Origin of the sequence: Paraburkholderia phenazinium (genome assembly GCF_900142845.1) — a bacterium.
Classification (GTDB): domain Bacteria; phylum Pseudomonadota; class Gammaproteobacteria; order Burkholderiales; family Burkholderiaceae; genus Paraburkholderia; species Paraburkholderia phenazinium_A.
Map to the genome: position 1 here is coordinate 1,487,412 of NZ_FSRU01000001.1, position 55,410 is coordinate 1,542,821.

Annotated in this window: 52 protein-coding genes (1 of these 52 cut by a window edge); 25 read left to right on the top strand and 27 right to left on the bottom strand. The window is 64.4% G+C overall.

What is annotated here, in order from left to right:
• Positions 1 to 233: the end of a response regulator transcription factor gene (locus tag BUS12_RS06465; protein ID WP_074294804.1), read on the top strand. The gene continues 487 nt to the left of window position 1, outside the view; only the last 233 of its 720 coding nucleotides appear in the window; its start codon lies beyond the left edge, outside the window; it ends in the stop codon at positions 231 to 233.
• Between the two features lie 48 nt (positions 234 to 281).
• Here the strand turns inward: BUS12_RS06465 and BUS12_RS06470 are convergent, their stop codons facing one another.
• Positions 282 to 1,187 carry a dihydrodipicolinate synthase family protein gene (locus tag BUS12_RS06470; protein WP_074294805.1) on the bottom strand — a complete coding sequence of 302 codons (906 nt, stop codon included), beginning with the start codon at positions 1,185 to 1,187 and terminating at the stop codon, positions 282 to 284.
• Between the two features lie 198 nt (positions 1,188 to 1,385).
• Here BUS12_RS06470 and BUS12_RS06475 point away from each other — a divergent pair, with 198 nt between their 5' ends.
• The 6 genes from BUS12_RS06475 to BUS12_RS06500 all read left to right on the top strand — a co-directional run bounded on the left by BUS12_RS06475 (position 1,386) and on the right by BUS12_RS06500 (position 6,276).
• Positions 1,386 to 2,333, top strand: a complete 948-nt coding sequence (locus tag BUS12_RS06475; protein WP_074294806.1) for a 4-hydroxyproline epimerase — start codon at positions 1,386 to 1,388, stop codon at positions 2,331 to 2,333.
• Positions 2,330 to 3,457, top strand: a complete 1,128-nt coding sequence (locus tag BUS12_RS06480) for an NAD(P)/FAD-dependent oxidoreductase (protein ID WP_074294807.1) — start codon at positions 2,330 to 2,332, stop codon at positions 3,455 to 3,457. Before BUS12_RS06475 ends, BUS12_RS06480 begins: the two co-directional genes overlap by 4 nt.
• Positions 3,450 to 3,716, top strand: coding sequence for a (2Fe-2S)-binding protein (locus tag BUS12_RS06485; RefSeq protein WP_074294808.1), 267 nt, complete (start codon positions 3,450 to 3,452; stop codon positions 3,714 to 3,716). Before BUS12_RS06480 ends, BUS12_RS06485 begins: the two co-directional genes overlap by 8 nt.
• Complete coding sequence (locus BUS12_RS06490; RefSeq protein ID WP_074294809.1) at positions 3,713 to 5,008, top strand: FAD-dependent oxidoreductase; 1,296 nt, start codon at positions 3,713 to 3,715, stop codon at positions 5,006 to 5,008. The genes BUS12_RS06485 and BUS12_RS06490 overlap by 4 nt, the downstream gene beginning before the upstream one ends.
• An 81-nt stretch (positions 5,009 to 5,089) precedes the next feature.
• A complete protein-coding gene (locus BUS12_RS06495; RefSeq protein ID WP_074297183.1) occupies positions 5,090 to 5,857 on the top strand; it encodes an AraC family transcriptional regulator in 768 nt (255 codons plus the stop codon).
• An 83-nt stretch (positions 5,858 to 5,940) separates the two neighbouring features.
• A complete protein-coding gene (locus BUS12_RS06500) occupies positions 5,941 to 6,276 on the top strand; it encodes a hypothetical protein (protein ID WP_074294810.1) in 336 nt (111 codons plus the stop codon).
• 60 nt (positions 6,277 to 6,336) lie between these two features.
• Here the strand turns inward: BUS12_RS06500 and BUS12_RS06505 are convergent, their stop codons facing one another.
• The 4 genes from BUS12_RS06505 to BUS12_RS06520 form a co-directional block, all read right to left on the bottom strand.
• Complete coding sequence (locus BUS12_RS06505; protein ID WP_074294811.1) at positions 6,337 to 6,597, bottom strand: hypothetical protein; 261 nt, start codon at positions 6,595 to 6,597, stop codon at positions 6,337 to 6,339.
• Between the two features lie 169 nt (positions 6,598 to 6,766).
• Complete coding sequence (locus BUS12_RS06510) at positions 6,767 to 7,099, bottom strand: hypothetical protein (protein WP_074294812.1); 333 nt, start codon at positions 7,097 to 7,099, stop codon at positions 6,767 to 6,769.
• Between the two features lie 282 nt (positions 7,100 to 7,381).
• The gene (locus tag BUS12_RS06515) at positions 7,382 to 8,563 is read right to left on the bottom strand and encodes a porin (protein WP_074294815.1); all 1,182 of its coding nucleotides are present in this window, start codon (positions 8,561 to 8,563) and stop codon (positions 7,382 to 7,384) included.
• 131 nt (positions 8,564 to 8,694) lie between these two features.
• Complete coding sequence (locus BUS12_RS06520) at positions 8,695 to 10,590, bottom strand: bifunctional sugar phosphate isomerase/epimerase/4-hydroxyphenylpyruvate dioxygenase family protein (RefSeq protein ID WP_074294817.1); 1,896 nt, start codon at positions 10,588 to 10,590, stop codon at positions 8,695 to 8,697.
• 237 nt (positions 10,591 to 10,827) lie between these two features.
• Between BUS12_RS06520 and aroQ the strand changes: the two genes are divergently transcribed.
• The 3 genes from aroQ to BUS12_RS06535 are packed head-to-tail and all read left to right on the top strand — an operon-like array spanning position 10,828 to position 13,563.
• Positions 10,828 to 11,283, top strand: a complete 456-nt coding sequence (gene aroQ, locus BUS12_RS06525) for a type II 3-dehydroquinate dehydratase (RefSeq protein WP_074294819.1) — start codon at positions 10,828 to 10,830, stop codon at positions 11,281 to 11,283.
• Positions 11,280 to 12,149, top strand: a complete 870-nt coding sequence (locus tag BUS12_RS06530; RefSeq protein WP_083640272.1) for a shikimate dehydrogenase — start codon at positions 11,280 to 11,282, stop codon at positions 12,147 to 12,149. Before aroQ ends, BUS12_RS06530 begins: the two co-directional genes overlap by 4 nt.
• A gap of 43 nt (positions 12,150 to 12,192) precedes the next feature.
• Positions 12,193 to 13,563: an MFS transporter gene (locus BUS12_RS06535; protein ID WP_083640273.1), complete on the top strand. Its 1,371-nt coding sequence runs from the start codon at positions 12,193 to 12,195 to the stop codon at positions 13,561 to 13,563.
• Positions 13,564 to 13,675: 112 nt separating this feature from the next.
• Here BUS12_RS06535 and BUS12_RS06540 read toward each other — a convergent pair whose 3' ends face one another.
• From BUS12_RS06540 to BUS12_RS06565, 6 genes are all read right to left on the bottom strand, one after another.
• The gene (locus tag BUS12_RS06540) at positions 13,676 to 14,371 is read right to left on the bottom strand and encodes a TetR/AcrR family transcriptional regulator (protein ID WP_074294821.1); all 696 of its coding nucleotides are present in this window, start codon (positions 14,369 to 14,371) and stop codon (positions 13,676 to 13,678) included.
• A gap of 82 nt (positions 14,372 to 14,453) precedes the next feature.
• Entirely contained in the window at positions 14,454 to 15,743 is a 1,290-nt protein-coding gene (locus BUS12_RS06545; RefSeq protein ID WP_074294823.1) for an NAD(P)/FAD-dependent oxidoreductase, read from the bottom strand.
• 56 nt (positions 15,744 to 15,799) lie between these two features.
• Positions 15,800 to 16,591 carry an anti-sigma factor gene (locus BUS12_RS06550; RefSeq protein WP_074294824.1) on the bottom strand — a complete coding sequence of 264 codons (792 nt, stop codon included), beginning with the start codon at positions 16,589 to 16,591 and terminating at the stop codon, positions 15,800 to 15,802.
• Positions 16,591 to 17,163, bottom strand: a complete 573-nt coding sequence (locus BUS12_RS06555; protein WP_074294826.1) for an RNA polymerase sigma factor — start codon at positions 17,161 to 17,163, stop codon at positions 16,591 to 16,593. The genes BUS12_RS06550 and BUS12_RS06555 overlap by 1 nt, the downstream gene beginning before the upstream one ends.
• A 301-nt stretch (positions 17,164 to 17,464) precedes the next feature.
• Positions 17,465 to 18,397 carry a dihydrodipicolinate synthase family protein gene (locus BUS12_RS06560; protein ID WP_074294827.1) on the bottom strand — a complete coding sequence of 311 codons (933 nt, stop codon included), beginning with the start codon at positions 18,395 to 18,397 and terminating at the stop codon, positions 17,465 to 17,467.
• 87 nt (positions 18,398 to 18,484) lie between these two features.
• A complete protein-coding gene (locus BUS12_RS06565) occupies positions 18,485 to 20,059 on the bottom strand; it encodes a UxaA family hydrolase (RefSeq protein ID WP_083640274.1) in 1,575 nt (524 codons plus the stop codon).
• 158 nt (positions 20,060 to 20,217) lie between these two features.
• On the opposite strand from BUS12_RS06565, the gene BUS12_RS06570 reads away from it, so the two are divergent.
• Both BUS12_RS06570 and BUS12_RS06575 read left to right on the top strand, forming a co-directional pair.
• Positions 20,218 to 21,153, top strand: a complete 936-nt coding sequence (locus BUS12_RS06570) for a LysR family transcriptional regulator (RefSeq protein ID WP_074294829.1) — start codon at positions 20,218 to 20,220, stop codon at positions 21,151 to 21,153.
• Positions 21,154 to 21,384: 231 nt separating this feature from the next.
• On the top strand, positions 21,385 to 24,459 hold the full coding sequence (locus BUS12_RS06575) for a transglycosylase domain-containing protein (protein WP_074294832.1): 3,075 nt from the start codon (positions 21,385 to 21,387) through the stop codon (positions 24,457 to 24,459).
• 67 nt (positions 24,460 to 24,526) lie between these two features.
• Here BUS12_RS06575 and BUS12_RS06580 read toward each other — a convergent pair whose 3' ends face one another.
• The 6 genes from BUS12_RS06580 to BUS12_RS06605 form a co-directional block, all read right to left on the bottom strand.
• On the bottom strand, positions 24,527 to 24,820 hold the full coding sequence (locus BUS12_RS06580) for an addiction module antidote protein (RefSeq protein ID WP_074294834.1): 294 nt from the start codon (positions 24,818 to 24,820) through the stop codon (positions 24,527 to 24,529).
• 1 nt (position 24,821) lies between these two features.
• Positions 24,822 to 25,118, bottom strand: a complete 297-nt coding sequence (locus BUS12_RS06585; protein WP_074294836.1) for a type II toxin-antitoxin system RelE/ParE family toxin — start codon at positions 25,116 to 25,118, stop codon at positions 24,822 to 24,824.
• 522 nt (positions 25,119 to 25,640) lie between these two features.
• Positions 25,641 to 26,894 carry an ROK family transcriptional regulator gene (locus BUS12_RS06590; protein WP_074294837.1) on the bottom strand — a complete coding sequence of 418 codons (1,254 nt, stop codon included), beginning with the start codon at positions 26,892 to 26,894 and terminating at the stop codon, positions 25,641 to 25,643.
• Between the two features lie 29 nt (positions 26,895 to 26,923).
• The gene (locus BUS12_RS06595; RefSeq protein ID WP_074294839.1) at positions 26,924 to 27,721 is read right to left on the bottom strand and encodes an ATP-binding cassette domain-containing protein; all 798 of its coding nucleotides are present in this window, start codon (positions 27,719 to 27,721) and stop codon (positions 26,924 to 26,926) included.
• 17 nt (positions 27,722 to 27,738) lie between these two features.
• Positions 27,739 to 28,728, bottom strand: a complete 990-nt coding sequence (locus tag BUS12_RS06600; protein WP_074294841.1) for an ABC transporter permease — start codon at positions 28,726 to 28,728, stop codon at positions 27,739 to 27,741.
• Positions 28,729 to 28,821: 93 nt separating this feature from the next.
• Entirely contained in the window at positions 28,822 to 29,823 is a 1,002-nt protein-coding gene (locus BUS12_RS06605) for a sugar ABC transporter substrate-binding protein (RefSeq protein ID WP_074294842.1), read from the bottom strand.
• A 476-nt stretch (positions 29,824 to 30,299) separates the two neighbouring features.
• Here BUS12_RS06605 and BUS12_RS38710 point away from each other — a divergent pair, with 476 nt between their 5' ends.
• A complete protein-coding gene (locus tag BUS12_RS38710) occupies positions 30,300 to 30,437 on the top strand; it encodes a hypothetical protein (protein WP_171991605.1) in 138 nt (45 codons plus the stop codon).
• Positions 30,438 to 30,591: 154 nt separating this feature from the next.
• Here the strand turns inward: BUS12_RS38710 and BUS12_RS06610 are convergent, their stop codons facing one another.
• Both BUS12_RS06610 and BUS12_RS06615 read right to left on the bottom strand, forming a co-directional pair.
• A complete protein-coding gene (locus tag BUS12_RS06610; RefSeq protein ID WP_074294844.1) occupies positions 30,592 to 32,694 on the bottom strand; it encodes a 2Fe-2S iron-sulfur cluster-binding protein in 2,103 nt (700 codons plus the stop codon).
• 54 nt (positions 32,695 to 32,748) lie between these two features.
• Entirely contained in the window at positions 32,749 to 33,396 is a 648-nt protein-coding gene (locus BUS12_RS06615) for a glutathione S-transferase family protein (protein WP_074294846.1), read from the bottom strand.
• 119 nt (positions 33,397 to 33,515) lie between these two features.
• Between BUS12_RS06615 and BUS12_RS06620 the strand changes: the two genes are divergently transcribed.
• Complete coding sequence (locus BUS12_RS06620; protein WP_074294849.1) at positions 33,516 to 34,427, top strand: LysR family transcriptional regulator; 912 nt, start codon at positions 33,516 to 33,518, stop codon at positions 34,425 to 34,427.
• 81 nt (positions 34,428 to 34,508) lie between these two features.
• On the opposite strand, the gene BUS12_RS06625 is transcribed toward BUS12_RS06620, so the two are convergent.
• The 3 genes from BUS12_RS06625 to BUS12_RS06635 all read right to left on the bottom strand — a co-directional run bounded on the left by BUS12_RS06625 (position 34,509) and on the right by BUS12_RS06635 (position 37,451).
• Positions 34,509 to 35,798 carry an MFS transporter gene (locus BUS12_RS06625; RefSeq protein ID WP_074294851.1) on the bottom strand — a complete coding sequence of 430 codons (1,290 nt, stop codon included), beginning with the start codon at positions 35,796 to 35,798 and terminating at the stop codon, positions 34,509 to 34,511.
• 93 nt (positions 35,799 to 35,891) lie between these two features.
• Entirely contained in the window at positions 35,892 to 36,359 is a 468-nt protein-coding gene (locus BUS12_RS06630) for a hypothetical protein (RefSeq protein WP_074294853.1), read from the bottom strand.
• Positions 36,360 to 36,434: 75 nt separating this feature from the next.
• Positions 36,435 to 37,451, bottom strand: a complete 1,017-nt coding sequence (locus BUS12_RS06635) for a 1-aminocyclopropane-1-carboxylate deaminase (RefSeq protein WP_074294855.1) — start codon at positions 37,449 to 37,451, stop codon at positions 36,435 to 36,437.
• Positions 37,452 to 37,648: 197 nt separating this feature from the next.
• Between BUS12_RS06635 and BUS12_RS06640 the strand changes: the two genes are divergently transcribed.
• Positions 37,649 to 38,158, top strand: a complete 510-nt coding sequence (locus tag BUS12_RS06640) for an Lrp/AsnC family transcriptional regulator (protein WP_074297192.1) — start codon at positions 37,649 to 37,651, stop codon at positions 38,156 to 38,158.
• A gap of 34 nt (positions 38,159 to 38,192) precedes the next feature.
• On the opposite strand, the gene BUS12_RS06645 is transcribed toward BUS12_RS06640, so the two are convergent.
• Positions 38,193 to 38,720, bottom strand: a complete 528-nt coding sequence (locus tag BUS12_RS06645; RefSeq protein ID WP_074294857.1) for an Lrp/AsnC family transcriptional regulator — start codon at positions 38,718 to 38,720, stop codon at positions 38,193 to 38,195.
• 152 nt (positions 38,721 to 38,872) lie between these two features.
• Between BUS12_RS06645 and mdeB the strand changes: the two genes are divergently transcribed.
• Positions 38,873 to 41,644, top strand: coding sequence for an alpha-ketoglutarate dehydrogenase (gene mdeB / locus BUS12_RS06650; protein WP_074294859.1), 2,772 nt, complete (start codon positions 38,873 to 38,875; stop codon positions 41,642 to 41,644).
• A gap of 19 nt (positions 41,645 to 41,663) precedes the next feature.
• Here mdeB and BUS12_RS06655 read toward each other — a convergent pair whose 3' ends face one another.
• Positions 41,664 to 42,467, bottom strand: coding sequence for a DUF2182 domain-containing protein (locus tag BUS12_RS06655; RefSeq protein WP_074294861.1), 804 nt, complete (start codon positions 42,465 to 42,467; stop codon positions 41,664 to 41,666).
• A gap of 43 nt (positions 42,468 to 42,510) precedes the next feature.
• Positions 42,511 to 43,278, bottom strand: coding sequence for a DUF899 domain-containing protein (locus tag BUS12_RS06660; protein ID WP_074294863.1), 768 nt, complete (start codon positions 43,276 to 43,278; stop codon positions 42,511 to 42,513).
• A gap of 130 nt (positions 43,279 to 43,408) precedes the next feature.
• On the opposite strand from BUS12_RS06660, the gene BUS12_RS06665 reads away from it, so the two are divergent.
• The 6 genes from BUS12_RS06665 to BUS12_RS06690 all read left to right on the top strand — a co-directional run bounded on the left by BUS12_RS06665 (position 43,409) and on the right by BUS12_RS06690 (position 51,312).
• Complete coding sequence (locus BUS12_RS06665) at positions 43,409 to 44,629, top strand: helix-turn-helix domain-containing protein (protein WP_074294865.1); 1,221 nt, start codon at positions 43,409 to 43,411, stop codon at positions 44,627 to 44,629.
• 77 nt (positions 44,630 to 44,706) lie between these two features.
• Positions 44,707 to 45,393 carry a Vgb family protein gene (locus tag BUS12_RS06670; RefSeq protein ID WP_074294867.1) on the top strand — a complete coding sequence of 229 codons (687 nt, stop codon included), beginning with the start codon at positions 44,707 to 44,709 and terminating at the stop codon, positions 45,391 to 45,393.
• A 422-nt stretch (positions 45,394 to 45,815) separates the two neighbouring features.
• Positions 45,816 to 46,646, top strand: coding sequence for a MipA/OmpV family protein (locus BUS12_RS06675; RefSeq protein ID WP_074294868.1), 831 nt, complete (start codon positions 45,816 to 45,818; stop codon positions 46,644 to 46,646).
• A 103-nt stretch (positions 46,647 to 46,749) separates the two neighbouring features.
• Positions 46,750 to 47,652 (top strand): LysR substrate-binding domain-containing protein, encoded by a 903-nt coding sequence (locus tag BUS12_RS06680; protein WP_074294870.1) that lies wholly within the window; start codon positions 46,750 to 46,752, stop codon positions 47,650 to 47,652.
• A 104-nt stretch (positions 47,653 to 47,756) separates the two neighbouring features.
• Positions 47,757 to 49,703 (top strand): aconitase family protein, encoded by a 1,947-nt coding sequence (locus tag BUS12_RS06685; protein WP_074294872.1) that lies wholly within the window; start codon positions 47,757 to 47,759, stop codon positions 49,701 to 49,703.
• Between the two features lie 157 nt (positions 49,704 to 49,860).
• Positions 49,861 to 51,312 carry an MFS transporter gene (locus tag BUS12_RS06690; protein WP_074294874.1) on the top strand — a complete coding sequence of 484 codons (1,452 nt, stop codon included), beginning with the start codon at positions 49,861 to 49,863 and terminating at the stop codon, positions 51,310 to 51,312.
• 231 nt (positions 51,313 to 51,543) lie between these two features.
• On the opposite strand, the gene BUS12_RS06695 is transcribed toward BUS12_RS06690, so the two are convergent.
• On the bottom strand, positions 51,544 to 51,852 hold the full coding sequence (locus tag BUS12_RS06695; RefSeq protein WP_074294876.1) for a putative quinol monooxygenase: 309 nt from the start codon (positions 51,850 to 51,852) through the stop codon (positions 51,544 to 51,546).
• Between the two features lie 383 nt (positions 51,853 to 52,235).
• On the opposite strand from BUS12_RS06695, the gene BUS12_RS06700 reads away from it, so the two are divergent.
• From BUS12_RS06700 to BUS12_RS06710, 3 genes are all read left to right on the top strand, one after another.
• Entirely contained in the window at positions 52,236 to 53,483 is a 1,248-nt protein-coding gene (locus tag BUS12_RS06700) for a sensor histidine kinase (RefSeq protein WP_143788271.1), read from the top strand.
• A gap of 125 nt (positions 53,484 to 53,608) precedes the next feature.
• Complete coding sequence (locus BUS12_RS06705; protein WP_074294880.1) at positions 53,609 to 54,268, top strand: glutathione S-transferase family protein; 660 nt, start codon at positions 53,609 to 53,611, stop codon at positions 54,266 to 54,268.
• A gap of 241 nt (positions 54,269 to 54,509) precedes the next feature.
• Positions 54,510 to 54,866, top strand: coding sequence for a superinfection immunity protein (locus BUS12_RS06710; RefSeq protein ID WP_074294882.1), 357 nt, complete (start codon positions 54,510 to 54,512; stop codon positions 54,864 to 54,866).
• Here BUS12_RS06710 and BUS12_RS06715 read toward each other — a convergent pair.
• On the bottom strand, positions 54,863 to 55,147 hold the full coding sequence (locus tag BUS12_RS06715) for a hypothetical protein (protein ID WP_074294883.1): 285 nt from the start codon (positions 55,145 to 55,147) through the stop codon (positions 54,863 to 54,865). The genes BUS12_RS06710 and BUS12_RS06715 overlap by 4 nt on opposite strands.
• Positions 55,148 to 55,410 lie beyond the last annotated feature (263 nt).

Consider the following 55,410-nt stretch of genomic DNA (forward strand, 5'->3'; position numbering starts at 1 on the left):
TGTTCTTCGCCAACATCGGCCGCGTGCTGTCGCGCGATCATATCTTCGCGATGGTTTGGGGCCGCGAATTCCGCGAGTTCACGCGCACCATCGACAGCCATGTGTCGCGTCTGCGTCTCCTGCTCGAAATCGATCAGGACAGCGGCTTTCGTCTGCAACCGGTCTACAAGAGTGGCTACCGCTTGCTGAATCTGCGGCACGCCGATGCGCAGATCGAGAAAGCGGCGGCCTGATCGAACGGCGCCGCCGGCTGCTGATGCAGCTTCGGACGCCACTGCCGCTCAGAGCGTCGGCAAGGCCGGCCGTGTTTCGAGCGAGCGGCGAATCAAGGCTTCGACCGCCTTGCGTTCATCGCCGGCGAGCGGCAGGCGCGGCGGCCGCACCGGTTCCGTGCCGAGTCCTACCATCGCTTCGGCCAGCTTGATGTTCTGCACCAGCTTTGCCGACACGTCGAGCGAGAGCAGCGGCGCAAACCAGCGGTAAATCGCCCGGGCTTCTTCGAGGCGTCCTGCCTTGAGCAGCTTGTAGATCGCCACCGTCTCATGCGGGAACGCGCAGACGAGGCCGGCTACCCAGCCGTGTGCGCCCATCAGGATCGCTTCCATCGCGAGGTTGTCCACGCCGCACAGGATCGCGTAGCGGTCGCCCACGGCGTTGATCAGATCCGTGACGCGCCGCACGTCGCCGCACGACTCCTTGATCGCGACAATCTTCTTCTCGTCGGCAATCTCGGCAAACATCTCCGGCGTCATGTCGACGCCATACGCGAGCGGATTGTTGTAGATCATCAGCGGCAATGCGCTGGCGTTCGCCACGCTGCGGAAATGATGCAGCGTCTCGCGCCGGTCCGACAGGTAGCGCAGGCCCGGCAAGACCATATAGCCGGCCGCGCCGCGCTTCGCGCCCGCTTCGGCCTGGCGGCAGCCGTCGAGCGTGCTGTTTTCGGCGATCGTCAGGAGCACCGGCACCCGGCCGCGAGAGGCGTCCACGGCGATGTCGAGCACCTCGAGCTTTTCGTCGAGCGAGAGGGTCGAGGCTTCGCCGAGCGAGCCGCACACAATAATCCCATCCACCCCCGCGTCGATCTGCGCTTCGATGTTCTTCTTCGTCCACGCCCGGTCTATGCTGAAATCCGCGTTGAACTTGGTGGTGACCGCGGGCAATACGCCTTCCCAGATATGTGCCACGACTTCTCTCCTGAGTGTGATGAGTTGACCGCAGTGTAAGCAGGGAAAAAGCTGCCGTCTTGCGCGATTCGCGCGTGCCGGATGACGATTTCAGCATAGGCGCCGGCGGCGCGCAGCATCAGAGACTATGCTGAAATCGTCATGATCCACGCATAATGACGCCAAGACCGGCCGAGTCGGCATTTCTAAGATAGCAGCATGAAAACCTTGAACGTGATTGATTCGCACACCGGCGGTGAACCGACCCGCCTGGTTGTGTCCGGCGGACCCGATCTCGGCAACGGGACGCTGGCCGAACGGCTCGACGTATTCCGCACCCGCTTCGACGACTGGCGCGCCGGCATCGTCACGGAGCCGCGCGGCTCGGACGTCGTGGTGGGCGCGTTGCTATGCGAGCCGGACGCGGCGGATTGCGCGGCCGGCGTGATCTTCTTCAACAACGTCGGCTACCTCGGCATGTGCGGACACGGCACGATCGGACTGGTGGTGTCGCTGGCGCATATGGGGCGCATCGGACCCGGTCAGCATCGGATCGAAACGCCGGTGGGCATCGTCGAGGCCACGCTCAATGCGGACGGCAGCGTCGCTGTGCGCAACGTGCCGGCTTACCGGTATCGCCAGGCGGTGAGCGTCGAGGTGCCCGGTTACGGCGTGTTGACCGGCGATATCGCCTGGGGCGGCAACTGGTTTTTCCTCGTCGCCGAGCACGGCCGCACGCTCGAAGCGCGTCACATTGCCGAGTTGACCACCTTCAGTTCGGCGATTCGCGATGCGCTGATTGCACAACACATCACCGGCGCGGACGGCGCGCTGATCGACCATATCGAATTGTTCGAGGCGGGTTCGCGCGAAGGGATCGACAGCCGCAGCTTCGTGCTGTGTCCGGGCAACGCCTACGACCGTTCGCCGTGCGGCACCGGCACCAGCGCGAAGGTGGCGTGCCTCGCCGCCGACGGCAAGCTCGCCGAGGGCGCGGTGTGGCGGCAGGAAAGCATCATCGGCAGCGTGTTCGAGGCTACGTATCGGAGCAGCGGTGACGGTGCGACCGTGGTGCCGACGATCACCGGCTACGCGCATATCATGGCGGAAGGGCGCCTGTGTTTCGACGAGCGCGATCCGTTTGCATGGGGTCTGCGTACGGCATGACGGCAGATGCGGTGATCGTCGGCGCGGGGATTGTCGGTGCGGCCTGCGCGGCGGAGCTGGCCGCGCGCGGCATGCAGGTCGAGGTGCTCGATAGCCATGGCATCGGGGGCGGCGCGACGGCCGCGGGCATGGGGCACATCGTCGTGATGAACGACTCGCCCGCGGAGTTTGCGCTGAGCGCGTATTCGCGCGACCTGTGGCTCGAACTCGCGCCGCAACTGCGCAAGCGCGACGCGTTCTCGCGCTGCGGCACGCTTTGGGTCGCCGCCGACGACGAAGAGTGGCAAGCCGCACGTGCCATGCACGACGCGTTTGCGGCACGTGGAGTGGCCGCACAGTTGCTCGATAGCGCGGCGTTGCGCGCCTGCGAACCGGCGCTCGCGCCCGACATGGTGGGCGGCCTGCGGATCGAACACGACAGCATCGTGTACGCGCCGACCGTCGCCGAATGGTTGCTCACGCAAGCGCCGCACGCCGCGAATATCCGCGTGCGGCTCGACACGGAAGTCGCCGCCGTCGACGCCCATGGCGTGACGCTCGCCCATGGCGAGCGCAAGCACGCCGCTCATGTGATCGTGGCGAACGGCATTGGCGCGCAGAAGCTGGTGCCGTCGCTGCCGTTGCAGCCGAAGAAGGGCCATCTGCTGATCACGGACCGCTATCCCGGCCTGATTCGCCATCAACTGCTTGAGCTCGGCTACATCAAAAGCGCCCATCATGCGGTGGGCACCTCCGTGGCGTTCAACGCGCAGCCGAGGCCGACCGGCCAGGTGCTGATCGGCTCGTCGCGCCAGTTCGACACCACCGATCCCGCCGTCGACATGCCCGTGCTCGCGCAGATGCTGCAGCGTGCCGCGCGCTATCTGCCGGCCTTGCCGACGCTCAACGGCATTCGCGCCTGGACCGGCTTCCGGGCGGCGACGCCGGATGGCCTGCCGCTGATCGGCCGCATGGGCGGCGCCGCGCAGGACTTGTGGGTGGCGGTGGGGCACGAGGGACTCGGTGTTACCACTTCGTTGGCGACGGCAAAACTGCTCGCGGCGCAGATCACCGGCGACGCGCCGGCGATCTCGCTCGCGCCGTATTTGCCGCAACGTTTCGCGCAGGGAGGCGGTCATGTCTAGTCGCGTCGTCGAGCGGGTTCGCGTGACGATCGACGCACGCACGGTGGAGGTCGAGGCCGGCACCCTGGTGGTGGCCGCGCTCGCCATAGCGGGTTTGCACGGCACGCGCACCTCCGTGAGCGGTCAACCGCGCGCGGCCTTGTGCGGGATGGGCGTCTGCCAGGAATGCCGCGTCACCATCGACGGCCGGACGCACGCGCTCGCGTGTCAGACGGTCTGTCGCGATGGTCAGATCATTCAGACGACGGAGCCCGCGTGAATCGGCACTATGACGTGGTGGTGGTGGGCGCGGGCCCGGCCGGGTTGAACGCAGCGCGTACGGCGGCGCAGGCGGGCGCAGAGGTCGCCGTGTTCGACGACAACCCGCGCGTCGGCGGACAGGTCTGGCGGCAAGGCCCAGGGCACGCGCCGCAGGCGCCGCTGCGCGAGGTACACGAGGCGCTGACAGGTCATCCGAATGTGACGGTTTTCTCTTCGGTGCGGGTGATCGCGCCGCTGCCCCCACACGCGTTATTGCTGGAATCGGCGGCCGAGCAGGGCGGCATGTGCGTCAGTTACGGCCAACTGATCCTCGCGACCGGCGCGCGCGAACGTCTGCTGCCGTTCGCCGGCTGGACGCTGCCAGGCGTGACCGGAGCGGGTGCACTGCAGGCGTTGATCAAAGGCGGCACACCGGTGCGCGGCGAGCGCGTCGTGATTGCGGGCAGCGGCCCGTTGCTGCTTGCTTCGCTCGCCACGGCTCGGGCCGCGGGCGCCCAGGTGGTGGCGGTGGTCGAGCAGGCCTCGGCGTTGGCGCTGGCGCGTTTCGCCGCTTCGCTGCTGGCGACGCCCTCCAAGCTGCTGCAGGCCGCGCAATTGACGCGTGGGTTCGCAGGGCTGCGCTACCTGAGCGGCAGCGTGGTGCGCGAAGCACGCGGTGCAGGCCGGGTTGAACAGGTGACGATCCAGCGCGGCGAACGCGAGATCACGCTTGACTGCGATCGCATCGCGTGTGGCTACGGCCTCGTGCCCAATATCACGCTCGCGCAGGCGCTGGGTTGTGCGCTCGACGTGCGCGGCGCGGTCCGCATCGACGATCTGCAGCGGACTTCCGTGCAGGGCGTGCTCGCCGCCGGTGAATGCACGGGTATTGGCGGGATGGAGTTGGCGCGCGTCGAAGGCGAGATTGCGGGTTATGTGGCAAGCGGCGCGCTGCCGGATCTGGGCGCCCGGCCAGATTTGCGCGCGCAACGCTCGCGTTGGCAACGCTTCGCTCAGCGCGTGGACGATGCGTTCACCTTGAGCGAGGCGGCCCGCGCGCTCCCGCCCGACGACACCTTGCTATGCCGCTGCGAAGACGTGACGCTCGGCGAAGTGCGAACTCATGCCGAATGGCGCGACGCCAAGCTGCACACGCGCTGCGGGATGGGCGCGTGCCAGGGGCGCATCTGCGGCACGGCTGCCGGCACGTATTTCGGCTGGCAGACGGCGCAGCCACGTCCGCCGTTTCATCCGGCGCAGATCGGCACGTTGATGGCTGCGTGCGAGCAGGACCTGGCTTCGACGGATTGAGGCGCACATTTTTTCACCGCATCGCGCGGCCCTATAATCAAGCGCACAAGACCACCGCACCGGATGCACGGGACACGCAAGATGAACACGCTGGCTCACCCGCTCGACCCAGCCGATGCCACGCTAAGCGGCATGCTCTCGCATTTCACGCTGCTCGAACCTGTCTTCGACGCGATGCCGGACGTCGTGTTTTTCGTCAAGGACGCGCAGGCGCGCTACGCGCTGGTGAACCGCACGCTGGCCTCGCGCTGCGGCTACAAGGACAAGACGGCGCTGCTCGGCAAGACCGCCGAGGATGTGTTCCCGCGCCGCTTCGGGCGCATCTACACCGCGCAGGACATCGCGATCATCAATGTCGGCAACCAGATGGTCGATCAGCTGGAGCTGCATCTTTACCCCGGGCGGCAACCGGGCTGGTGTCTCACCTGCAAGCAGCCGCTGCGCGATCCGGCGGGGCGGGTGGTGGGGCTGGCGGGCATCTCGCGCGATCTGAAAGCGGACGAGGGCAGCCATCCCGCGTACAGCCGGCTCGCCGCGGTTGTGCAGTACATTCAGGACAATTACGTGCAGCCGCTGAATCTGAAACAGCTTGCGGCGATGGCGGACATGTCGGTGGCGCAGCTCGAACGGTATTTCCACAAGGTGTTTCATCTGACGCCGCGTCAGGTGCTGCTGAAAACGCGGCTCGATGCGGCCACCGCCCTGCTGGTGTCGCACGACAAGGTCACGGATGTGGCCGCGTTGTGCGGCTATACCGATCACAGCGCGTTCACGCGGCAGTTCAAGGCGACGGTCGGCATCACGCCCACCGAATACCGCATGCTGCTGCATGGGACCGCGCATGGCTGATCCAGCCGCGACGCGCGACTGCTGCATGAGCGCATAAAAGCTGCTATACAGCCGGTTCAACGTTGATTTGTCGCCCGCATCGCATGGCCCGCCGTCGTCCGAGTCACCACTACTACGTCTATGTCGTCGCGTTGTCGGACACGGTCTGGAACGAGGCGCGTTTTCGCCGTTCGAACCCGGACTACCGGTTCGAGCGGCCATGCGTGTATGTGGGTATGACGGGGTTGGACCCGGACCTGCGTTTCGACCGTCACAAGGCGGATATCCAGGCGAATCGCTACGTGCGCGATTACGGCCTGCGCCTGATGCCTGAGCTGTATGAGGTGTTCAATCCGATGCCCTACGACGGCGCGCGAGACATGGAAGTCGAACTGGCGATTGGACTGCGTGAAGCGGGTTACGCGGTGTGGCAGGCTTAGAAACGTAGCGCCCTTGAGCCGTCACGGCGGTGCAACAGAAAAGCTGATGAAAGCCCGCTGTTAGCGGATGCCCAGTCCACGCAGGACGGCATTTCCTTCTTGCGTCAGACGAATGCTCGGTGCACCGGCTTCGGTGGCGACCGTCTCGACGAGGCCTGCCTCGTGGAGCATGGGAATTTCGGGTTTGGCGAACGCATCGATCGGCGCATGCAGCAACAGCAGCAGCGTGGCGAGTTCGTGATGGCTCAATAGCCGACGCAGCATGGTCGGGCGCTTGGCCGGCGCCGTGGCATCGTTTGCGTCGCGAGTCGTTTTGTACATGGTATGTACCTCCTGCTTTTTCATTGTCCGGTGGATCATGGGGCCCAAGTCTTAAACCATTCTTAAGACTCGGGCCTGAAGCGGCAGGTTCGCGGTGTTTCGATCCGGTATTGATTACCGGCTCTTACGGTACGGCAGGTTACGAAGCGGTTACTGAACGGTTTCGAAACTATTGCGGCGCGCAGATTTTGCTCGCGCCTTCGATCCACAGGTTGTCCACGTGGCGCTTGCCGGCGTAGAAACGGTAGGTGGTGGCGCCATTGTCGGCGCGGATCTTGACGACGTTCGAATCGCCGAAATCGAGCATTTGACCTTCCGGCAGCGGCGTGGTCTCGAACGTGGCGTTGTGTTTGGCCGCTTGCTGCGTCATGCAGGCCACCACATCGCCGACGGGGCGCTGCGTGTTGCCGTCGACCACGGGTTCGCCCGAATCCGGGTTCTGGAAATACGCGCATGCGCTGAGAAGCAGGGGAACGGACAGGACTACGGCAAACTTCTTCATAGGTCTCCAGATGGGTTCGGTCCCTGCGGCCCGCGAATCCGGCGCCGAACGGATCCAGGTGCTGAAAGCGCGCTGTACGGTGCGACCCGCTCGGGGCGGCCGGCAGTGGACGGCAGATCAGGCGTCATTATATCGGCGCAACAAGCGTGCCTCGGCCGAAGGGGAGACGCTGCCGCATTGGAGACGGCAGTAAAGCCGTGGAGGAGGCGGGAGCGCCGCTACCGGCGCGCACAGATGCGACGCCGGCAGCGGGCGGATGAAGCAGGCAACAACTTCCGCTGCTTAGAACAAAACGGCAATACCCAACATGCCGACGAACTGCGCATTGGTCGACGACGGCGTCGAATTCTGCGAGTCGCCAACGGCCGGTGTGGCATCGACGATATCCCCGGCGCCCTTCGCGCCGAGCGTCTGACCGTTCGCCCGCTGGTAAGCCTCCACCGCATACAGCGTGGTGCGCTTGGAGAGGTGATAGGCCTGTTTCAGCGAGTACTGCTGATAGCGCGCCGCACTGGTGATGCCGTTGGCTTGCGACGCCATCGTGTACGAGAACGCGCCCGCGATATCGAAGGCCGGGCTGAAGCGATAGGTGGCGAGTGCTGCGTAGGTGTTGAAGATCGCGGTGTCGCGGAAGATGGAATGGCTGCCCGCCACGTACTGAACGTTGGTGTACGTCAGACCCATCATCAGGCTGCCGATCGTATAGTCCGCGGCCGCGGCGATGTGCTGAAGCGCCTTCGCCGACACATACCCGGTATTGAGCGACGAGGTGCCGAAACTGCCCGTCGAGGCGGGATCGAAGCCCGTGGTCTGCTGCGCGTTGTCCATGCGCAGATAACCCGCGGCGAGATTCACCGGACCGGTTGCATAACGCACCCCTGCGCTGATGGTCTGGCCTTTGCCGGTGCTGCCGGCAATGCCGCCCAATGCGTACATGCCGCCTGCTTGCAGGCCGTTCCAGTTCGGCGTGTTGTAGATCAGCGAATTGTTGATGCGGATCGTGGTGTCGAGACCGTCGATGTCGCCCGGATGCGCGCCCGTTGCGCCGGTCAGCCAGTTGCTCGAGGCGAGCGGCCCGACGAACTGGTAGTACGTGGTGTACTGGCGGCCCATCGTGAACGTGCCGTAGAGCGGGTTTTGCGCGCCGATATACGCCTGGCGGTTGAAGATCTGCGTGGACGACGACAGCGCACCCGTGTTCGGATCGAAGCCGTTCTGCAAGTCGAAAACGATCGTGGTGCCGCCGCCAATGTCTTCAACGCCGCGCAGGCCCCATTTCGATGCATACAGGTTGCCCTGCCGCAGATACACGTTGGACGCACCCTTCTGGTTATTGGCGTAGACGATCGCGTCGTCTACCGCGCCGTACAGCGTCACGCTGCTTTGCGCGAAGGCCGGGCTGGCGAGCAAGGTTGCGCTGGCCGTAAATGCGAGTTTTCTCAATGTGCCGCTTGTGTGTTTCATCTACAGTCTCCTTCGTTGTCCATAAGATCGCCGGATAAATCATTGAGTTTTTACGCGGGCCCTTCGGGCGGCCCGTCGCTTTTGAAACGCTAAATCAACGTCTGGGTGAATCGGTCAAACCACGTCACGGCTTAGTTGAAGTCGTGCTTGCGATGCTGCGCCTGCGCGGCGAGGCGCACCGCGGCGTTCCCAGCGCCGTAGCCGTCATAGCCGCCGCGCCGTTCCACGATTTCGAGGAAAAAGCGCTGGTCGAGTTGCTCGGTGTAGGCGTGGAAAAACTCACCGCCTTTTTCGTCGCGGTCGTACAGGATGTTGCCGGCGCACAGCGCTTCGATCGTTTCGTCGGGCAGCGCATAGCGGGCCGCGAGATCGTCGTAGTAGTTGCGCGGAATGCGCAGGATCGGCAGGCCGGCGGCGACGAATTGCGGAATCGCTGCGAAGATGTCGCCGGTGCGGAACGCCACGTGGTTCAGTCCCGAGCCGCGATAGGCATGCAGCGCCTCCGCCACGGCCGTGTGCCGGTCCACCGAGGCGTTCAGCGCGATGCGCACCGAGCCGTCGCGGCTGCGCAGCGCGCGGCTGCGCACCAGCCCGTACGGGTCCGGCACCAGCCAGCTCGGCTCCGCGTCGAAGCCGAAGGCCGTGCGGAAGAACAGCACCCACGTGTCGAGCGAATCCGCGGGCAAGGACAGAACCACGTGATCGATGTTCGTCAGCAGCGCGGGTTCAGTGGGGGCGTTGCTGTTGTCGAGGAGGAAATCGGCTTCGAACAGCGTCGGTTCGTCGGGGGTCTCGTCGACGAAATAGTTGAGGCTGCCGTCCGGTGCGCGCACGGCCGGCAACACGCGTTCGTTGGGTCCGACCTGGCCTGAGAACGGCGTATAGCCGAAGCCCGCCGCGCGCTCGAAGGCCAGCCTGGCGTCGTCGACGCGCAGCGCCGACGCGCACAACGACAGCCCGTGTTGCTGGAAGAACGCACTGGCGAACGAATCCGCTTCGGCGTTCAGTACGAGCGAGGCGGCGCCGTGCTGATAGAGCGTGACGTCTTTCGAACGATGCCGCCCGGCGCGCCGGAATCCCAGCTTGCCGAGCCAGTCGGCGAGTTGCCTGCGCGCCGCGTCGTCGACGGCGAATTCGAGGAACTGAAAACCGATGTGCGCCGGAGCGGGCGACGGCTGATAAAGCTCGCGGGCCGGCCGGCCTTGCTGGATCAGTTTGCTACGCGTCTGCTCTTCGAGAAACAGCAAGGAGCGATGGCCGTCCGCCGCCGTCGCGGCGGTGGGCGCAGCGCGAAAGCCGTCGTTGAAAATCTCGAGCGAGAGCGGACCCTGGTAGCCGCTTTCCACCACACGGGCGGTGAAGCCGGCGACGTCGAAATCGCCCTGGCCCGGAAAGCAGCGGTAATGGCGGCTCCATTCGAGCACGTCCATGGCCAGCTTCGGCGCATCGGCGATCTGCACGAAGGTAATCCGCTCGCCGGGAATCGCCGCGATTTCATCTACCGGATCGCCGATCGACAGCGTATGGAAGCTATCGAGCACGATGCCGAGGTTCGGATGATTGACCGCATTCACCAGCCGCCATGCGTGCCGGTACGAATTCACATGGCGTCCCCATGCAAGCGCCTCGTAACCGGCGATCACACCCGCTTGCTCCGCAGCCCTGGCCAGTGCGCCCAACTGATCGACGATCAGCGCGTCGTCGCGCAGCGTATCCGGCGACACGTTGCTGCACACGAGGATGCGGTCGGTGCCCAGTTCATGCATCAGATCGAACTTGCGCTTCACGCGGTCGAGATTGCGCGCGAGCCGCTCGGCGCTGACGCCCTCGAAGTCGCGAAACGGCTGGAACAGCATGATCTTCAGGCCGAGATCGGCCGCGATGCGGCGCACGTCGGCCGGCGAGCCGTCGAAATACAGCAGATCGTTCTCGAAGATCTCGACGCCGTCGAAGCCTGCCGCCTGAATCGCGGTCAGCTTTTCTACCAGTGTTCCACTAATCGAAACGGTGGCAATCGATCGTTGCATGAACGGCTCCTGCGGCAAGAAATGGACCAATCTGTTACTTCTCGGCTCCGAACCAAGGGCCAATATCTGCCAGATTAGTTCGATTTTTCGACAGTCTATACAAACTAACTAGATCGTACAAATTAGCACAAACCCCAAAAGACCGGACCGCGGATCTGGCGCACACTAGTGCCACAGTGGGGAAGAACAGCCGTGCCGGCTGCGCGCCCCGCGCCTGAATCTTATGGAGTGGCTGCAATGAGTTTCGCCTCGGTGCTGGTCCTGAACGGACCCAATCTCAACCTGCTCGGCACGCGCGAGCCGGCCATTTACGGCTCGGAAACGCTCGACGACGTCGCGCGCCTGTGCCGCGATGCAGCAGAACGGCTCGATCTCGCGGTCGATTTCTGTCAGTCGAACGCCGAGCATCAGTTGATCGACTGGCTGCACGCGGCCCGTACCAAGGTGGACGGTGTGGTCATCAATCCCGCTGCCTACACGCACACGTCCGTGGCCATTGCGGATGCGTTGAGCGCGATCGACAAGCCGGTGATCGAAGTGCACATTTCGAACGTGCATCGCCGCGAAGCGTTCCGGCACCACTCGTATGTGTCGGCGATTGCCGAAGCGGTGATCATCGGCTGCGGCACGCAGGGCTATGTACTGGCGTTGGAGCGCATGGCGACCCTGCTGAAATCGAGGGCCGCGAAATGAGCCGGCCTGCTGATCGACAATCGTATCTGGTCGGGCTGATCGGCTCCGGCATCGGCGGCTCGCTTACGCCGGCCATGCACGAGCAGGAGGGCAGTCAACTCGGGCTCAATTACGTGTATCGCCGCATCGATCTGGAAGCGCTCAAGCTCGATGCCGCCGCGTTGCCGGACATCCTGGTCGCCGCCGAACGGATGGGCTACAACGGCCTGAACGTCACGTATCCGTGCAAGCAGCAGATCATTCCTTTGCTCGACGAACTGTCCGACGACGCGCGCGCCCTGGGCGCCGTCAACACGGTGCTGCTGAAAGACGGCAAGCGCATTGGCCACAACACCGACTGGTCGGGTTTCGCGCGAGCCTTCCAGCGCGGCTTGCCGGACGTGGCGCTCGAACGCGTGGTGCAGTTGGGTGCCGGCGGCGCGGGCGCGGCGGTGGCTCACGCGGCGCTGATGATGGGCGCGCAGACGCTGACGCTGTTCGATGTCGACGCGTCCCGCGCGCGCCTTCTTGCCGACGAACTGCAGCAGCGTTTTCCCGCTTCCACGGTGAGGGCAGGCGAGTCGCTCGCCGACGCACTCGCAGAGGCTAACGGCCTGATTCACGCGACTCCCACCGGCATGGCCAAGCTGCCTGGTATGCCGTTGCCCGCGGCGTTGTTGCACAGCGGCCTGTGGGTGGCCGACATCGTCTACTTCCCGATCCGCACGGCCTTGCTGCAAGCCGCCGAGGCGGCCGGTTGCCGCACGCTGAGCGGCGGCGGCATGGCGGTGTTCCAGGCGGTCGACGCCTTTCGTATTTTCACCGGACTGGAGCCCGATGCGGAGCGGATGTCCGCGCACTTCCAGTCGCTGTTGCCGCGTGAGTAGACCTGCTGTGCAGCACATCCAATAACAGATGGAGGAGACAGACATGCCGCATCCGATTCATCCCGCCCATTCCGACTTGCCGGACGAGAACGTGCTGCCCGCCGGCGCCGCCGCGACCGGCGTGCGCCGCTCGAAGGTGCGTTACCGCATCCTCGCGCTGCTCGCGGTCGGCACGATGATCAATTATCTCGACCGTACGGTGCTTGGCATCGCGGCGCCGCAGTTGACCAGGGAACTGGGCATCAATGCCGCGCTGATGGGGCTGATGTTCTCCGTGTTTTCCTGGAGCTACGTGGCCTCGCAGATTCCGGGCGGGTTGTTCCTCGACCGCTTCGGCAGCAAGCTCACCTATTTTCTGTCGATGACGTTCTGGTCGCTATGCACGCTCGCGCAAGGACTGGTGCACGGCATTGCGCCGCTGTTCGCGTTCCGGCTTGGGCTGGGTGTGGCGGAGTCGCCGTGCTTTCCGACCAATAGCCGCGTCGTGGCCACCTGGTTCCCGCAAAACGAGCGGGCCATGGCGACGGGCACGTACACGGTCGGCGAATACATCGGCCTCGCGTTCTTCAGCCCGTTTCTGTTTGCGCTGATGGGCGCTTTCGGCTGGCGCTCGCTGTTCTACGTCGTAGGTGGGGTGGGTCTGGTATTCGGTCTCGTCTGGTGGTTCAGCTACCGTGAGCCGCGCGATCATCCCGCCGCCAACGCCGCGGAACTCGACTACATCGAGGCCGGCGGTGGCCTGACGCATCGCAAGAAGACGCCCGGCGAAGCGAAGGCCCGGTCGAGCGGCTTCGAATGGCGCACCATCGGCCAGTTGCTCAAGCATCGCCAGCTCACCGGCATCTGTCTCGGCCAGTTCGCGGGTAACTCGACGCTGGTGTTTTTCCTCACATGGTTCCCCACCTATCTGGCCACCGAGCGTCACATGGCCTGGCTGAAGATCGGCTTCTTCGCGATCATGCCGTTTATCGCGGCGTCGATCGGCGTGATGTTCGGCGGTACGTTTTCGGACTGGCTGCTGCGGCGCGGCGTCTCGCCGAACGTAGCGCGCAAGCTGCCGATCATCGCCGGCCTGCTGCTTGCATCCACGATCATTCTCGCCAACTATGTCGAGAGCAATGTGATCGTGATCGTGATTCTGTCGGTGGCGTTTTTCGCGCAGGGGATGGCGGCGCTCGGCTGGACGCTCGTGTCGGATATCGCACCGGACGGCTTGCTCGGCGTGACGGGCGGCATCTTCAACTTCGCGGCGAATCTCGCCGGCATCATTACGCCGCTGGCAGTGGGACTGATCGTGGCGTGGACCGGCTCGTTCGTCGGCGCACTGGTGTTCATCGGCGTGATCGCGTTGATCGGCGCGCTGTCGTACATCTTTATCGTCGGCGATATCAAGCGGATCGTGCTGGCCGACTAACGCTGCCGCCGCGCTGAGGCGGGGCTAAACGACAAACAAAGCGAAACAAAGCAAAGCAAAACGCCTGCGGTCCTTATGGGGCCGCAGGCGTTTCTTGTCAGCAGTCTATGTTTCAGGCTTCGTTGCGCAGGAAGCGCAGCACGGCATCGACGATCATCGCCCGGTGCCGCGTGCGCAGCCGCGGATGCGACGGGTCGCGGCCGAAGGCGGTGCCGAACGTATGGCGATTGCCGATGCGGTGAAAGCACATGGAACTGATCAGCAGGTGCAGGTCGATCGCATCCACGTCGCTGCGGAACTGGCCGCTCGCAATGCCGCGCGCCAGCAGATCTTCGATGGTGTGAATCGCACTCGCGTTGCTGTTCTTGAACGTCTTCAACTGCTCGACGTACTTCGCGCCGTGAATGTTCTCGATGGTGATGAGACGTACGAAGTCGCGATGCCGGTCGTGATAGTCGAAGGTGAATTCCACCAGCTTGCGCATGCCTTCGACCGGGTCCAGCTCGCTGACGTGCAGGTCCTGTTCGAGCGCGCGAATGTCGCCGTACACTTTCTCCAGCACCGCCTGGTACAACCCTTCCTTGCTTTCGAAGTAGTAGTACAGCATGCGCTTGGTGGTGTTCGTGCGCTCGGCGATGGCGTCCACGCGGGCGCCGGTCAGCCCCATGGCGGAGAACTCCTGGGTGGCGACTTCGAGGATATTGCGCTTCGTCTCTTCCGGGTCGTACTTGCGACGGGCGTCGCCGCGTCGAGGTTCAGACGGGATGCCGCTGTGATCGGGCGCGGCGGCCTTGCTTCCCTTGTTCATTGTGTTTTTCAGCGGCGATGACGGCGCATTCTAGCATGTCGAAATTCGCCGTTCCCGTTGCATGGGCAGCCTGTCCGGCGGCTTATCCGGCAGCGTCTCCGGACGCCCGCCGCCGCGCCGCCAGCGCGTCGCGCGCCTGCATCGCGGTGTAGGTCAACTGCGCGGCGGCCAGTCCGAGCGTGCCGAAGGTGTGCGTCAGGCCGAACGCGGCGAACGCCTCGGGAACCGGCCGCTCGCCGGCAATCGCCGCGGCCAGCAGTTCGCCGGAAACGGTGGTGGGGGCCATGCCGTGACCGCCGAAGCCGACGGCATACCAGACACCGTCGGCGCTCTGGCCGATCTGCGGCATCTTGTGCCGGGCGTAGCTCATCAGGCCGCCCCACGCGTGCTCGATCCGCACGTCGTGAAGTTGCGGATAGACCTTCAGCAGATCGCGCCGCAGCAGCCGGGCAATGGCTTGCGGCTCGCGATTCAGGACGGAGATGCGGCCGCCCCACAGGATGCGCGTGTCGGGCAGCGGGCGGTAGTAGTCGAAGGCGAAGCGGGTATCGTAGATCGCTGCCGAGGTGTCGATCGCGTCTTTCAGGCGCGCGCCGAGCGGCTCAGTAGCCATGACGTAGGTGGCGATCGGCAGCACCGCGCGTTCGACGCGCGGATAGACGTTGCGCACGTAGCCGCCACCGGCCATGACGACCTGGCGCGCTTCGACGGCGCCCTCGGCCGTTTCGACCAGGAAGCCGCTGCCTTGCTGCTGCAGCCGCACCACCGGCGAATGCTCGTAGATCTGCGCCCCCGCGTCGGCGACGGCCGCGGCGACCCCGAGGACATACTTGAGCGGATGGAAGTGGAACGCGTTGTGCTCGAGCAGGCCGCCGTGATAGCGGTTCGATTTCAACTGCGTGGCGAGCGTGGCCGGATCAACCGGTTCCCAGTCGACACCGAACGATTCCTTCATCAGACGGCGTTGCGCTTCGAGCCGCGCGGGTTCGTCGAACCAGTTGGCGAGGATCACGCCGGCGTGGGTCGCATCGCACTCGATGCCGTAGCGCGTGATGCGCCGCCGCATCAGATCGACCGCGTCGGTCGTGAGCGCGTAGAGCTCGCGGGCGCGCGCCGCGCCCAGAATCCTGAGCAGATCGGCGCAGTCGAGACTGTAGCCGCCGAACACAAAACCGCCGTTGCGCCCGGATGCGCCGAAGCCCACTTGCTGCGCTTCGAGAACGACCACATCGCGCACGCCGCGCTCGACGAGGCCAAGCGCCGTCGACAGGCCCGCGAGGCCGCCGCCGATAATGCACACGTCAGCGGCACGTTTGCCGGACAGGCGAGCCCGCTCGGGGCGAGTCACCGTTGCTTCGTAAAAGCTTTGCATAAAAGGTGGCCGGTGCCTGCTGGTTCGTCAGCAGGCGCCGGCATGGCGCGTTGAGTTCAGGATACCGGCAACAGCTTGCCGCTGAATACCACCGGACCGCTCGGGCCGTTGGGATTCGGCGAGCCGCCCGGCGGTTCGATCGAGATCGCCAGCGCCGCGTAGTTTTCCGGCTTTTGTTGCGCCGCGGGGACCTTGCCGTTGCCGCTGTTGGGCAGCACGCCAAGCGAGACCGGATGGCCGCTGGCGGGGATGCCCCACAACTGCATCGCCCGGTCGGGCGGGAGCTGGACGTCGCCGAGCCGGTGCAGCGTCATCGTGGAATGGGCTTCGTCCCACGCCACCAGCATGATCGGCTGAGCGTTCTTGTCGTTGAGCACCGCAACGTGCGACACCTCGGCCTCGGGTTGCTGCGCGGCCGTCTGCGTCGATTCGGTCGTCGTGGCGCCGAACGGCAACAGCGAACGCACGGCAAACACCAGCGCAATCGCTGCGAGCGCGGTCACGCCGATGGCCCAGCCACGCCAGAACGCGAGGTTGTCGAACAGGCTGCGGGCCGGGCGAGCCGGGCGGTCCGGCTGGGCCGACGGCGGGACGGTTGTCCCGCTCCGGGCGGCGGCGATGCCCAGCCGCTGCTCGATGATCTCCCAGACCGCCGCCGAGGGCATGCGCGGCGGCACGAGTTCGGCCAGCGGCTCGAGCCGTTGTTGCCACTCTTCCAGCGAGCGGCGGATCACCACGTCGTGTTCCGCGTATGTTTGCAGCCGTCGCCGCGCGCCGCCGCGCAAGGTGCCGAGCGCATATTCGGCCGCCAGCAGGTCCACCAGTTGAGGATACCGATGCAGATTCATCAGACACCCCCGCCCAGGCAGCTTTTCAATTTGCTGAGGCCGCGCCGGATCCACGACTTGACCGTGCCGAGCGGCACAGTCAGCGTTTCGGCAATCTCGCTATGGCTTTGGTCGCGCAGATACGCCAGCGCCACCGCTTGCCGCTGCGCCGGCTCGAGCTGCTGCATGCACCCGTCCAGCAGCCGCGCTTGCAGGCTGACGCCTGAGAGCGTCTCCGGATCGGGGTCTCCCGAAGCGACAAGATCGTCCAACGCATCACTCCATTCTGTTTCCTGCGTGTTCACCCGCCGCAGGTGGTCGAGCGCACGATTGCGGACGATCGCCGACATCCACGTCATCGGGGCCGACAAACCGCGCCGGTAGTCGCCCGCGAAACGCCAGATATTGACGAAACTGTCCTGCAGGACCTCTTCGGCCCACTCGTGTCTGGTCAATATACGGAGCGCAAGGCCAAACAGTTTCGGGGCAGCCGCGTCATATAGCTCCCGCAGTGCGGCAGCGTCCTCTTTGGCAATGCGTTCGAGGAGCGCGGCGAGCGTTTCCGGCGTGAGTTCTCGAGTGTTTGCGGTCATGGACAAATGAGTGATGGCATGCGGGGCTATGTTACTCAATTTCCGGCTGCGGTTATATCCGCATTTTTTTTACGTCGATCTGCATCCTGTCGGGCGGCTGCTGCGTATAGGAGGGGGGGAGGCAGGTCTGCGTCAAGAGTCGGAGTCCGTTCCGACGGCTGGACGCAGGGTAGGGAGGACGGGGTAGTCGTAGGCGACCGGCGCCGTGGTGCGGCTCGAGCAGGTGCCGGGCACGGCTTCGCGCCAGGCGGGACAGCAAGCGCCCGGCGTAAAGCCGTCATGATGCATAGGGAGGCGGTGCTTACTTGCCCCAGCGCAGGACCACTGGGTCGAGGCGCCGCGCAATCGTGAGGAGACCTGCACGGGTTGCGGGATGCATCGGCAGCAGCGGATGACGGACCGCGTCGGACTTGATCACACCGCCTGCTTTCATCAACGCCTTCGGAGTCGCGAGACCGCCCTGGCGATTCTCGTAGTTGATAAGCGGCAGCCAACGCTGATAGTGAGCGGCTGCGAGTTCCGCGTCGCCGGCGGCGTAAGCGTCGACGATCAGGCGGATGCCGTCGGGATAACCGCCGCCCGTCATCGCACCGGTTGCGCCCGCATCCAGATCGGCCATCAGCGTGATCGCTTCTTCGCCGTCCCACGGACCGATAATCGCGTCGCCGCCCAGTTCGATCAACTCGCGCAGCTTCGCGGCCGCTTGCGGCACTTCGACCTTGAAGTACGAGACATTCGCGAGCTCGCGCGCCATCCTCGCGAGAAACGGCGCCGACAATGCCGTGCCGGCCACCGGCGCATCCTGGATCATGATCGGAATGTCGATCGCATCCGATACCTTGCTATAGAACTCGTAGATGCCGCGCTCGCCGACGCGGATCGTCGCGCCGTGATACGGCGGCATGATCATCACCATCGCGGCGCCCGCATCCTGGGCGGCGCGGCTGCGCAGCGCACACTGGTGCGAGCTGAAATGCGTGGTTGTGACGATCACCGGGACGCGTCCGGCGACGTGCTCGAGCACCAGATGCATCAAGGTGTTGCGTTCGTCGTCGGAGAGTGCGAACTGCTCGGAAAAATTCGCGAGAATGCACAGGCCGTTGGAGCCCGCGTCGATCATGAAGTCGATGCAACGCTTCTGGCCTTCGAGGTCGAGACGCCCTTCGTCGTCGAAGATGGTCGGCGCGACCGGAAACACGCCGCGGTAGGAGGTCTGGATGCTTGCTTGGTTCATGATGGTTCGATCTGCCTGGCGATGGTTTGACGGGTTTGCTTGACGGTGGATTGACGACGCGACGGGACGCGCCGCGCCGGAGAGAAATCAGGTAATGGCGCCGATCTGCCACGGCACGAATTCGTTCTGGCCGTAGCCGTGAATCTCGCTGCGCGAGAGCGTGCCGGAGGCGGTATCGAGCATCAGCTGGAACAGTTCGGCGCCCATCTCGTCAATCGATTTCTGGCCGCTGAGAATCGAGCCGCAATTCAGATCCATGTCTTCCTGCTGACGATTCCAGAGCGCGTCGTTGGTGGCGATCTTCAGCGACGGCGTCGGCGCGCAGCCGTAAGCGGAGCCGCGTCCGGTGGTGAAGCAGATCAGGTTGGCGCCGCCCGCCACCTGGCCGGTTGCGGAGATCGGATCGTAGCCGGGCGTGTCCATGAAGACGAGGCCTTTCGCGTCCACATGCTGCGCGTATTCGTAGACCTCGACGAGATTCGTATGACCCGCTTTGGCGATCCCGCCGAGCGATTTTTCGAGCACCGTCGTGAGGCCCCCAGCCTTGTTGCCGGCCGACGGATTATTGTTCATCGCCGCGTGGTGGCGCGCGCAATAGTCTTCCCACCAGCGGATGCGCGCAACGAGTTTTTCGCCGACTGCACGCGTCACCGCGCGACGCGTCAGCAGATGCTCCGCGCCGTAGATTTCCGGCGTTTCGGAGAGGATGGCGGTGCCGCCGTGCGCGACCAGCCGATCCACCGCGGCGCCAAGCGCGGGATTGGCCGAGATGCCGGAGTAGCCGTCGGACCCGCCGCACTGCAGGCCAACCACCAGATGCGCGGCGGGCACCGGCTGGCGTTTGACCTGGTTGGCTTCGGCCAGCATGCCTCCCACCAGTTCGATACCGCGTGCGACCGTTTTGGCGGTGCCGCCGGTGTCCTGAATGTTGAAGGTCTTCAGGAACTCGGCTTCCTTGAGTCCTTGCGTCTCCATGAGGCGCGAGATCTGGTTGGTTTCGCAGCCTAACCCGATCACCAGCACGCCGGCGAAGTTCGGATGCGCGGCATAGCCGCCGAGCGTGCGTTGCAGAAGCGCGAGTCCTTCGCCCTCGGGATCCACCGCGCAACCGGCGCCATGCGTGAGCGCCACGACGCCGTCCACATTGGGAAACGGCGCCAGCACCTCAGGGTGAATGTCGCGCCGGAAGTGGTCGGCAATCGCGCGTGCGACGGTGGCCGAGCAGTTCACCGAAGTCAGCACGCCAATGTAGTTGCGCGTGGCGATGCGCCCGTCGGCCCGCACGATGCCGTTGAACGTAGCGGGCGTGGCCGCCATGGCCGTGGTTTTGGTATCGGCGCAGAACGCGTAGTCGCGGGCGAACTCGCCCATCGCGACGTTGTGCGTGTGCACGTGCTCGCCCGCGGCGATTGGCCGGCTGGCAAAGCCGATGATCTGGCCATAGCGGCGCACCGCCTCGCCCTCGGCAATGGCACGCACGGCGACCTTGTGACCGGGCGGAATCAGGCCCGAGACCGTGACGCCTTCGCCCGGCAAGATTGTGCCGCCGACCAGTTGGCCGCGCGCGATGACGACATCGTCGCGGCTGTGCAGGCGGATCGCGGGGGGCGGTGTGACGGGGGAGGGTGTGACGACGCAGGGGTCTTCGCTGATGGATGGCATGTCGAATCCTTCTCTGTGGCGCAGCGCAAACCGGGTGAGCCGCGTGGCGTGCACGTCCCGGCAGGGTGTCTTGATTGTCTCCGGGACTGACTATACGACGCCCCATTCCGGCCTGTATAGTGAATTGTTTCCATGCTGTGATCACTTTTACGACTCACATGAACGATACGCTGAACGTGCTGCTCTCGCGCTTGCGCATGAAGCAGTTGCAACTGCTGATTGCGCTCGACGATCACAAGTCGCTGCACAAGGCGGCGGGCGCGATGGCCATGACGCAGTCGGCGGCGAGCAAGGCCCTGCAGGAACTGGAATCGATGCTGGAAGCGCCGCTCTTCGAGCGTTCGAAGAGCGGCATGATCGCCAACCAGTTCGGGCATTGCGTGATCCGTTATGCACGGCTGATGGCGACGGACCTGACCTCGCTCTGCCAGGACATTGCGGAAATCCGCTCGGGGCGTGGCGGGCGTCTGGCGATCGGCGCGATCATGGGTGCGATTCCGGATGCCGTGGTGCCGGCGCTCAACACGCTGCATGCGAGCCAGCCGAATCTCTCGATCGAGATTGTCGAAGACACCAGCGCGCGGATGCTGCAGCAACTGGACGAGGGGCGTCTGGACCTGGTGATCGGGCGTGCTGCGGTCAGTGCCGATCCTTCGCGATATCAGTATCAGCCGTTGGGGGACGAACCGCTGTCGGTGGTGGTGGGCAACAGCCATCCGCCGATGTCGCGCAAGGCCGTGAATTTGCGCGATCTGGCCGGACACCGCTGGGTGACGTACCTCAGCCATATGCCGTTGCACGCGCTGCTGGAGCGCGAAATGGACCTGGCCGGCATGAGCATGCCCGTGAGTCCGATTTCCACTGCGTCGACCTTCGTGACCGTCGCGCTGCTTCAGCAGGCTGCGGATCTGGTATCGGTATTGCCGACCGGCATTGCCGAACTGTTCGCGAAGCACAAGATGCTGCGGATTCTGCCGGTCAAGCTGAAGTCGCAATCGCAGACGTTCGGGATTGTGTCGCGCAAGGGAGGCGTGCTGTCTCCGCCTGCCGAGCAGTTCATCCGGCTATTGCGCGAGCAGAAAACGGCGGGGTGAAGGGGGGGGTCTTGCGGGCGCTCCGGCGCGTTTTGACGCATTTTGATTTTGCGCGCGCGGAAACGCTCAATATCTCACTTCGCTCGCCGCTGCGCCATGCCTTGCTGAAACGGTGTTGCTGGCGCGAGACTGTGGGGGCATTCCGTACCCTTTCGGTTGTCCCGATCCGCGCTAAACTAATCGGGATGCGGGCCGGTTTTTCGGATGCGTGCCTGCGAGGGAGATGCCGCCATGAATCGGCCACTCGTTCGTTTTCCGCTTCGCACTGCCGGCGGTACGTCGGCGTGGAAGTGGTTCAAATGGTCGCTGGTCGCCGCTCTGCTGGTGGCGCTGGCAATCCTGGCCAAGCTTTGCCAGATCGAGATCGAAACTTCCCGCCTGCAGGCGCGCTACCTCTCAGAACTGACGCGCGACGTGGATTTCACGCTCGCGGACGGCGCGAGCCCCAATATCCGCTTTCCCACCAACGGCCCGTACGACGAGCGGCTTGGCTACGCCTTGCTGCCGTCGTTTCAGCAACGCCTGAGCGCACGCGGTTTCGTCGTCGCCTCGCAGGCGCGCGACTCCGAGCGCATGCTCGCGCTCGCCGACGACGGCTTGTTCCTGCCATATCAGGAGAAAGATCAGGCGGGCCTGCGACTGTTCGACGGCACCGGCGCGCCGCTGTTCGACGCTACCTATCCGCGCCGGATCTACGGCGGTTTCGAGGCGATTCCGCCGGTCATCGTGAATTCGCTGCTGTTCGTCGAGGACCGCGAGTTGCTCGATCCCAACCAGCCGAACCGCAATCCGGCGATCGACTGGGGGCGCTTCGGCCACGCGGTGCTCGACCAGGGCGCGCGGATTTTCAACCGGCATCAGTTGCAGCCTGGCGGCAGCACGCTCGCCACGCAGATCGAGAAGTTCCGTCACTCGCCGGATGGGCGTACCGCTACGCCGCCGGAGAAGCTGCGGCAAATTGCGTCCGCTTCGGTGCGCGCCTATCTGGATGGACCGCAGACCATGCCGGCGCGGCGCGAAATCGTCGTGCAGTACCTGAATTCGGTGCCGTTGTCGGCGCAGCCGGGTGTCGGCGAGATCAACGGCATGGGCGACGGCCTGGCGGCATGGTATGGGCGCGACTTCGGCGAGGTCAACGCGATTCTCAACGCGCCGGCCTCGGCCGACAATCTGACCGAGCAGGCGCTGGCGTTCCGGCAGGTGCTCTCGCTGATGATTGCGCAGCGCGCGCCGTCGTACTTTCTGCATCACGGCTACGGCGAGCTCCAACGCATGACGGACAGCTATCTGCGGCTCCTCGCCACGGGCGGCGTCATTTCCACGTCGCTGCGCGACGCGGCGCTCAACGCGCAGATTGCACTGAATCCCACGCCGATGCGCACGGCGGACGATTCGTTCGTCAGCCGCAAGGCCGTGACCTCGATGCGGGCGCATTTGCTGGACGCGCTCGGTTTGCGAAGCTTCTATGAACTCGACCGGCTCGATCTGCAGGCTACCGGCACGCTCAATAACGCGGTTCAGCAGGCGGTGAGCGACCGGCTCGCGGCCGCGGGCACCAAGGACGGTGCGCAGGCGGCGGGTCTGTATGGCTTCGAAATGCTGCGTCCCGGCGACGACCCGTCGAAGATCACCTACAGCCTGACGCTCTATGAACGTCACAACGGCGCGAACCTGGTGCGGGTGCAGACGGACAGCGTCAACGAACCGTTCGATATCAATTCGGGCGCGCGCCTGAATCTCGGCTCCACGGCGAAGCTGCGCACGGTGATCACGTACCTGCAGATCGTCACGGATCTGCACGACCGCTATGCCTCGCTGAGCGTGGCGGACCTCAAGCGCGTCCAGCCCGATCCGCAGGACGCGCTGACGCGTTGGGCGCTCGACTATCTGATCAAAACGCCCGACCATTCGCTGCAAGCCATGCTTGATGCCGCGGTGGAGAGAAAGTATTCGGCTAGCGCAGGAGAAACGTTTTACACCGGTGGCGGTGCGCAGACCTTCACCAATTTCGAATCGAGCGACAACAGCCAGATTCTGACCGTGCACCGGGCCTTTCAGCACTCGGTGAATCTGGTGTTCGTGCGCCTGATGCGCGATATCGTGCGCTATGAAATGATCCAGACCTCCGGGCCGTCGACGCAATGGCTCGACGATCCCGCCGCGCGCCAGCTATACCTGAGCCGCTTTGCCGATCAGGAAAGCCGCGTCTATATGAAGCGCTTCTACACGAAGTATCACGGCAAGACGCCTGATGAAGCGCTGGCGGCGATGCTGCACAGCGTGCACAAGTCGCCGCCGAAGATTGCGACGGTATTGCGCAGCGTGGCGCCCAATGGCGCGCAGGGCTGGTTCGACGCGCAGATGCGCGAGCAGCTCAAGGGCACGCCGGCGCAGTGGCTCACGGACGACGATCTCGCGAAACTCTATACGAAGTACAGCATGGATCGCTTCAATCTGAACGATCGCGGCTATATTTCGCGCGTGCATCCGTTGGAGCTGTGGCTGGTGAATTATCTGCGCGAACATCCGGATGCCACGCTCGACCAGGTTCAGGACGCGAGCCGCGATGTGCGGGTGTCGACGTATTCGTGGCTTTTCAAGACTCGCTATCACGCTACGCAGGATCGACGCATCAAGCACATGATCGAACTGCGTGCTTATGCTGCGATCGGCAAGTCGTGGCAGGCGCTTGGTTATCCGTTCGCCAATTTGACGCCGTCGTATGCGGCGGCGATTGGGGCGTCAGGCGACCGGCCGGCGGCGCTCGCGCAACTGATTGGTGTGATCGCCAACGGTGGCGACAAGGTGCCGACGGAAAGCATCGCGCAACTCGATTTCGCTAAAGATACGCCGTATGAAACGCATTTCGTGCGTGCAGCGGTCGCGCCGCAGACGCAGTTGTCGCCGCAGATCGTCAATGTCGTGCGTGGGATGTTGAGCGATGTCGTGCAGGGCGGGACGGCCAAGCGGCTTGCGGACGGGATGATTTTTCCCGATGGCAAGACGCTGCCGGTGTATGGGAAGACGGGTACCGGCGATCAGCGCTTTGAGGTATTTGCTAAAGGCGGGCGGTTGATCGAGTCGCGTAAGGTCAATCGCAGCGCGACGTTTGTGTTCATGATGGGCGACCGGTTCTATGGGACGCTGACCGCTTATGTGCACGAGCCTTATGCGGCCCGGTATGACTTTACTAGCGCGATGTCGGTGCAATTGCTGAAGTCGCTGGCGCCTGTGTTGCAGCCGTTGATTGAGGCGCCGAAGGCGGGTGGGGCGACGGGCGGCGTGGCCGCGGTTAAGCGGAGTTGAGGGGACACCCAACTGTGCCGCAACGGCGTCGACGGGCGTTATGACGTGACGTCTTGCTGGCGTCGCCTCAGGCGTGGGTCGCCGCCTTGGCCGTCAGTTCCATACCCAGCGCTTTCATGACGGCCAGGGTCGTCTTCAGGGTGGGATTGCCGCGCTCGCTGAACGTCCGGTAAAGCTGCTCGCGCGAGAGTCCGGTTTGTCCGGCAATCTGCGCCATGCCTTTCGCACGGGCCACCACGCCCAGCGCGTGAGCAATATAGGCGGCATCGTTCGTCGCGAACGCCTCGGCCATGAACACGGCCATCGCTTCCTCGCTGGCCAGATCCTCAGCGGGATCATAGGTCGTCAACTTTTCAGTCATTTCATTCTCTCCATTCATCCGCCAGCCGCCTGGCTTCGAGGATGTCCTTCGCCTGACCGCTCTTCGTACCGCCGCAGAGCAGCACAATGATCGTGTTGCCCCGCCGCTGGAAGTAAATGCGGTAGCCCGGACCATAGTGGATACGCAACTCGCTTACCCCCTGCCCGACCGGTTCCGCATCCCCCGCATGACCAAATGCCAGCCGGTCCAGCCGCGATGCAATCACTGCGCGCGCCCGCTCGTCCTTGAGGCGCATGCGCCATTTCCGGAAGGTTTCCGTTTGCTTTAACTCGATCATTATAAACCAATTTGTATTTTATAAACTACGGCCGGTTGCGATGTCGAGACCTCGCCACGTTGCGTACGTCACCTAGGGTTCCGTCGCGCCGCTGTGGCCTGTCGAGCCGCGACTGCAAACCACGGTCTGCCCGGCCGCTTTCCCGAATGCTGTTGCGGTGTGCTCGATACCGGCGAGCATCCCTCGCATCTGACCAATTACTGGCTGGAATCTAATGCGCTTCATAAAGTTTGTTATGCGAAGCAATTGGGATTCGTAAACTAGCGTCTTTTCACATTTTTGTCGTGATGTGGAGAGGTAAAGAATTGTGAAAAGACGCGTCCGCGCAACGACGGCCACGGATTCAGAGTTGTCTTGTTTTAGCGAACGGGTTTTGCTGTACTGGGCGGAGGAACGCCCATGTGTTTCGGACTGTCAGGGCAGCCGTTACTTGATGGGTCGAAGGCGGGTGGTGCGGGGCGAGGGGCGGCGTGGCTGCGGTTAAGCGGAGTTGAGGCAAGCGAGAGCGGCTCAATCGCCGCGTTAGTACTCCGCCTCCGTAGCCGGCTTAAGAAACAACTCATGCACCGGCGCAAAATGCGCATAAAGCGGCAGAATCGCTCCACCCATAGCGCGGGCATCCGCACCAATCGTGCCTTCCAGCAGTTGCGGCCGTACCATCCCCTCCCATTCGAACCCATCCAGCACACGCTCAGTACGCCGAATGATTTCGCGCACCAACTGACGGTCGAGTTCACCATCTATCACGACCGCTTCGAGATCGAGCAGGGCGGTCGCATTGATGAGCGCGCCGGCAATCGCGGGGCACGCGGTATCCAGCCACTGTTCCGTCAGACGCCACCACTCCGGCGCAAGCGCGCGATGATCGTGCGCGGCGGCAGCCGGCGCGCCGGCGTCGCTGAGCAGCCGCTCGAGCACAAAACCAGACGCCGCATGAAGCAACTGACGCGCCGCCTTAGGCTCCGTTTGCGCTCCCGCTCGATGCCCCGCGCCACCACCGCCAAGCGGAATCGACCCCACAGCGCCAGCGTTATTGTGCGGCCCGCCATGCAGCCGACCGTCGATCACAAGACCGCCACCAATAAACGTCCCAACGAACAGATACAGAAAGTTATGAATGCCGCGCCCCTGGCCCATCACCAGTTCGGCGGCGCAAGCGGCGGTGGTGTCTTTGGCGAACTCGACGGGCAGGCCGGTCATAGCGGCGATACGGGCGCGAATGTCGATGTCGTGCCACGCTTCAAGCGCTTCCGGCGGCGCGCCCAGAAAATCGCGCCAGCCCCCCAGCCAAAGAGGCGCCGCCACGCCCACGCCGACCACCTGTTTGGCCCGCTCGCCCAGCGTCTCGTTGACGCGCGCGAGCTTGCTTTCAAGCGCGGGAAACAACACCTGCGGATCGGGATACGCATATTCGAGCACATCGCGGCTGCACACGTGCCCCACGAAATCCATGGCAAGCACGTCGAGACTGCGGCGCCCAACCTTGATGCCGATCGTGTAGGCGCCCTCGGGCCGCAACGCAATCGGCACCGACGGCTGCCCGATGCGCCCGCGCACGCGCGGCTGCCGCGCGAGCAGGCCGTCGTCGATCAGACGGTCGACGATCATCGAGACGGTCTGCATCGACAGGCGCGTCAACCGGCTGACATCGGCCTTCGCCAGCGGACCATGCAAGCGGATCGCCTGCAGCACGATCCGCTCGTTGAACTGTCGCATGCCGACCTGATTCGAGCCCACCGTGCGTTTAAGCGGCGAACGGGTTCCAGTGCTATCCATCGTGACCGCCCGTCAGCAGGGAACGTGCATCATGCGATGGCCTTGACGTCCGCTTCCTTGGCGCCGGTCATGATGGCAACCGCTTCGGACATATGAATGTCCTTCGTGTTGACGAGCGCGGCGCGCCGTCCCAACCGCTGGATATGGATGCGATCGGCAATCTCGAACACGTGCGGCATGTTATGGCTGATCAGGATTACCGGCAGGCCACGGTCGCGCACGCGCCGGATCAACTCGAGCACCATGTTGCCTTCCTTCACGCCGAGCGCCGCGGTCGGCTCGTCGAGAATCACGACATGGCGTGCGAACGCCGCGCTACGCGCCACCGCGACGCCCTGGCGCTGGCCGCCGGAGAGTGTTTCGACTGCCTGGCGCATCGAACGGATCCCGATCTGCAGGCCCTTCATATGCGCGGTGGCCTCTTCCAGCATGCGGCGCTTGTCGATCATCTTGAAGATCGAGCCGCGCCAACCGGGCTTGACCAGCTCGCGGGCCAGAAACAGGTTTTCGGCGATGCTCATGGCGGGCGCCACCGCGAGGTCCTGATACACGGTTTCTATGCCTTGCTCGCGCGCATCGAGTGGACTGCGGAATTTGACCGGCTTGCCGTCGAGCAGGATCTCGCCTTCGTCGGGCACGGTGGCGCCGGAGAGCGCCTTGATCAGCGACGACTTGCCCGCGCCGTTATCGCCGATTACGGCCATGATTTCGCCGGGCATCACTTCGAAGTCGCAACCATCGAGGGCGGTGACCTGGCCATAGCGCTTGACGAGTCCACGCGCCTGCAGGACGGGCGTCGCAGTAGCAGCAGTTTGGGGAGTAGACATGACAGGCTCCTGGTGGATCATCGAGCGCCGCGGTGGGACAGCTTGTCGGCAGCGACGGCGAGAATCACCAGCATGCCGGTGATCAACACCTGATACACGGACGACACCCCGATCAACGTCAGGCCATTGCGGAACACGCCGACAATCAGCGCGCCGAGCAAGGTCCCGACAATCGAGCCGCGCCCGCCAAACAGACTGGTGCCGCCGAGTACGACCGCGGTGATGCTGTCGAGGTTTTCGGTTTGCCCGGCTTGCGGATCGCCCACACCGGTCCGTGAAACCGACAACAGCGCGGCGATGCCGTAGATCGCGCCGGCCAGGGTATAGACGGTGAGCAGGATGCGCTGCGAAGAGAGACCCATCAGACGTGCGGCTTCGGCGTTATTGCCGAGCGCGTACAGATGCCGGCCGGGCACGGTATCGCGCAATACGAACCAGGTGGCCAGATACATCAGCAGCGTCAGCACGGTACCGTAGGTCACCTGGGCGGGGCCGATGCTGAACGTGTTGCCGAGGAACATGATCGCGTCAGGCAGGTTCGATACGCTCTCGGCGTTCGAGTAGATCTGCGTGAGGGCGAAGGCGATGTTCAGGGTGCCGAGCGTGACGATGAACGCCGGCAGTTTGATGCGCGTAATCAGCGTCCCGTTGAGCGCGCCGAACAGGGCGCTCGCACCGATGCCGCAGACGATGGCGAGGACCGGCGGCACGCCGAGGTTGACCGCGAACTTGGTCATGATGATCGAGCCGAACGCCATCACCATGCCGCAGGACAGATCGATGCCGCCCGTCAGCACGATCAGCGTCTGGCCGATAGCGATGACGGCGACGACCATGGTCTGCTGGAGAATCAGCGAGAGGTTCTGGAACGACAGGAAGCGATTGCTCTGCGAGATGAAGAACGCACAGGCAAGCACGAGCGCGATGAGCGGGCCGATTTCGGCGAGCGAAGGCAGCCGCTCGGATAATGGGCGGTGGCCGCTGGCCGGTGCAGAGGGGGTCGACATGATGTGTTTCCTCGATGCTGGAGCGCGGCGCAGAGGCCACGCGGCAAATCAGCGGGAGACCCGTGGGAGGGTCCCCCGGTTGCTTAGGAACGCTTATTGACCCCAGCAGTTGGCAAGGCCAAAGGTGGTGTCCTTGCTGTCCACGCCGTTCATGGCCTTGTCGGTGATCAGCGTGACGCCGGTGTCGTGATAGCCCGCGACCTTCTTGCCGGTCTTGGCGTACTCGACGCCTGCGTCGACGCCGAGTGCCGCCATCTTCAACGGATACTGCTGCGACGTCGCGGCAATGGCGCCGGCCTTGACGTTGCGCACGCCTTCGCAGCCGCCGTCGATCGAAACGATCATCACGTCCTTATCCTTGCCTGCTGCCTTGAGCGCGCGATAGGCGCCTGCTGCAGCCGGCTCGTTGATCGTATAGACCACATTGATGTCCGGCGACTTCTGCAGGCAGTTCTCCATCGCCGTTTGTCCCTTCGCCTGATCGCCGCGCGTGTCCTGGCTGCAGACGATGGCCGGATCGCCTTCCTTGACGCCGAAGCCCTGCAGGAAGCCGTTATGACGCAGCACGCCCACTGAGACGCCCGGCGCCAGATCGAGCGTGGCGATCTTCGCCGGCTTGCCGCCCATCGCCGCCTTCGCGTACTGGCCGATCAGGACGCCAGCCTTGAAGTTGTCGGTGGCGAAGAGGGCGTCAGTGGCGTCTTGCGGCTCGGTCGGCGTATCGAGCGCAATCACCATCACGCCGGCGGCGCGCGCCTTCTTGATGCTCGGCACGATGGCCTTGGTGTCGCTCGGCGTAATCAGAATCGCTTTGGCGCCTGCCGTGATCATGTTTTCGATCGCGGTGACCTGGCTGGCGTTGTCGCCGTCGAACTTGCCGGCGGCGGTCAGCAGCTTGGCGCCGTCCTTCTGGGCGGCGGCTTCCGCGCCTTGCCGCATCTTCACGAAGAACGGGTTCGTGTCGGTTTTGGTAATGAGGCCGACGACGGGCTGATCGGCCGCCTGCGTGGCGCCGGCGCACCAGACGGCGGATGCCGCGACGCACAGGGTGACGATACGACGGACAACGGGCTGCCTGCGGGATTTCAGATTCATGGGACGCTCCTCCGGATAATTGACGACGACGTTATGGACTGCGGTCGATTCAATAGCTAATGGGCGCTGGGTGCGCCTCTCGTAGCCGCGTCGGCTGCATCGGACGACGCAGGACGGGCTGGTTTTTTCGACTAAATCACTTTGGTTTATTTAGTACAGCAGGGCGGCTGGGCAGAGTCAAGGAGGGGGAGTTGATGCAATGCGGCTAACCGGGCGTCTTCTGTTCGCGCGCAGCGGCTTGCCTGGAAAGGCATTGGGGAGATTGGTGCGGCGCAGGAATCAAGAGCGTGGATTGGGGTAAGTCTGGAGGGCGATGAGTGGCTTCTGACGCAATTAGGTTGTTATCTGTATGTAAGAAACGGGTATTTGACCGCCGTTCCAGTTGAATTCTTTTTGTTTTGTTGCGCTGCGGAAAGATCGGTTTATAATAGGGTTATTACCTAGGTAGTTAACCCTAGCCTGAACTGGAGCTTGCCATGAGCCACATCACCACGACTTCCACCCCGGCCGCTAGCGGCTGGCTTGCCCGTCTTGCCGCCGTCGCCCGCCACGCATTGCAACTGCACCTGCAAACGTGCGCGATCATCGCTGAAGCCCATCGCCGCCCGCAATAAGCGTCGGGGTGCTTAGGCGTCCCTTAGGCACCCAAGCAGGTATCAAAGCCTTGATTTAACCCGCCCGGCACGCGAGTCAACGGCTCATTTCGCCGTCAGCTACGCGTACGCGTGTGTCGAGCAACTCGCGGCGACCTCCCTTTCGACCGATTGGTTAGAGGTCCAACACAACGGTGGAAGTTTCACCCGTTCCGGTCCGCGCCGGTATCGCCGAGCAGATCAGCGCATGGCCCGGCTCGATGTGTGCCTCGCACGGCACGGGGTAAGTCACCTCGCCGGAGAGCAGGCGCGTCGAACAGGCTCCGCATACGCCCGATCTGCAGTTGGATTTGGCCGTCACCCCATTCGCTTCCGCGACGTCGAGCAGGCTTCCGTCCTCCTTCGACCACAAGGCGTCGCGTTTCGTCCGCATGAACACGACTTTCGACACTTGCGTTGGGTCGCGCGGCACCGCAGGCGCTTGCTTGACCTCGGTAGCTGGAGCAAGCGCCGTGCTGCCGCCACGCTTGACGCTCGCCGGTCCGAACGCCTCGAAACGAATCCGCTCGTCCGCGATGTTGAGTGCGCGCAGCCCGTTGTAGAGGTCCTGCATGAACGCGCCCGGACCGCACAGATAAAAATCATAGTCGCCGAACGGCAAGACCCGTTTGAGAAACTCGACGTCGACCCTCCCCACCGACTGCCCGGAAATTTCGCTGCCCGTTTGCGTGGGCCGAGTGTCGCGCAAATGCACGGACAAATGCGGATGCGCCTGCTCGGCGGCTCTGAGCAAATCGGCGAACGGATGTTCGTCGGCCTGACGTGCGCCGTGAATGAAAAAGATGGGCTCGGGTTGCGCTTGCCCTGCGGTGTCGGCCAGCAGCGTGTTCAACATCGCGATCATCGGCGTGATGCCAATGCCCGCAGACAGCAGAACCACCGGGCGTCGACTGTCCCGGTCGAGCTTGAACGCGCCGGAAGGCGCCTTCGCCTCGATTTCCATCCCAGGCTTGATCTGCTCGTGCAGCCATGCGGACGCCGCGCCTTCGCGCTTGACGGTGATGCGGTAGTGCCGGCCGTGATCCGCGTCCGAGAGGGTGTAGGTTCGAATCAGCGGTGCGGCGAGCCCGGCCACCTGCAAGCGGATGGGCAGGAACTGGCCGGGCTCGAAATGAGGCAGCGCGGCGCCATCCACGGATTGCAGATAGAACGAGCGCGCCGTGGGCGTTTCTTCGCGGACGTCGGACACCTTCAGCTTGCGCCAGCCGCCTGAGGGCGCAACCACGGCCTCGGCTTCTTGCGTTTGCCAGCTTCCGGTCTTCACCAGTTGTGGCGCGTATTGCACCTCGGACCAGCGGAACGGCAACGCGCGTCGGCTGCGTCGAACTTCGCGCACATGAAAGCGCATGAGCCGCTCGGCGCCTTCGAACGAGGCCAGCTCGGCGCCTTCCCAGATGATTTCTGCATCCACGGCGAGATACAGCAGATCGCCGCTCTCGAAGTCGATCACCAGCAGTCCCGCACGCGGATCCTGCATCAGGTTGCCAATCGTGTTGAAAAACAGATTGCCGCTGAAGTCCGGTGTGGTCAGCGTGTGCGCGTCGTCGACGCGAATGAAGCCGGGCTTGCCGCCCCGATGCGAGACATCCGCGCCGCGCCCGAAGCCGGCATCGCTGGATGCGTTGGCGCTGGCGATAAAGAACGTGTCGGCACGGGCGAGCAGCGCGCGGTCGGCGTCACTGAGTGCGGGCGACGATTCCTGTGCCGCGTTCTCCTCGGACTCGGCCGCCACGAAGATAGGCGCGCGGCTCTGGATATATTTCGCGCAGTTGCCGAAGCTCTGGCTGACGCTCACCGTCAGCGCGCCGTCGTCGATTGCCGCAATCACGCCGTTGACGCGATTGCGCCGCCGCGTGGCCGGCTGGATGCCCAACCCGCCGATCAGCGCGCCGACCTGCCACGCCGCGGCGAGCGGGTCGCCTGCCAGCGCGCGTCCGGCAATGCGCAGCGTACGCTCGTCGGGCGTCGACACGAACCCAGGCTCACCCACGCGCAACGAGGCCCACGGTTGTCCGCTTGCATCGAGTCCGCTCAACACCATAAACGGCTGTTCGGCGAAGAACCGTCGATGCTGCTCCGGCATGTAATCGCGAATCCCGCGCCGTGCATCGACGTTCATCCGCTCGCGCACGCCGGCGCGCTCCTGCGCGGCGAGTTCGCCGGCATGAAACGGCGATTCGGCGGCGCGCCAGCCAGGCGCAGGTGCGAGCGTAGACATGATGGACTCGGGTGATTGACGCGTGAGTGAACCCCGGCCGCAGCCGGGGCAGGGCTAGTCGATCTCGGCGACCAGGCCGGCTTTGCTGGCCGGCATGGGCAGGAAGCGCGGCAGCGCTTCGATTCGCTTGAGCCACGCGCGAATATGCGGGTACGGCTCGAGCGAGATGCCACCTTCGGGCGCATGAGCGATATACGAATGCGCGGCAATGTCGGCAATCGTCGGCGTGTCGCCGATCGCGAACGGCTTGTCGCGCAACTCGGCATCGAGCACGTCGAACAGCTTCACGGCGATCTTTTGTGCGGTTTCCAGATGATGCGGCGCTCCGAACACGGTGACGAGCCGCGCCGCACACGGGCCGTACGCAATCTTGCCGGCGGCGAGCGAGAGCCAGCGCTGCACGGCCGCGGCGCCGAGCGGATCTTGCGGCAGCCAGGACGGATCGCCGTACTTGCGCGCGAGGTAGACCAGGATCGCATTCGAGTCGCTCAACACGACATCGCCGTCTTCGATTACCGGCACTTCGCCGAGCGGATTGAGCGCCAGGTGCGCGGGCTTGCGGTTGTCGCCGGCCGCCATGTTGAGCTCGTTGATCGTGAACGGCAGATCGAGCAGCGTCAGGAACAGCTTGACGCGATGCCCGTGACCGGACAGCAGGGTCGTATGCAGCCGGATCGGCTGGGCGGGCTTGGATGGGGACATGACAGGCTCCGTGAAAAAGCAGGCTATGGATGATTGGCTTAGCGTAGCTTATGCCTCGCCGAATGGCCTGAGAAGACGGATAATCATGATTACTCTATCCTCTCAAAGTGGACAATCGAATGGCTAGCGCGAGCGATGTGAACCTCAACCGGCTGGCGGTGTTCGTCGCGGTGATCGAGGCGGGTTCCTTGACGGCGGCGGCCGACCGGCTGGGCATCGCCAAGACCATGGTCAGCACGCATATGCAGCGGCTCGAGGCGGAGGTGGGGGCGAGCCTGCTGGTGCGCACCACGCGGCGTGTCAGCGTCACCGAGGCGGGCAGGGCGTTCTACGAAGCGAGCCGGCATATCCTGAGCATGGCGGACGAGGCGCTCCAGGCGGTGGAACAGGGCAGCGGCACGTTGCGGGGCACGCTACGGGTGGCTACGCCGGTCGATTACGGTGCGATCGTGGTCGCACCCGTACTGGTCGCGCTGCGGCAGCAGCATCCTGAACTCAACATCGAACTCGTGTCGAACGACCGTCTTGTGAATTTGCTGGCGGAGGGTATCGATGTCGCGATCCGGGTGGGGCGCCTCGCCGATTCGAGCCATCGCGCGGTGAAGATCGCCAGCTACGCGCGCTGGCTGGTCGCGAGCCCAGCGTTCATCGAGGCGTGGGGCGCACCGTCCACCCCTGCGGCATTGGCCGCGTTGCCGTTTATCGGCATGGCGGTGCTGGCCAAGCCGCTGGCGGTCTCGTTGGAGAATGCCCGGGGCCGCAAGCAGACCGTGCGCTTTGCAGCGGGATTTCTCGCGGATACCGCCACGGCATGCCGGGCCGCGACGCTCGCGGGCGGCGGCGTGGGAGCGCTGACGGACTTCTCGGTGGGTGAGGATGTCGCCGCGGGACGGCTGGTCCGCCTGCTGCCGGAGTGGTCGACGCCGGCCGCGGGCATTCATGCGCTGTTCCCCTCGGCGCGCTATCCGGCGCCCAAGGTGCGCGTGTTTATCGACGCGCTCAAGGCGCATCTCGGTGCCGAAGATGTGTGACCTCTGAGACAGAGGCGACGCAGCGGCGCAGGCGCCGTCTTGCTGCCGTGCCGCGAAACCGCCGAGGGCGAATCGACCGCTCTAGCGAAGATTCAGCGTCTTACGGCATTGCCACAACGCAAACAGGCTGATGATGCCGAGCGCCATGAGGTAGAACGCGGGAGCCAGGTTGCTGCCGGTTGCCTGAATGAGCGTCGCCACGATGAGCGGTGCGAAGCCGCCGAAAACAGTGACACCGATGTTGTAGCTGATCGCCATGCCGGTTGCGCGCGTTTCTATCGGGAACGTCTCGGCCATCAACGCCGGCAGGGCCCCGAAATAGACGGCTTTGAGCAGGCCGACCCATGCCATCATCGCCATGAGCCCTGCGAGGCTGGCATGCTCGCCGAGGCTGCGGAACACGGGGTAAATGGTCAGCGTAAAGACGATGCCGGCCGCGCTCATCATGCGAACTCTTCCAATCCGGTCGGAGAGATGGCCGACGAACGGGGTGACGATGGTGAGAATGGCGCCCGTCAGCACGGTTGCGGTGAAGCCGAAGCTCGCAGGAAGGTGGAGCTGCCGGACTGCGTAGGTCGGGATATAAAGAATGACGTAACTGGTCCCGGTAGAGAGGACGAGCGTACCCACGGCCAGCAGCATGCGGCGCTTCTGGCGTGCGAACACTGCGCGCACGGGCGATTCTTCGGGCTTCGTTTCCTGGAAACTGCGGCCTTCGTGGACATGTTTGCGCAAATAAAGGCCTACGGGTCCAATCAGGATGCCGAATAAAAACGGCAACCGCCAGCCCCACGATTCGAGCGACGCCGTATCGAGCGTATTGGTCAGGATTGCGCCGAAACTCGCCGCCAGCAGGTAGCTGAGGCCCTGGCTGGCGAACTGGAAGCTGGCGATAAAGCCCTTGCGCTCGGGCGCCTGTTCAACCATGAAGGCGGTCGTGCTGCCGAATTCGCCTCCCGCCGAAAATCCCTGCACAAGCCGCGCAAACACGACTGCGATCGGCGCCGCTACGCCTATCGTTGCGTAGCCTGGCATCAGGGCGATGATGGCCGTGCCGGCCATCATCATGACGATCGACAGCATCATCGACGCCTTGCGGCCATGGCGATCCGCGTAGGAGCCGAGCACAAGCGCACCGACCGGTCGGATCAGGTAGGAAATGCCGAAGGTGCCGAGTGTCACCAGCAGCGAAACGGTGGCGTTCGAAGCCGGGAAGAACGTCTTGGCGATCGTCGTGGCGAAGAATCCGTAGATCAGGATATCGAACCATTCGAGCGCGTTGCCGATCGACGCGGCGAAGATGATCCAGTAAAAGCTGGAATACCGGGGCTTGATGGCAACGGTATCGGTCGCAGTCGCGGCGGTAGGCATTTGACTCTCCAGGGGATAGGGCGAGTACTCGGTTGCGCAAGAGGATTGCCGTCATGTCGCACGCGCCCAGTGACGCTCGCGCGGCTCAATGGCTCAGTAACTATCTCCCCACTTTTCCGTCAATGAGGCGCGCAGGCCTTCTTCTATGGTGGCGATAACCGCATTGGCCTGTATGTCCTCGTTCGTGCGAGGACGATAGTGTGCGAAGAAAACCCGTTGCCCGAGGACGCCACCTAGCCACTCCAGCGCGGCAAGCTCCTGGGAGCACAGCAACAGGCGGCTGTCGCGCGGGAGCGGACCGATGGCCCGCTCTATGGCGGTTTCCGGTCTATGCACGTTGGGCTGGGCATGCTCGCGCGACGCCAGCCATTCGTCGTGCGTGGCAGCGGCATTGATCAGGTGCAGCCACGCGACCTGGGGTGAGTTTCCCAGACGCGTGGACAACACCTGTTCGAAGTCGTATGCGACCGTGGCGTCGGTGACGACGCAGACTTGCGTGAGGCGCGACGGCTCCCTGCGCCAAAGCCAACGCGAGAGGGGTGAATCAACACGGGTTCGCATAACGTTCTCCGTTGCCCACGTAAAACGCTTATTTGTGTGATCTCTCAGGTTCGTGCATTGCCCTCGGCGTTCCTGTCAACCGTTGCGGAACAGGAAGCTGTAACCGTTCAGTGCCGGCACCCCGCCCAGGTGCGCATAGAGCACCTTCGAACCGGCGGGAAACTCGCCGAGCCGTACCTTGTCGATCATGCCTTGCATCGACTTGCCTTCGTAGACGGGATCGGTCAGCATGCCTTCGAGTTTCGCGCACAGACGGATGGCTTCCATCGTGCCTTCGTTCGGCAAGCCGTATTCCGGGCCGCCGTAGCGCTCGTCGAGCACGATATCCGCCGCGACGATGTCGCGGTTCAGCTCGACCTGCTCGGCTGTTTGCTTCGCAATCCGGAAGATCTGCTCGCGGGTCTTGGCAGGCTTGGCCGACGCATCGATGCCGATCACGCGGTCGGCGCGACCATCCGCGGCAAAGCCCACCACCATGCCTGCCTGCGTGCTGCCGGTCACCGAGCACACCACGACATAGTCGAACTTGAAGCCGAGTTCCGCTTCCTGTTGCCGGACTTCCTCCGCAAAGCCGACAAAGCCCAGGCCGCCCAACGGATGATCCGAACAGCCTGCCGGAATCGCATAAGGCTTTCCGCCTGCCGCGCGCACGCTTTCCAGCGCGTCTTCCCAGCTTTTGCGAAAGCCGATATCGAAGCCGTCGGAGACGAGCCGCACGTCGGCGCCCATGATGCGCGACATCTGGATGTTGCCCACGCGGTCATACACCGCGTCCGAGTAGTTCACCCAGTTTTCCTGCACGAGCACGCACTTCATGCCCAGGTGCGCGGCGACGGCCGCGACCTGACGCGTTTGATTGGACTGGATGCCGCCGATCGACACGAGCGTATCGCAGCCCTGCGCCAGGGCTTCAGGAATGAGGTATTCGAGCTTGCGCGTCTTGTTGCCGCCGAATGCGAGGCCGCTGTTGCAGTCTTCGCGCTTCGCATACAGCTCAACCTTGCCGCCCAGATGCTGGCTCAGGCGTCGCAAGGGTTGGATCGGCGTGGGGCCGAAGGTGAGCGAATGGCGAGGGAATTTCTTGAGGTTCATGCGCGGCTCCGGTGATGAAGAGAGTCCCAGCACCTCGTTACCCCGAGCGGCCGACACGCCTGGGCTCGTGGCCGATGCTGCGATGAAGAGTATGGTAAGAAAATATCGAAGAAATCGGGTTGCGAAGATATTGGCGAATTTGGGTTTTGAGTAGGTCGATGGTATTTTTGACCTTTATTTACTTCGCCGAGAGCGCCATGCCCGCAAGAAAATTTCGTGCATCTGCGCCGGAGTCCCAACCGGTAAGCCCGCAGATCGATCGCGTCGATCGGGCCATCCTGCGCCAGCTACAGCGCGACGCATCGATCTCGAACGTGGCGCTTGCGGCCAAGGTGAATCTCAGCGCGCCGGCCTGCCTGCGCCGGGTTGAGCGGCTCAGGGAAATGGGCCTGATACGCGGCGTGGTGGCGTTGCTCAATGCGAAGGCGCTCGAAGCCGGCATGCTGGTGATGATCGGCGTGGTGCTCGACCGCTCGACGCCGGACTCCTTCGCCGACTTCGAAAAGGCCGCGCAGAAGGTGTCCGGATGCATGGAGTGTCACGTCGTCACGGGAGAGTTCGATTACTTCATGCTGGTGCGTACGCGGGATAGCGACAGCTTTAACCGCTTGCACGCCGAGCAGTTGCTGTATCTGCCAGGGGTACGGCAGATCCGCAGTTTTGTGGTCCTGAAGGAAATTCTTTCGACCACAAGCATTCCGGTCTAGCGGCGGCCGGCGCCGCTTGCATCAAGATGCGCGTTCACTGCCAGTCCGTCGCGACGTCGTCTGGGTCCACCAGCGTCAGGCCGGAGGCCGGCAGCGGCAGCGCCGTCTTGTAGCGCACCTGTTTGAGCGCGAAGCTGGAGCGGATGTTGGACACGCCCGGTATTTTCGTCAGATGTTCGAGGATGAAGCGCTCGAGCGTCGGCATGTCCGGCATTACCACGCGCAGCAGATAGTCGGCATCGCCCGTCATCAGATAACACTCCATCACTTCGGGCCGCTCGGAGATGGCCTGCTCGAAGCGCTGCAGCGCGTCCTCGACCTGCTTTTCCAGGCTCACCTGAATAAACACGTTGATCCGCAGACCCAACGGCTCGGGATTGAGCAAGGTCACCTGCTGCTTGAAGAGGCCGAGCTTTTCGAGCGCGCGCACCCGGTTGAAGCAGGGCGTGGGCGACAGGTTGACCGCGCGCGCCAGCTCGGAATTGGTGATGCGGGCGTTTTGCTGCAACTGGCTGAGAATCCCGATGTCGATGCGGTCGAGCCGTTTCGGCGGCGTGGTCATAGATGAAAGATTCCGGAAATGGAGGTCTGTGCAGAATAAATACACTATCCGGAGCGGGAATGACAAGTAAATGAGAGGCCTATTTTGCAGCTTGATGGTTACCATGGTGTCCAGTGAGTTTGAACCGGATGCCTCCTTGCGGGAGTGGTGCCATGACGGATTTGTCGAGCGGTGCATTGCAGTTGGGCGCGCCTGAGCGCGGTCGGGAAGACACCGATCCCGAGGAAACAGCCGAGTGGCTGGATGCGTTCGATGCGGTCGTGGCGCACGTCGGCCGGGAACGCGCACAGTTTCTGTTCGACCGGCTCGCGGCTCATGCGCGCACGTCGGGCGTGGAGTTGTCCGACGCGCGCGTGACGCCATACGTCAACACCATCGGCTTCGATCAGCAGCCGCGCTATCCGGGCAATCTCGAACTCGAGGAGCGGCTTGCCGCGGCACTGCGCTGGAACGCGCTCGCCATGGTGGTGCGGGCCAACAAGGCATACGGCGAACTCGGCGGACATATTGCGAGCTATGCGTCAGCAGCGGATCTGTTCGAGGTGGGCTTCAATCACTTCTTCCGGGCGGCGGCGCCGGATGCAGGCGAGGGCGCCGGCGGCGATCTCGTCTACTTTCAGCCGCACTCGTCGCCGGGGGTGTATGCCCGGGCCTATCTGGAAGGATTCCTGAACGAAGCGCATCTGCAGCACTACCGCCGTGAAATCGCCGGGCCGGGCTTGTGTTCGTATCCGCATCCGTGGCTGATGCCGGACTTCTGGCAATTTCCGACTGGTTCGATGGGCATTGGGCCGATCAACTCGATCTACCAGGCGCGCTTCATGCGCTATCTGCAGAACCGCGGCCTGGCGCAAACGGATGGCCGCAAGGTGTGGGGCTTTTTCGGCGACGGCGAAATGGACGAGCCGGAGTCGATCGGCGCGTTGTCGCTGGCGGCGCGCGAAGGGCTCGACAATCTGGTGTTCGTGATCAACTGCAATTTGCAGCGGCTCGACGGCCCGGTGCGCAGCAACGGCCGCATCATCGACGAACTGGAGGCGCACTTCAGCGGCGCGGGCTGGAACGTGATCAAGGTGGTGTGGGGTTCGGACTGGGATGCGCTGTTTGCGCGCGATCGCACCGGCGCGTTGGCGCGTGCCTTCGCCCACACGGTGGACGGCCAGTTCCAGACCTTTTCGGCGAACGACGGCGCGTACAACCGCGAGCGCTTCTTCGGCCAGAACGCCGAACTGGCGGCGCTGGCCGCGCAACTGAGCGACGCGGAAATCGACCGCCTGCGCCGCGGCGGCCACGACGTGCGCAAACTGCACGCGGCCTATGCGAAAGCGCTGGCGCATCGCGGCCAGCCCACGATGATCCTGGCGAAGACCATGAAGGGCTTCGGCATGGGCACGTCGGGCCAGGGCAGGATGACGACCCACCAGCAAAAGAAGCTCGATTTCGACGATCTGAAGGCGTTCCGCGATCGCTTTCGCCTGCCGCTCTCGGACGAGGACATCGAGCAGGTCAAGTTTTACAAGCCAGCAGAACACAGCCCGGAAATGCAGTACCTGCATGCACGCCGGGCTGCCCTGGGAGGCTATCTGCCCAGAAGGCGGAGAGTCGCAGCGAAGGGACTGACCGTTCCCTCGCTGCACACCTGGGGGCAATTTGCGCTGGACGCGAACGGCCGGGAGATGTCCACGACGATGGCGCTGGTGCGCATGCTCACCGCGCTGTTGAAGGACGGCGAAATCGGCCAGCGGGTGGTGCCGATCGTCGCCGATGAGGCACGCACATTCGGCATGGCGAACATGTTCCGTCAGGTCGGCATCTATTCGCCGCATGGGCAGTTGTATGAGCCTGAAGATCTGGGTTCGATGCTGTATTACCGTGAGGATACCAAAGGGCAGATTCTCGAAGAAGGCATCTCGGAGGCGGGTGCGGTGTCGTCGTGGATTGCGGCGGCGACGTCGTATAGCGTGCATAACTTGCCGATGCTGCCGTTCTACATCTACTACTCGATGTTCGGCTTTCAACGGATCGGCGACATTATCTGGGCCGCCGCCGATCAACGCGCACGTGGCTTCCTGATCGGCGCGACCTCGGGCAAGACCACGCTCGGCGGCGAGGGCTTGCAGCATCAGGACGGCACGAGCCATCTCGCGGCATCGACGATTCCGAATTGCCGTGCCTACGATCCGGCGTTTGCCTATGAAGTGGCGGCGATCGTCGACGAGGGCATGCGGGAGATGGTCGAGCAGCAGCGCGACGTGTTCTATTACGTCACGGTGATGAACGAGAACTACGCACAGCCTTCTGTGCCCGAGGGCGATTTGCAGCGGGTGCGCGAAGGGATTCTGAAGGGGATGTATCCGCTGCCGTCGGGACCGGGTGGAGTGAATGTGGCTAAAGCCGTTGAAGCCACTGAGGGCGCTGAGACCGCTGAGACCGCGCGAGTGCAACTGCTCGGCGCCGGGGCGATTCTCGGCGAGGTCGTCGCCGCGCAGAAGATGCTGAAGGACGATTGGGGTATCGAGGCGGCTGTCTGGAGCGTGACGAGTTTTACCGAGTTGCAGCGTGATGGCATGGCGTCCGAGCGGATTGCGCGATTGGGTGGATCTGGTGCGGCGCCGTATGTGACCTCGGCGCTGGCGGCGTCGAAGGGCCCCGTGATTGCCGCGACGGACTACGTACGGGCGGTGCCGGAGCTGATTCGGGCATACGTGCCGCGCCGTTACGTGACGCTCGGCACGGATGGCTTCGGGCGCAGCGATACACGTGCCGCGCTGCGCGCATTCTTCGAGGTAGATCGGGCGTCGATTGCGATAGCTGCGTTGAAGGCGCTGATCGATGAGGGCGAACTTGACGCGGCCGTGCTCGGGGATGCGCTGACCAGGTATGGTAAAGGTGCCTACGATAGCGGGGCAGCCTGGGAGCGGTGAGGGCGACGGCGACGGCTCGTCATCCGAGCCCGGCCGCCTGAGCGAACAGGAGCAACCCCGACCCGACGACGATCGCGCCGATCGCTTGCGCCACGCGTTGACCCGCCGGCGCGAGACGTTCGGCGGTGACCGCTACGGTGACGGCCGCCATCGCGCGCAGGTCCATGACCCCCATGACGAGCAGGATGGCCGTCAGGCCGGCGCAGCAACAGCCGCAGTTCAGGCCGAGACGCAGACCGTATCGCCAGGCTGTACTAACGCTTGCCGGCAGCGTCAGGCTGCAGCCCGACACCTTGCGGCAGCAGGCAAGATGACGGGCCTTCCACGCCGTGAACTGCAGCGCGCCGGCGCCGAGGACGACCCCGGCGACCGCGAATGGAACAGTGCGCGACAGCGTCGGCCATTGCATCTCCAGCGCCGCCAGCGCGACGCCTAGCGCAAAGGCGATCAGGCCGAACGCGCTCCACACCAGGAAATACGCGAGACCCACCAGCGCGGTCAGCCGGCTGAGACGCGTTGCGCCTGCGCCGCCCAGGGACTCGCGATAGCGCCACAGCATGGGCGCGAGGGATGGCAGCATCATCGCCACCATCATCGCGACCCACATGCCGAGGAACGATGCCGCGAGGTCCAGCCATGTCTGTCCGCACATGCGCGTCCACGTCAGCGACATTGTCCAGCCGCCGGGCATCGGCATGCGGCCCATTGACGACATGGCCGCGCTCCAGACGATCGTCGCCGCTGCGCTGGCGGTGAACAGGAGCGCCGCAGCGCCGAAAAAGGCGCATCGGGAAGCTCGCTCTGCAACGCTGTGTCGTGACATCTCCCGTCTCCTTTGGGCGGTAACACTATCTGGCGCACTAGCCTCAGCGCTGCTCATACTCGTCATGACGGCGCCACCAGATGCCTGCCTCGTTACGTCCTTTGGGCGCGCGGTCGAGCCACTGATACATGCCCCAGATGCCGTCCACGCCACGCGCATAGGTGGAATAGGTGTGATAGACCACGCCATCCTCGAGCACGAACGCGCTCATGCCAGGCCGGTCGCGGGAGTATGTGAGCGCGTCGGTGCCGCAGGTGGCCGCGAACTCGACCACAGGTTTCGGCGAAGGCGTCGCGTCCATCGCATGACCGCCGCGCTGGTAGTTGTATTCGACGCTGCCCTCGCGCTGCTGCGCCTCGGTAAAGGCAATGTTGAAATCGAAGTTGAAATCGCTGCCTTGCGAGGACGCCCACGGAAACGTCCATCCCATGCGGCGCCGGTATGTCAGCAGTTTTTCGAGCGGCGCCCGCGATACCGCCAGCAGCGAGACGTCGTGATTCGCGAGGTGGACGACGACGCCGTCGAACGAATCCGCGATCGACGAACAGGACGGACACCCCGCCTGGTAGTCGGGGCCGAACATGAAGTGGTAGACAAGCAGTTGCGAGCGCCCCGCGAAGAGGTCGGCGAGCGTGGCAGTCCCTTGCTCGGTCTCGAAGCGATAGGTCTTGTCGACCCGGACCCACGGCAGCGCCTGACGTTGCCGCGCCACTTCGTCGCCGCGCCGGGTGAGCTCCTTCTCCGCCTTGAGCAGGTCGAGCCGGGCGGCAAGCCATGCTTCGCGTGTGCCGCTGAGGTGTGTCGTAGCCATGCTGTGCTCCTTAGGTGTCCTGCGTCGTTCGTTCAGTTGACGATGCGATGGACGGGTGGTTGGTCGTGATAGATTAGGTCCGGGGCCTCGAACGGTGGGAGTGACAAGTGTGGCGGGATTCAGATAAAGCATGGACTCGCTAGTCACGGCCGCGGCGCGCGCGCTCGCCGCAGGCGACCCACTCGGTGCGCTGCAGCGCGTCGCCTTGCGCGACGATCCGCCTGCGCTCGCGCTGCGGGGTATCGCCATGGCGCAGCTCGGCGATCTGGTGCGGGCGAAGACGCTGTTACGAAGCGCGGCGCGTGCCTTCGGATCGAAGGAGGCCGTGTCCCGCGCGCGGTGTGTCGTGGCCGAGGCCGAGATCGCGCTGGCCTCGCGCGACCTGAGCTGGCCGGCGAAGGCGCTCGAGTCGGCGCGGGCAACGCTGGAAGCCCACGGCGATCACGTGAACGCCGCACATGCGCGCTATCTCGAGGTCCGGCGTCAACTCCTGATCGGACGTCTCGACGAGACCGAGCGCACGCTCGCCGGGCTCGACCCCGCACTCATGCCACCCGCGTTGCGGGCGGCCCACGAGTTGGCCGTGGCGGGCGTCGCGCTGCGCCGCCTGCAGACAAAAGCTGCGCGCGCCGCGCTCGAGCGCGCCCGGCAGGCCGCACAGCACGCAGGCATTCCCGCGCTGGCGGCCGAAGTCGAAAATGCCGCCGTTGCCCTCAACACGCCCGCTGCACGCCTGATTGCACGTGGCGAGGCGCGGCTCCTGTTGCTCGACGAGATCGAGGCTTTGCTCGCGTCGAAGGTGCTGATTGTCGACGCTTGCCGTCTGGTAGTGCGCGATGCGCACAACGTGGTCTCGCTCGCCACGCGCCCGGTGCTGTTCGTGCTCGCTCGCGCGCTCGCCGAAGCGTGGCCGGCGGACGTGCCGAGGGACGCGCTCGTCGCGCGGGCATTTCGCGCGAAGCGCGCCGACGAATCGCATCGCGCGCGTCTGCGGGTCGAAGTGGGGCGGCTTCGTTCCGTGCTCGCGCCGCTCGCCGGTGTGGACGCGACCCCGCGCGGCTTCGTGCTGGTGCCGCGTGGCGCCGACGAGGTGGTGGCGCTGGAGCGGCCCGTCGAAGCGGAACATGCTGGGGTGCTGGCCTTGCTCGCCGACGGCGAGTCCTGGTCGAGTTCGGCGCTCGCGCTGGCGCTAGGCGCGAGCCAGCGCACCGTGCAGCGGGCGCTCGACTCGCTCGCGGAAGCCGGCAAGGTGCAGCCGTTCGGTCAGGGGCGGGCGCGCCGCTGGATGAGTTCGCCCGTGACGGGATTCGCGACGACCTTGTTACTCCCCGTTCCGCTGCCGGGTGAGTAGGATGGGGGCATGAACCGTCGATTGCCGGGGCGTGTCTGCCCGGCAGTTTCTTGAACTCGACCACCCAGGGTGGAAACATGAAGCGATCAGCCGCCGAAATCATTGGAGAATACGGACCCTTTCCGGGTGTCGACAGCGTGGGTGGCGTCACCTATGACGGTCAGCGAGTCTGGATCGCCGCCGGCGACAAGCTGAGCGCCTTCGATCCGGCGAGCGGCGAGACGCTGCAAACGATCGCGGTCGCGGCGGATGCCGGCACGGCCTTCGACGGAGAGCACCTGTTTCAGATCGCCGCCGAGCGGATCCAGAAGATCGATCCGAAGAGCGGCCGTGTGCTTGCCACGATTCCCGCACCGGGTGGCGGTCGCGATTCAGGGCTGACCTGGGCCGAAGGGTCGCTCTGGGTCGGGCAGTACCGGGACCGCAAGATTCATCGGATCGATCCCGAGACCGGGGCGATTCTGCGCACCATTGAGTCCAACCGCTTCGTCACGGGGGTCACGTGGATTGACGGAGAACTGTGGCACGGCACCTGGGAAAGCGAGCAGAGCGAATTGCGGCGAATCGATCCACAAAGCGGGGAGGTCCTGGAGCGGCTGGAGATGCCGCCGGGCGTCTGCGTGTCGGGGCTCGAGTCCGATGGCGCCGATCGCTTCTTCTGTGGCGGCGGAAACAGCAGCAAGGTGAGGACCGTGCGCCGACCCAGGCGGGATGCTGCCGCTGATACCGACGCCGAGCCTTCCACCCACTCCCAAACCAAGTAAGCGAAGTTGCCGCATCCGGGTGCGGGGCGCACGTCACGGCCTCGCCCATTCATCTCGCGCGCAGCGGCTTCATCTCACGCCTCCCCGGCGCATCTCGCGCCTCCCCGGCGCATCTCGCGCCTCCCCGGCGCATCTCGCGCCCGCTCCCGTCGTTTCGTCGCAAGCCGCTGGCTCCGCCCCGGCCCGTCGCGCCATGATGGCTGCGAGTGAACCGTCCTTCCCGCACGCTTGAAACAGCGGGGCTTCCCGCCCTGTCTTCGAGACCAGGACGCTTCACCGGACCGGTATTCATCCTTCGAGTTCGCAGCGGCTATTCCTTGGGACGGCTGTAACGGCGCTCGAACCCGACATCCGGTTCACGACGACCCATACCTTCCAATACCTGATCGGCTGGGGCGATGCGCTTCGAGCCTGGGATTCCAATGAAAGCACGTGTAAACCGCTACTTTGAGTATGTCCTGCTTGGCACGCTGCTGTGCGCCGGCACAGTCGACGCAATGGCCGACGACTCGAGCTCGCCGGCCGCCCCGGATACGGCGTCTCCCGACGCCTGGCATTTCACCGTCGGTGCCGGCCTCTTTAGCTTGCCTAAATATCCCGGCGCAAGCGACCGCAGATTCGAACCGCTTCCGCTGCTCGGCGCGAGCAACGGCCGCTATTTCATCGGCACGGTGCCCGATGCGGGCATTCCGCTGGGACTGGGCGCGTACCTGTACCGGGACTCGCATTGGCAGGTGGCCGCGTTGCTCTCGTACGATTTCATCCAGCCGCGCGATCAATCCGACGACGCGCGCCTGCAAGGCCTCGGCGATATTCCCCGAACCGGGCATGCGGGCCTGTTCGGCAGCTACACGCTCGACTGGTTCTCGGTGCACGGCAGCGTGTTGACCGACATCCTCGGCAAGCACGAGGGCACGGTGGCAACGCTGGGTGTGGAAGGCAAGTACCAACCTATCGACCGCCTCACGCTTAGCGCGGGGCCTGGACTCACGTGGGGCAGCAGCCAGTACAACCGCACCTTCTATGGCGTGGACGCCGGCCAGAGCGCTCGCTCCGGCCTGCCCGAATACGAACCGGACGCGGGTGTCGCCTCGGTCAATTTCTCCGTCAAGGCCAACTACCGCCTGTCGAACCGCTGGGGTGTCGGCGCGACGGTGGTGGCGTCCGAGCTGCGTGGCGACGTCGGAGGAAGTCCTATCGTCGAAAAGAAGACGCAGGTCACCTACGGCGTGTTTTCCAGCTACCGGTTCTAAGCGAAGCCGTTTGGGTCCATGGCGTGGGGGCAGCACGATGCATCCGTAGCGCGTTTCGGTGAGGGCGCTACACTAGCTGCCCACGCTTTCCTCCGTGCGTTCCATGGAAAACCTTCTCAAGAAGCTCGACCTCACCTCCTTGCGCCTGTTCGTCGCGGTCTGCCAGGAAAAGAACATCGCGCGCGCCGCGGAGCGCGAGTTCATCGCTTCCTCGGCAGTCAGCCGCCGCATTGCCGAGATCGAGGCCTTGATCGGGCTGCCGGTGATCCAGCGTCAGTCGCGCGGCATCACGGTGACGCCGGTCGGCGAAACCGTGCTGCGTTATGCCCAGACCATCATCGCCAACATCGAGCAGATGAGCGCGGAACTCTCGCGCTTCTCCTCCGGCGCGAAGGGCCAGGTGCGGGTGGTGGCGAACCTCTCGTCGATCGTGCAGTTCCTTCCCGAGGACGTGGCTGCGTTTAGCCGTGTATTCCCCGAGGTGTCGATCGAACTGGAGGAGGAGAACAGCGCGGACGTGTTGCGCATCGTCGAGGAACACGGCGCCGACTTCGGCATCTGCAATGCGGTGACGGGCGTCGAAGCCTTCGAGCAGGTCCCGTACCGCGCCGACCGGCTCGCGGTGCTGCTGCCCGCTGCGCATCGCCTCGCCGACGCACAGCGGCTGGCGTTCGCCGAACTGCTCGACGACAGCTTCGTCGGCCTGCGCAGCGAGAGCGCGCTTACCCAGCTTCTGACCCAGCAAGCCGCGCAGGCCGGTCGGCAACTGGACGTGAAAATCCGCGTGAGCAGTCTCGACGCGCTGTGCCGGATGGTGCATGCGGGACTCGGCGTCGCGGTGGTGCCGGAGCAGGTGGGGCGCCTGTATCTGAACGCGCTCGACGTGCGCTTGCTGCCGTTGCGCGACGACTGGGCGGTGCGCAGGCTGGTGCTGGTATTCAGGGCGCGCGAGCAGTTGAGTGCAAGTGCGGCTGCGCTGGTTGGGTTTCTTGGGCGGGAGGCCTAGGCGTTGGCCTAAGCTTAACCCTCTCCAATCGAGACTTCAGCCCTGCCGCATCAGCACTTCGTGCCACGGCGTGAGCCGCCGTATAGTTCCCGAAAGGAGAACTTATGGACGATGCCATCCGCCTCGACGGCCGCGTGCTGTATTTGTCGCAGAACCCCGCCGTCATCGCCGCCCAGCTCGCGGGCGAAGACTTCACTTGCGCCACGGCCGGCCCGTTGCGCGACAACGTCTCGACCGACGAGATCACGCCCGTCACCGTGATGCTCACCTACGACGAGCGCCTCGGACAATTTCCCTACGTGGGCTTCAAGGCGGGCGAGGTGCTGCCCATCGGCCGCGATGCGGTGAAGAACGGCGGCTTTCGCGTGACCGTGGCCGGCAAGCGCTACGGCAAGGGTTCGTCGCGGGAGTCGAGTCCGTTGGCGGAACTGTCGGCGGGTATCAGACTGATCGTCGCGGAAAGTTTCGAGCGCATCTATCAGCAGAATTGCGACAACATCGGCATTCTGACCACAACCGATTTCTCGGTGCTCGACCGTCTGGTCGCCGGCGAAACCGTGCCGATCGACGAATTCCTCAAAGGCCGCGACGCGCTCACCCAGCAGATCATTCGCAGCGGCGGCTTGCTTGCGTACAGCAAGTTCGCGGACTGGCCGGCACCACGCGTGCGCGATGCGACCCACGCGTCTGCGCCGCAGCCCAAAACCCTCGTCGAGAAGATCATCGAGCGGCATCTGCATCCGGGCGTCGCCGGTGCGCAGCGCGGCGACGGCGTGTTTATCGCCGCGGACTGGCGCTTTAGCCACGACTATTTCACCGGCATGTGCGCCCATCTGATGCATCGGGCGTTCGGCAAACCCGCGCCGTTGCAAGCGCCGGATCACATCATCGCGTTCCAGGATCATCTGGTGCTGGCCGCGCAAAGCATCCCGCACGTGCGCGACGGTTTGCTGCCCGGCGTGGCCAACCTGGCACAGGGACACACTGCGTTCTCGCGCGACTATCCGGTACGCTCGCATGGCGCGCTGGACGGCGTGCCGGGCTCCGAAGGCATCTGTCACGCGCTGATGGCCGAGCAATACGCGCTGCCGGGCCAGGTCGTGAGCGGCACAGACTCGCACACGCCACACTCCGGCGCACTGGGCTGCCTCGCATTCGGTGCGGGCGCAACGGAAATCGCCAATAGCTGGGTGACGGGCTACGTGCGCTGCAAGGTGCCGGAGACGTTGCGCATCGAAATCAACGGCACATTGCGCGACGGTGTGACGGCGAAAGACGTCGTGCTGCATCTGTTGCAGATGGAGGCGATCCGTTCGGGCGGCGCGATCGGTCTGGTGTTCGAATATGGTGGCGAGGCGGTCCGCGCGATGTCGATCGACGAGCGCGCGACGCTGACCAACATGGTCGCGGAGCTCGGCGGCTTTACCGGCATCGTCGAACCGGACGAGCGCACGGTAGCGTTTCTGAAGGAACGGCGCGGCGTGGACTTCGTGCTCGAAGGCTGGATGAAGAGCGACGCCGGCGCCAGCTATCGCGATACCGTCCGCATTGACGCCACCGCCTTGCAGCCGATGCTCGCCCGCCCCGGCGACCCGGGCAACGGTGTGCCGGCGCCGCAGCTCGAAGGCGAGGTGGCGATCGATATCGCCTATGGCGGCTCGTGTACCGCGGGCAAGCGCGAGGACTTCGATTTCTATCACGAGGTGCTGCGCTGGGGTGTCGAGCGCGGCATGGCGGTGGCGCCGGGTACGCGTCTTTATCTGCAGTTCGGCACCATGGCGGTACGGCGCTATTGCGAGGAACGCGGCTATTTGCCGGTGTTCGAGCAGGCCGGCGCGACGCTCGTGATGCCGGGCTGCGGCTCGTGTGCGAACTGCGGGCCGGGTCAGTCGGGGCGTGCAGAGGAGGTGACCATCAGCGCGATCAACCGCAATTTTCCGGGACGATCGGGACCGGGCAACGTCTGGCTGGCGAGTCCCTACACCGTCGCAGCGAGCGCGCTGGCCGGAAAAATTACGACCTTCGAACAATTGAAGGGCGCACGCGGCTAGAATGCTGGCCGGGCCTTGTGCCCGGCATTCCGCGGTCCAGCGCCTCGGCGGTCCCGATCGTTGGATACGGCCGCCGTCAGCGAACTGCGGCACCTTGGGCCACACGCACGCCACGGAGAGCCGGCTCAAGACCGGCCTCACACAGGAAGGAGACATCATGGCAACCCCCGAACAAGCCGGGTCCAGTACGCCTGCAGCCGGCGCGATCTCGGCGCCAGGCCCTTACGCCGCCGCGCCGCTCGACGCGGGCACGATTTCCGCGCGCCTCGACCGGCTGCCGGCGACACGCTCCATCTGGAAGCTCGTGGTTCTGCTGAGCCTTGGCTTTTTCTTCGAACTCTACGATCTGCTCTATACGGGCTACGTCGCGCCGGGTCTCGTCAAGAGCGGCCTGCTGACGGCGACCACGCACGGCCTGTTCGGCAGCACCGGCGTCGCGAGCTTCATTGCGGCGCTGTTCGCGGGGCTGTTTATTGGCACCATCGCCTGCGGTTTCCTTGCCGACCGCTTCGGGCGGCGTGCGGTCTTCACGTATTCGCTGCTGTGGTACACCGCGGCCAACGTCGTGATGGCGTTCCAGGAGAGCGCCACGGGCCTGAACTTCTGGCGCTTCCTCGCGGGCGTGGGGATCGGCGTCGAACTGGTGACGATCGGCACGTACATCTCGGAGCTGGTGCCCAAGCAGATTCGCGGCCGGGCGTTTGCGTGCGAGCAGGCAGTGGGCTTTACGGCGGTGCCGGTGGTGGCGTTTCTCTCTTACCTGCTGGTGCCTCGTGCGCCGTTCGGTCTCGACGGCTGGCGCTGGGTGGTGCTGATCGGTGCGCATGGTGCGCTGTTCGTGTGGTGGATTCGCCGCGCGCTGCCCGAGAGTCCGCGCTGGCTCGCGCAGCAGGGGCGGCTCGCCGAAGCCGACCGCGTGATGAGCGAGCTCGAAGCGAAGGTACGCAGCGAATACGGCCGCGACTTGCCGCCGCCCGCGCCGCCGATGCCGGTCGCGCCGCGCGGCAGCTTCCGCGATATGTGGGTGCCGCCGTACCGCAGCCGCACGCTGATGATGACGATCTTCAACGTGTTCCAGACGGTCGGCTTCTATGGCTTCGCGAACTGGGTGCCCACGCTGCTGATCAAACAGGGCATCACGATTACGACGAGCCTGATGTATTCGAGCGTGATCGCGCTGGCTGCGCCGCTCGGGCCGATCATCGGCCTCTTTATCGGCGATCGCTTCGAGCGCAAGACGGTGATCGTCGTGATGGCGGCGGCGAATATCGTCTGCGGGCTGTGGTTCAGCCAGGCGGCGGGCGCCGTGTTGCTGGTGAGTCTCGGCGTATGTCTGACGCTTGCCAGCAACATCATTTCGTACAGCTTTCACGCTTACCAGTCGGAGCTGTTTCCCACCAGCATCCGCGCGCGGGCCGTGGGCTTTGTCTATTCCTGGAGCCGGTTCTCCGCGATCTTCACGGCGTTCCTGATTGCTTCCGTGTTGAAGGAGTTCGGCACCCTTGGGGTGTTCGTCTTTATCGCCGGCGCGATGCTGGTCGTAATGCTGGCGATTGGCTTGATGGGTCCGCGCACCAAGGGTCTCGAGCTCGAAAAAATCTCAAACTAACGAACCTCTTCGATACGGGAGGAGGGTGTTCGACCATGCACTGCCCGGAACGACCCGGCATGCACTGCGAGCACGCACTGCGCCAAACGAGGCAGAGTAGCGGCTGACGAACCCTTGCGAAAGTCCCCCTTTACGCAAAACAATTGTGCGTAAAGGGGTTCATGCCATGTCGATCAGCCGGGAGTGTCGTGAGACCTACGGCGTTACGCGGTGCGAACGCGAGCCGCAGGCTCAGACGGCGTGGAGCACGTTGATGACGCGCTTCGCGAGCAGCGGGGCGGTATTGCGGGCGTATTCGGCCATATGCGCGGCGGCTGCGTGCGCGTGCAACGCTTCGGCGCTTTCCCAGCGTTCGACGACGGCGAACGTATCGTCGCCGAGCGGCGTCTGAAAGCCACCGAAACCGGGTACGTCGACCACCGCTTCGTAGCTGATGCAGCCGGTCTCCGCCAGCACCGCGGGACGGTTTTTGTTAAAGAGCGCGAGCACAGCTTCCCGTTGACCGGGTTGTGCGGTGACGGTGGCAAACACATGGATCATTCGGGCATTCTCCGACGATGGTTGAGCGGCACATTGCCGTCTGCCATCATAGCGGGGTTCGTTGGGGCTCGCTGTGCGGCTACCCTTTGAAAGCTCTGGAAAGATTGTGTAAGGACTTCGCGCCCCAGGGGGCTTATTCGTAGGTTCTAATGTCGCCGGCGTGAGGGACTATTGGCGTGCGGGTTCGTCTTGCGTGGGGCTTGGCGCCCATCACCGTCTCTCTTAAGGTTAACGGACGAAGTCAAAGATTCTTTACCCCGGTCGCCAAAAGTTTCGCTGGTGGGATGTCCGAAGTCCGCCGCGTAGTGGAACGATGGTTGAACCGAGGCGCGCGTCACCCGATCCGGAGCACGCCGCTTCCGACTGACAACGAAGAGGAATCGTTGAATACCTTGTTTGTAAGAACCATTTTGCTGTCGTTGCTCGTGCTGTTCTCGGTACATGCCGGCGTCATGCTGCTGGTTTCCGGGTCGACGGCGGGCAGCGACGAAAGCGCGCTGCAGACCGCCGTCGTCACCGAGCGCCCGTTTGCCGGCGACCCGCTGGAGACCGAGGTGGAGTCGCCTTCGACGGCGCCGGTGGGGCAGGTCTCGCTGGTGCCCGCGGCCATGAAGCTCGAGCTCGCCGCGCGGCCGAAGATCGTGGACCTGCATCCGGCCGTCTACGAAGTGCCGGCCACAGGCGTCTCCCTGAGCGACGTCGCGGCCCCTGCCATGCCGCGTTCGCCCGGCAGCCTGCGCGACGATTCGCCATGGTCCGACGAGGTTCAGGCATGGCCGCTCGATTCGCGCTTTGCTGTCGCGGAGTGGGCGGTATCGCTGGTGATCCTCATGCTCGCATTCTTCAGCCTCTGGCGCGTGCAGCGTCCGCTGCGCAACGTCACGCACGCGGCCCGCGAGACCGCCTGCGGCCGTCGCGTTGCCGCGTCCGTCCGCGAAGAAGGGCCGAGCGAATTGCGCCGGGTGGTGCGGGCCTTCAACGAGATGTCGCGGCGCCGCAATGAGGCGCTCGAGGCGCAGGCCGCCGCACTCGCGGGTCTCGCCGAGCATATGGAATACCAGGCGGCGCGACTGCGCACGCGCGCGCTCGAGGTCAACGAGTGGCACAAACGGGTCGCGTTTGTCGAAGACATCGATTCGTTTTCCGACATCGCGCAGCAATTGCTCGAAGTCGCGGGACGCGGCAACAGTGCGGAGCAGGTCGTCTCGGTGGATGGCTTTCTGCGCGACCGTTTCTCGATGATCGGCACGATGGACGGCGCATTGTTCGCCTGCGACCTGAAGGCGGGGCCGCAGTTCGTGATGTCGCGCCCGCTGCTCGAACGCCTGATGTCCAACCTGGTCGACAACGCGCTCGAACATGGCGAACCGCCGATCGAGATCCGCACCTCGCGCGATCAGGACGGCTGGCTCCTCAGCGTGCGCGATCATGGCACGGGCATCGAGGCGAACGACATGGCGAGTGCAACCAGGCCGTTCGTGCGTCTGAACGCCACGCAACGCACGACCCAGCATTGGGGGCTCGGCCTTTCGGTGGTCGCGAGGCTGGCGCGCAGTTGCGGTGCGAGCCTGAAGCTGGGCAATCATCCCGATGGCGGACTGTGGGTGCGCATCGTGTTGCCGGCGCGCTGAAAAATTCGTGACCTGGATCGGGTGGCGCATGTCGTTTTGCGCGCTTGTGATTCGTCGTAGGGTAAAGCAGACTTCCGGGCACGCGCTGTCCGGCTCGCTTTCCTTCCCGACCCAAGGTGACCGCGATGACATTGAAGCTTTACGCCCATCCCTTTTCCTCGTACTGCCAGAAGGTGCTGACCGCGCTCTACGAGAACCGGACCGCATTCGAGTACTGCCAGTTGTCCCACGACAATCCGCAGGCCATGACGGAACTCGCGGCGCTGTGGCCGTTCCGGAAGTTTCCGGTCCTCGTCGACGCCGGCCGTCCGGTCCCCGAGGCGACGGTCATCATCGAATACCTGGGCCTCTATTACCCGGGGCCAGTGTCGTTGCTGCCGGCCGAGCCGCGCGCCGCGCTCGAGGTCCGCAGCATGGACCGCTTTTTCGACAACTACATCTCGACCCCGCAGCAAAAGATCGTCGGCGATAGTCTGCGCGGCGCAGCGGAGCGCGACCCGCGCGGCGTCGCCGACGCCCGCGCGATGCTCGATACCGCGTACGCCTGGCTCGACAAGACCATGGCGGGCCGCGAGTGGGCAGCAGGCGATCGTTTCAGCCTCGCCGATTGCGCGGCCGCGCCGTTCCTGTTCTACGCGGACTGGACCCATCGCATCGACCCGTCGTTCGCGCAGGTGTGGGCGTATCGGCAGCGGCTGCTGGCGCGGCCATCGTTTGCCCGCGCGGTCGACGAGGCGCGGCCCTATCGTTCGTTTTTCCCGCTCGGTGCGCCGGATCGCGATTGAGCGCGATTGTTCGATATCTGAAAACTGTGATTTCACCCTATCGACATAGACTTTCAATAGGGATCCCCTACACTTGACTTCAATGAGGCGCTGCACCCGTTATTGCGCAGCGCTCCCGCGCGGCGGGCGTTCGGCGTGCTCACGGATTGGAGCATAGCGAGTTGCCCGCCGCGCCCGTTAACTGTTGCGAGAGTCGTCGCAAAGGCTTTTGCAACAAGCCGTCGAAAAATGAGGTGATGTCATGGTGCAGATACTTGAGGGCGTAGCCGTTCTTGGCGCTTTTACCCTCTACATGATTCCGTCGATCGAAGCGGATGCGCGCAATCGCGATGACGCGTTTGCCATCACGGTCGTCAACGTCCTGCTTGGCTGGACGGTGATCGGCTGGATTGCGGCATTTATGTGGGCGCGCCGTCCGGCGACCGAAAAGCGCTTGACCCATCTGGTCAGAAGGACGCGGCGCGCAGTGGCGCGCGTCACGATCGACAAGCTGGTCGCACACGCTGCACAGCGCGGCGCGTTGCAGCACCACCGCATGGTCGGCAAGCTGCGGGTGCGCTCGTCGCGTGCGGCGGTGGTGGCGGTGCGCCAGTCTTAGTCGGCGCTGGGCGGCGCATCCGCTGCGGAGGCGCTGGCGGGTCTGGCCGCGCCTTCGAGGAAACGCCGCGTGGCTTCGAACGACTGCAGCATCTGATCGGGCCACGGCGTTTGCAGCATCACGGCCTGATGGTTTTCGAACGCGCTGGATAGCAGCTTCGACAGCTCGGGAGATTGCAGGTGTCGAAGCAGCACGCTCACGGCGATCGCGGTGGCCTGGCTGGCGCCGGCCGTCTGCAGTTCGGAGGTGGTGAGCGCGGCGAGTTGTTTGTTGATGTCCATGGTTGCAAAGAGAAAGGGGACGGCGTTTCATTTGCCCTGGGTGCGTCGCCGTAGGCAGTCGGGACGAATCATACCGTCGGCATAGGGGGCGGACAACCCGCCATGGAGCGCATTGCACGGCCCGCCGGCCGACCGGATTGAGCCGACAATTAAAATCATGCAACGTCGAAACCATTTCAAGCGCATTTGAAAGCCGTTATTCATGATTGGCCGGATGTCTAAAAGGCCATTATGCAAAAACGATAGATTGCGCCCGTCTATTC

What these genes read in the sequence shown, in the direction of transcription:
- BUS12_RS06475 (WP_074294806.1), top strand. Translation starts at nt 1,386, where the DNA reads ATGAAAACCTTGAACGTGATTGATTCGCACACCGGCGGTGAACCGACC.
- BUS12_RS06480 (WP_074294807.1), top strand. Translation starts at nt 2,330, where the DNA reads ATGACGGCAGATGCGGTGATCGTCGGCGCGGGGATTGTCGGTGCGGCC.
- BUS12_RS06485 (WP_074294808.1), top strand. Translation starts at nt 3,450, where the DNA reads ATGTCTAGTCGCGTCGTCGAGCGGGTTCGCGTGACGATCGACGCACGC.
- BUS12_RS06495 (WP_074297183.1), top strand. Translation starts at nt 5,090, where the DNA reads ATGAACACGCTGGCTCACCCGCTCGACCCAGCCGATGCCACGCTAAGC.
- BUS12_RS06500 (WP_074294810.1), top strand. Translation starts at nt 5,941, where the DNA reads ATGGCCCGCCGTCGTCCGAGTCACCACTACTACGTCTATGTCGTCGCG.
- BUS12_RS06505 (WP_074294811.1), bottom strand. Translation starts at nt 6,597, where the DNA reads ATGTACAAAACGACTCGCGACGCAAACGATGCCACGGCGCCGGCCAAG.
- BUS12_RS06510 (WP_074294812.1), bottom strand. Translation starts at nt 7,099, where the DNA reads ATGAAGAAGTTTGCCGTAGTCCTGTCCGTTCCCCTGCTTCTCAGCGCA.
- BUS12_RS06515 (WP_074294815.1), bottom strand. Translation starts at nt 8,563, where the DNA reads ATGAAACACACAAGCGGCACATTGAGAAAACTCGCATTTACGGCCAGC.
- BUS12_RS06520 (WP_074294817.1), bottom strand. Translation starts at nt 10,590, where the DNA reads ATGCAACGATCGATTGCCACCGTTTCGATTAGTGGAACACTGGTAGAA.
- aroQ (WP_074294819.1), top strand. Translation starts at nt 10,828, where the DNA reads ATGAGTTTCGCCTCGGTGCTGGTCCTGAACGGACCCAATCTCAACCTG.
- BUS12_RS06530 (WP_083640272.1), top strand. Translation starts at nt 11,280, where the DNA reads ATGAGCCGGCCTGCTGATCGACAATCGTATCTGGTCGGGCTGATCGGC.
- BUS12_RS06535 (WP_083640273.1), top strand. Translation starts at nt 12,193, where the DNA reads ATGCCGCATCCGATTCATCCCGCCCATTCCGACTTGCCGGACGAGAAC.
- BUS12_RS06540 (WP_074294821.1), bottom strand. Translation starts at nt 14,371, where the DNA reads ATGAACAAGGGAAGCAAGGCCGCCGCGCCCGATCACAGCGGCATCCCG.
- BUS12_RS06545 (WP_074294823.1), bottom strand. Translation starts at nt 15,743, where the DNA reads ATGCAAAGCTTTTACGAAGCAACGGTGACTCGCCCCGAGCGGGCTCGC.
- BUS12_RS06550 (WP_074294824.1), bottom strand. Translation starts at nt 16,591, where the DNA reads ATGAATCTGCATCGGTATCCTCAACTGGTGGACCTGCTGGCGGCCGAA.
- BUS12_RS06555 (WP_074294826.1), bottom strand. Translation starts at nt 17,163, where the DNA reads ATGACCGCAAACACTCGAGAACTCACGCCGGAAACGCTCGCCGCGCTC.
- BUS12_RS06560 (WP_074294827.1), bottom strand. Translation starts at nt 18,397, where the DNA reads ATGAACCAAGCAAGCATCCAGACCTCCTACCGCGGCGTGTTTCCGGTC.
- BUS12_RS06565 (WP_083640274.1), bottom strand. Translation starts at nt 20,059, where the DNA reads ATGCCATCCATCAGCGAAGACCCCTGCGTCGTCACACCCTCCCCCGTC.
- BUS12_RS06570 (WP_074294829.1), top strand. Translation starts at nt 20,218, where the DNA reads ATGAACGATACGCTGAACGTGCTGCTCTCGCGCTTGCGCATGAAGCAG.
- BUS12_RS06575 (WP_074294832.1), top strand. Translation starts at nt 21,385, where the DNA reads ATGAATCGGCCACTCGTTCGTTTTCCGCTTCGCACTGCCGGCGGTACG.
- BUS12_RS06580 (WP_074294834.1), bottom strand. Translation starts at nt 24,820, where the DNA reads ATGACTGAAAAGTTGACGACCTATGATCCCGCTGAGGATCTGGCCAGC.
- BUS12_RS06585 (WP_074294836.1), bottom strand. Translation starts at nt 25,118, where the DNA reads ATGATCGAGTTAAAGCAAACGGAAACCTTCCGGAAATGGCGCATGCGC.
- BUS12_RS06590 (WP_074294837.1), bottom strand. Translation starts at nt 26,894, where the DNA reads ATGGATAGCACTGGAACCCGTTCGCCGCTTAAACGCACGGTGGGCTCG.
- BUS12_RS06595 (WP_074294839.1), bottom strand. Translation starts at nt 27,721, where the DNA reads ATGTCTACTCCCCAAACTGCTGCTACTGCGACGCCCGTCCTGCAGGCG.
- BUS12_RS06600 (WP_074294841.1), bottom strand. Translation starts at nt 28,728, where the DNA reads ATGTCGACCCCCTCTGCACCGGCCAGCGGCCACCGCCCATTATCCGAG.
- BUS12_RS06605 (WP_074294842.1), bottom strand. Translation starts at nt 29,823, where the DNA reads ATGAATCTGAAATCCCGCAGGCAGCCCGTTGTCCGTCGTATCGTCACC.
- BUS12_RS38710 (WP_171991605.1), top strand. Translation starts at nt 30,300, where the DNA reads ATGAGCCACATCACCACGACTTCCACCCCGGCCGCTAGCGGCTGGCTT.
- BUS12_RS06610 (WP_074294844.1), bottom strand. Translation starts at nt 32,694, where the DNA reads ATGTCTACGCTCGCACCTGCGCCTGGCTGGCGCGCCGCCGAATCGCCG.
- BUS12_RS06615 (WP_074294846.1), bottom strand. Translation starts at nt 33,396, where the DNA reads ATGTCCCCATCCAAGCCCGCCCAGCCGATCCGGCTGCATACGACCCTG.
- BUS12_RS06620 (WP_074294849.1), top strand. Translation starts at nt 33,516, where the DNA reads ATGGCTAGCGCGAGCGATGTGAACCTCAACCGGCTGGCGGTGTTCGTC.
- BUS12_RS06625 (WP_074294851.1), bottom strand. Translation starts at nt 35,798, where the DNA reads ATGCCTACCGCCGCGACTGCGACCGATACCGTTGCCATCAAGCCCCGG.
- BUS12_RS06630 (WP_074294853.1), bottom strand. Translation starts at nt 36,359, where the DNA reads ATGCGAACCCGTGTTGATTCACCCCTCTCGCGTTGGCTTTGGCGCAGG.
- BUS12_RS06635 (WP_074294855.1), bottom strand. Translation starts at nt 37,451, where the DNA reads ATGAACCTCAAGAAATTCCCTCGCCATTCGCTCACCTTCGGCCCCACG.
- BUS12_RS06640 (WP_074297192.1), top strand. Translation starts at nt 37,649, where the DNA reads ATGCCCGCAAGAAAATTTCGTGCATCTGCGCCGGAGTCCCAACCGGTA.
- BUS12_RS06645 (WP_074294857.1), bottom strand. Translation starts at nt 38,720, where the DNA reads ATGACCACGCCGCCGAAACGGCTCGACCGCATCGACATCGGGATTCTC.
- mdeB (WP_074294859.1), top strand. Translation starts at nt 38,873, where the DNA reads ATGACGGATTTGTCGAGCGGTGCATTGCAGTTGGGCGCGCCTGAGCGC.
- BUS12_RS06655 (WP_074294861.1), bottom strand. Translation starts at nt 42,467, where the DNA reads ATGTCACGACACAGCGTTGCAGAGCGAGCTTCCCGATGCGCCTTTTTC.
- BUS12_RS06660 (WP_074294863.1), bottom strand. Translation starts at nt 43,278, where the DNA reads ATGGCTACGACACACCTCAGCGGCACACGCGAAGCATGGCTTGCCGCC.
- BUS12_RS06665 (WP_074294865.1), top strand. Translation starts at nt 43,409, where the DNA reads ATGGACTCGCTAGTCACGGCCGCGGCGCGCGCGCTCGCCGCAGGCGAC.
- BUS12_RS06670 (WP_074294867.1), top strand. Translation starts at nt 44,707, where the DNA reads ATGAAGCGATCAGCCGCCGAAATCATTGGAGAATACGGACCCTTTCCG.
- BUS12_RS06675 (WP_074294868.1), top strand. Translation starts at nt 45,816, where the DNA reads ATGAAAGCACGTGTAAACCGCTACTTTGAGTATGTCCTGCTTGGCACG.
- BUS12_RS06680 (WP_074294870.1), top strand. Translation starts at nt 46,750, where the DNA reads ATGGAAAACCTTCTCAAGAAGCTCGACCTCACCTCCTTGCGCCTGTTC.
- BUS12_RS06685 (WP_074294872.1), top strand. Translation starts at nt 47,757, where the DNA reads ATGGACGATGCCATCCGCCTCGACGGCCGCGTGCTGTATTTGTCGCAG.
- BUS12_RS06690 (WP_074294874.1), top strand. Translation starts at nt 49,861, where the DNA reads ATGGCAACCCCCGAACAAGCCGGGTCCAGTACGCCTGCAGCCGGCGCG.
- BUS12_RS06695 (WP_074294876.1), bottom strand. Translation starts at nt 51,852, where the DNA reads ATGATCCATGTGTTTGCCACCGTCACCGCACAACCCGGTCAACGGGAA.
- BUS12_RS06705 (WP_074294880.1), top strand. Translation starts at nt 53,609, where the DNA reads ATGACATTGAAGCTTTACGCCCATCCCTTTTCCTCGTACTGCCAGAAG.
- BUS12_RS06710 (WP_074294882.1), top strand. Translation starts at nt 54,510, where the DNA reads ATGGTGCAGATACTTGAGGGCGTAGCCGTTCTTGGCGCTTTTACCCTC.
- BUS12_RS06715 (WP_074294883.1), bottom strand. Translation starts at nt 55,147, where the DNA reads ATGGACATCAACAAACAACTCGCCGCGCTCACCACCTCCGAACTGCAG.